54 protein-coding genes, 1 tRNA gene and 2 pseudogenes (1 of these 57 running past the window's edge) are annotated in these 55,911 nt (G+C 67.0%); 25 read left to right on the top strand and 32 right to left on the bottom strand.

Going from position 1 to position 55,911, the window contains the following annotated elements; genetic code table 11:
• A protein-coding gene (locus tag DPQ64_RS03195; protein WP_115862915.1) for a DUF5796 family protein crosses the window boundary here: on the bottom strand, positions 1-387 show its 5' portion. The gene continues 42 nt to the left of window position 1, outside the view; only the first 387 of its 429 coding nucleotides appear in the window; it begins with the start codon at positions 385-387; its stop codon lies beyond the left edge, outside the window.
• A 64-nt stretch (positions 388-451) separates the two neighbouring features.
• Positions 452-1,198 carry a twin-arginine translocation signal domain-containing protein gene (locus DPQ64_RS03200; protein WP_115862916.1) on the bottom strand — a complete coding sequence of 249 codons (747 nt, stop codon included), beginning with the start codon at positions 1,196-1,198 and terminating at the stop codon, positions 452-454.
• Positions 1,199-1,409: 211 nt separating this feature from the next.
• Between DPQ64_RS03200 and DPQ64_RS03205 the strand changes: the two genes are divergently transcribed.
• The 3 genes from DPQ64_RS03205 (at position 1,410) to DPQ64_RS03215 (ending at position 3,169) form a co-directional block, all read left to right on the top strand.
• On the top strand, positions 1,410-2,267 hold the full coding sequence (locus DPQ64_RS03205) for a shikimate kinase (RefSeq protein ID WP_115862917.1): 858 nt from the start codon (positions 1,410-1,412) through the stop codon (positions 2,265-2,267).
• Entirely contained in the window at positions 2,225-2,530 is a 306-nt protein-coding gene (locus DPQ64_RS03210; RefSeq protein WP_115862918.1) for a chorismate mutase, read from the top strand. Before DPQ64_RS03205 ends, DPQ64_RS03210 begins: the two co-directional genes overlap by 43 nt.
• Before the next feature lie 78 nt (positions 2,531-2,608).
• Positions 2,609-3,169, top strand: coding sequence for a maltose acetyltransferase domain-containing protein (locus DPQ64_RS03215; protein WP_115862919.1), 561 nt, complete (start codon positions 2,609-2,611; stop codon positions 3,167-3,169).
• Between the two features lie 122 nt (positions 3,170-3,291).
• Here the strand turns inward: DPQ64_RS03215 and DPQ64_RS03220 are convergent, their stop codons facing one another.
• From DPQ64_RS03220 to DPQ64_RS03255, 8 genes are all read right to left on the bottom strand, one after another.
• A complete protein-coding gene (locus tag DPQ64_RS03220) occupies positions 3,292-3,750 on the bottom strand; it encodes a hypothetical protein (protein ID WP_115862920.1) in 459 nt (152 codons plus the stop codon).
• Between the two features lie 96 nt (positions 3,751-3,846).
• On the bottom strand, positions 3,847-4,557 hold the full coding sequence (locus tag DPQ64_RS03225; RefSeq protein ID WP_115862921.1) for a carbonic anhydrase: 711 nt from the start codon (positions 4,555-4,557) through the stop codon (positions 3,847-3,849).
• Positions 4,558-4,663: 106 nt separating this feature from the next.
• Positions 4,664-5,482, bottom strand: a complete 819-nt coding sequence (locus tag DPQ64_RS03230; RefSeq protein WP_115862922.1) for a TrmB family transcriptional regulator — start codon at positions 5,480-5,482, stop codon at positions 4,664-4,666.
• Positions 5,483-5,756: 274 nt separating this feature from the next.
• Positions 5,757-6,095: a DUF7344 domain-containing protein gene (locus DPQ64_RS03235; protein WP_115862923.1), complete on the bottom strand. Its 339-nt coding sequence runs from the start codon at positions 6,093-6,095 to the stop codon at positions 5,757-5,759.
• A gap of 189 nt (positions 6,096-6,284) precedes the next feature.
• Complete coding sequence (gene surE / locus DPQ64_RS03240) at positions 6,285-7,055, bottom strand: 5'/3'-nucleotidase SurE (protein WP_115862924.1); 771 nt, start codon at positions 7,053-7,055, stop codon at positions 6,285-6,287.
• A 42-nt stretch (positions 7,056-7,097) separates the two neighbouring features.
• A complete protein-coding gene (locus DPQ64_RS03245) occupies positions 7,098-8,549 on the bottom strand; it encodes a serpin family protein (protein WP_115862925.1) in 1,452 nt (483 codons plus the stop codon).
• A 200-nt stretch (positions 8,550-8,749) separates the two neighbouring features.
• The gene (locus DPQ64_RS03250; RefSeq protein ID WP_115862978.1) at positions 8,750-9,457 is read right to left on the bottom strand and encodes a hypothetical protein; all 708 of its coding nucleotides are present in this window, start codon (positions 9,455-9,457) and stop codon (positions 8,750-8,752) included.
• 130 nt (positions 9,458-9,587) lie between these two features.
• A complete protein-coding gene (locus DPQ64_RS03255) occupies positions 9,588-10,949 on the bottom strand; it encodes an LLM class flavin-dependent oxidoreductase (RefSeq protein ID WP_115862926.1) in 1,362 nt (453 codons plus the stop codon).
• A gap of 189 nt (positions 10,950-11,138) precedes the next feature.
• On the opposite strand from DPQ64_RS03255, the gene DPQ64_RS03260 reads away from it, so the two are divergent.
• Positions 11,139-12,107, top strand: a complete 969-nt coding sequence (locus tag DPQ64_RS03260) for an ROK family protein (protein WP_115862927.1) — start codon at positions 11,139-11,141, stop codon at positions 12,105-12,107.
• Positions 12,108-12,157: 50 nt separating this feature from the next.
• Here DPQ64_RS03260 and DPQ64_RS03265 read toward each other — a convergent pair whose 3' ends face one another.
• The 4 genes from DPQ64_RS03265 to DPQ64_RS03280 form a co-directional block, all read right to left on the bottom strand.
• Complete coding sequence (locus tag DPQ64_RS03265; RefSeq protein WP_115862928.1) at positions 12,158-13,459, bottom strand: carboxylate--amine ligase; 1,302 nt, start codon at positions 13,457-13,459, stop codon at positions 12,158-12,160.
• Between the two features lie 104 nt (positions 13,460-13,563).
• Positions 13,564-14,865: a 3-phosphoshikimate 1-carboxyvinyltransferase gene (gene aroA, locus DPQ64_RS03270; RefSeq protein ID WP_115862929.1), complete on the bottom strand. Its 1,302-nt coding sequence runs from the start codon at positions 14,863-14,865 to the stop codon at positions 13,564-13,566.
• A 466-nt stretch (positions 14,866-15,331) separates the two neighbouring features.
• Positions 15,332-15,781, bottom strand: coding sequence for a universal stress protein (locus DPQ64_RS03275; protein ID WP_115862930.1), 450 nt, complete (start codon positions 15,779-15,781; stop codon positions 15,332-15,334).
• A gap of 91 nt (positions 15,782-15,872) precedes the next feature.
• Positions 15,873-16,019 (bottom strand): hypothetical protein, encoded by a 147-nt coding sequence (locus tag DPQ64_RS03280; protein ID WP_232820469.1) that lies wholly within the window; start codon positions 16,017-16,019, stop codon positions 15,873-15,875.
• Between the two features lie 188 nt (positions 16,020-16,207).
• Between DPQ64_RS03280 and DPQ64_RS03285 the strand changes: the two genes are divergently transcribed.
• The 6 genes from DPQ64_RS03285 (at position 16,208) to DPQ64_RS03310 (ending at position 23,410) form a co-directional block, all read left to right on the top strand.
• The gene (locus tag DPQ64_RS03285) at positions 16,208-16,801 is read left to right on the top strand and encodes a hypothetical protein (protein WP_115862931.1); all 594 of its coding nucleotides are present in this window, start codon (positions 16,208-16,210) and stop codon (positions 16,799-16,801) included.
• Positions 16,802-17,039: 238 nt separating this feature from the next.
• The gene (locus tag DPQ64_RS03290) at positions 17,040-18,218 is read left to right on the top strand and encodes a M24 family metallopeptidase (protein WP_115862932.1); all 1,179 of its coding nucleotides are present in this window, start codon (positions 17,040-17,042) and stop codon (positions 18,216-18,218) included.
• 1,032 nt (positions 18,219-19,250) lie between these two features.
• Positions 19,251-20,045 (top strand): aldo/keto reductase, encoded by a 795-nt coding sequence (locus tag DPQ64_RS03295; protein ID WP_198661992.1) that lies wholly within the window; start codon positions 19,251-19,253, stop codon positions 20,043-20,045.
• Positions 20,046-20,508: 463 nt separating this feature from the next.
• Positions 20,509-21,066 carry a GNAT family N-acetyltransferase gene (locus tag DPQ64_RS03300; protein WP_115862933.1) on the top strand — a complete coding sequence of 186 codons (558 nt, stop codon included), beginning with the start codon at positions 20,509-20,511 and terminating at the stop codon, positions 21,064-21,066.
• A 41-nt stretch (positions 21,067-21,107) separates the two neighbouring features.
• Positions 21,108-21,938, top strand: coding sequence for a prephenate dehydrogenase (locus tag DPQ64_RS03305; protein ID WP_115862934.1), 831 nt, complete (start codon positions 21,108-21,110; stop codon positions 21,936-21,938).
• Entirely contained in the window at positions 21,935-23,410 is a 1,476-nt protein-coding gene (locus DPQ64_RS03310; protein WP_115862935.1) for a small ribosomal subunit Rsm22 family protein, read from the top strand. Before DPQ64_RS03305 ends, DPQ64_RS03310 begins: the two co-directional genes overlap by 4 nt.
• 306 nt (positions 23,411-23,716) lie before the next feature.
• On the opposite strand, the gene DPQ64_RS18540 is transcribed toward DPQ64_RS03310, so the two are convergent.
• Positions 23,717-23,992 carry a hypothetical protein gene (locus DPQ64_RS18540; protein WP_157971570.1) on the bottom strand — a complete coding sequence of 92 codons (276 nt, stop codon included), beginning with the start codon at positions 23,990-23,992 and terminating at the stop codon, positions 23,717-23,719.
• Positions 23,993-24,043: 51 nt separating this feature from the next.
• Between DPQ64_RS18540 and aroC the strand changes: the two genes are divergently transcribed.
• On the top strand, positions 24,044-25,210 hold the full coding sequence (gene aroC, locus DPQ64_RS03320) for a chorismate synthase (RefSeq protein WP_115862937.1): 1,167 nt from the start codon (positions 24,044-24,046) through the stop codon (positions 25,208-25,210).
• A gap of 29 nt (positions 25,211-25,239) precedes the next feature.
• Here aroC and DPQ64_RS03325 read toward each other — a convergent pair whose 3' ends face one another.
• Entirely contained in the window at positions 25,240-25,887 is a 648-nt protein-coding gene (locus DPQ64_RS03325; protein ID WP_115862938.1) for a twin-arginine translocation signal domain-containing protein, read from the bottom strand.
• Positions 25,888-26,106: 219 nt separating this feature from the next.
• Here DPQ64_RS03325 and DPQ64_RS03330 point away from each other — a divergent pair, with 219 nt between their 5' ends.
• From DPQ64_RS03330 to DPQ64_RS03340, 3 genes are all read left to right on the top strand, one after another.
• Complete coding sequence (locus DPQ64_RS03330) at positions 26,107-26,442, top strand: HalOD1 output domain-containing protein (protein WP_115862939.1); 336 nt, start codon at positions 26,107-26,109, stop codon at positions 26,440-26,442.
• Positions 26,443-26,455: 13 nt separating this feature from the next.
• Positions 26,456-27,373, top strand: a complete 918-nt coding sequence (locus DPQ64_RS03335) for a DUF7504 family protein (RefSeq protein WP_157971571.1) — start codon at positions 26,456-26,458, stop codon at positions 27,371-27,373.
• A 78-nt stretch (positions 27,374-27,451) separates the two neighbouring features.
• Positions 27,452-28,084 carry a uracil-DNA glycosylase gene (locus tag DPQ64_RS03340; RefSeq protein ID WP_115862941.1) on the top strand — a complete coding sequence of 211 codons (633 nt, stop codon included), beginning with the start codon at positions 27,452-27,454 and terminating at the stop codon, positions 28,082-28,084.
• Between the two features lie 103 nt (positions 28,085-28,187).
• On the opposite strand, the gene DPQ64_RS03345 is transcribed toward DPQ64_RS03340, so the two are convergent.
• Positions 28,188-28,733, bottom strand: a complete 546-nt coding sequence (locus tag DPQ64_RS03345; protein WP_115862942.1) for a metallophosphoesterase family protein — start codon at positions 28,731-28,733, stop codon at positions 28,188-28,190.
• 98 nt (positions 28,734-28,831) lie between these two features.
• A complete protein-coding gene (locus DPQ64_RS03350; protein WP_115862943.1) occupies positions 28,832-29,038 on the bottom strand; it encodes a hypothetical protein in 207 nt (68 codons plus the stop codon).
• Positions 29,039-29,116: 78 nt separating this feature from the next.
• Here DPQ64_RS03350 and DPQ64_RS03355 point away from each other — a divergent pair, with 78 nt between their 5' ends.
• From DPQ64_RS03355 to DPQ64_RS03365, 3 genes are all read left to right on the top strand, one after another.
• The gene (locus DPQ64_RS03355; protein ID WP_115862944.1) at positions 29,117-29,896 is read left to right on the top strand and encodes a DUF2064 domain-containing protein; all 780 of its coding nucleotides are present in this window, start codon (positions 29,117-29,119) and stop codon (positions 29,894-29,896) included.
• A 41-nt stretch (positions 29,897-29,937) separates the two neighbouring features.
• Positions 29,938-30,021 (top strand) — tRNA-Ser (locus DPQ64_RS03360).
• A gap of 436 nt (positions 30,022-30,457) precedes the next feature.
• Complete coding sequence (locus DPQ64_RS03365; RefSeq protein WP_115862945.1) at positions 30,458-30,778, top strand: DUF5785 family protein; 321 nt, start codon at positions 30,458-30,460, stop codon at positions 30,776-30,778.
• Between the two features lie 46 nt (positions 30,779-30,824).
• Here the strand turns inward: DPQ64_RS03365 and udk are convergent, their stop codons facing one another.
• From udk to DPQ64_RS03380, 3 genes are all read right to left on the bottom strand, one after another.
• Positions 30,825-31,571: a uridine kinase gene (gene udk, locus DPQ64_RS03370; RefSeq protein ID WP_115862946.1), complete on the bottom strand. Its 747-nt coding sequence runs from the start codon at positions 31,569-31,571 to the stop codon at positions 30,825-30,827.
• Between the two features lie 61 nt (positions 31,572-31,632).
• Positions 31,633-31,833 carry a hypothetical protein gene (locus tag DPQ64_RS03375; protein WP_115862947.1) on the bottom strand — a complete coding sequence of 67 codons (201 nt, stop codon included), beginning with the start codon at positions 31,831-31,833 and terminating at the stop codon, positions 31,633-31,635.
• Between the two features lie 164 nt (positions 31,834-31,997).
• On the bottom strand, positions 31,998-32,192 hold the full coding sequence (locus tag DPQ64_RS03380; protein WP_115862948.1) for a cold-shock protein: 195 nt from the start codon (positions 32,190-32,192) through the stop codon (positions 31,998-32,000).
• Positions 32,193-32,486: 294 nt separating this feature from the next.
• On the opposite strand from DPQ64_RS03380, the gene DPQ64_RS03385 reads away from it, so the two are divergent.
• Positions 32,487-33,248 carry a GTP cyclohydrolase IIa gene (locus tag DPQ64_RS03385; RefSeq protein WP_115862949.1) on the top strand — a complete coding sequence of 254 codons (762 nt, stop codon included), beginning with the start codon at positions 32,487-32,489 and terminating at the stop codon, positions 33,246-33,248.
• A gap of 510 nt (positions 33,249-33,758) precedes the next feature.
• Here the strand turns inward: DPQ64_RS03385 and DPQ64_RS03390 are convergent.
• The 3 genes from DPQ64_RS03390 to DPQ64_RS03400 all read right to left on the bottom strand — a co-directional run bounded on the left by DPQ64_RS03390 (position 33,759) and on the right by DPQ64_RS03400 (position 35,987).
• Positions 33,759-35,396, bottom strand: a complete 1,638-nt coding sequence (locus DPQ64_RS03390; protein ID WP_115862950.1) for an acyl-CoA synthetase — start codon at positions 35,394-35,396, stop codon at positions 33,759-33,761.
• Between the two features lie 111 nt (positions 35,397-35,507).
• A complete protein-coding gene (locus tag DPQ64_RS03395; RefSeq protein ID WP_115862951.1) occupies positions 35,508-35,687 on the bottom strand; it encodes a hypothetical protein in 180 nt (59 codons plus the stop codon).
• A gap of 117 nt (positions 35,688-35,804) precedes the next feature.
• The gene (locus DPQ64_RS03400) at positions 35,805-35,987 is read right to left on the bottom strand and encodes a hypothetical protein (protein ID WP_115862981.1); all 183 of its coding nucleotides are present in this window, start codon (positions 35,985-35,987) and stop codon (positions 35,805-35,807) included.
• Between the two features lie 165 nt (positions 35,988-36,152).
• Between DPQ64_RS03400 and DPQ64_RS03405 the strand changes: the two genes are divergently transcribed.
• The 7 genes and pseudogenes from DPQ64_RS03405 (at position 36,153) to DPQ64_RS03435 (ending at position 46,763) form a co-directional block, all read left to right on the top strand.
• Entirely contained in the window at positions 36,153-37,325 is a 1,173-nt protein-coding gene (locus DPQ64_RS03405; protein ID WP_115862952.1) for an alpha-1 4-glucan-protein synthase, read from the top strand.
• 164 nt (positions 37,326-37,489) lie between these two features.
• Positions 37,490-38,674 (top strand): extracellular solute-binding protein, encoded by a 1,185-nt coding sequence (locus tag DPQ64_RS03410; protein WP_115862953.1) that lies wholly within the window; start codon positions 37,490-37,492, stop codon positions 38,672-38,674.
• Position 38,675: 1 nt separating this feature from the next.
• Complete coding sequence (locus DPQ64_RS03415; protein WP_115862954.1) at positions 38,676-40,328, top strand: ABC transporter permease; 1,653 nt, start codon at positions 38,676-38,678, stop codon at positions 40,326-40,328.
• Between the two features lie 37 nt (positions 40,329-40,365).
• Positions 40,366-41,484 (top strand): annotated as a pseudogene (locus DPQ64_RS03420) (ABC transporter ATP-binding protein); the annotation flags it as partial.
• A gap of 206 nt (positions 41,485-41,690) precedes the next feature.
• The gene (locus tag DPQ64_RS03425; RefSeq protein ID WP_115862956.1) at positions 41,691-43,907 is read left to right on the top strand and encodes a DUF7846 domain-containing protein; all 2,217 of its coding nucleotides are present in this window, start codon (positions 41,691-41,693) and stop codon (positions 43,905-43,907) included.
• A gap of 305 nt (positions 43,908-44,212) precedes the next feature.
• A complete protein-coding gene (locus tag DPQ64_RS03430; RefSeq protein ID WP_115862957.1) occupies positions 44,213-45,025 on the top strand; it encodes an ABC transporter ATP-binding protein in 813 nt (270 codons plus the stop codon).
• A complete protein-coding gene (locus DPQ64_RS03435; protein WP_115862958.1) occupies positions 45,018-46,763 on the top strand; it encodes a hypothetical protein in 1,746 nt (581 codons plus the stop codon). Before DPQ64_RS03430 ends, DPQ64_RS03435 begins: the two co-directional genes overlap by 8 nt.
• 87 nt (positions 46,764-46,850) lie before the next feature.
• Here the strand turns inward: DPQ64_RS03435 and DPQ64_RS19995 are convergent.
• The 8 genes and pseudogenes from DPQ64_RS19995 to DPQ64_RS03470 form a co-directional block, all read right to left on the bottom strand.
• Positions 46,851-47,021, bottom strand: a pseudogene (locus tag DPQ64_RS19995) (DsrE family protein); the annotation flags it as partial.
• Between the two features lie 54 nt (positions 47,022-47,075).
• On the bottom strand, positions 47,076-47,729 hold the full coding sequence (locus tag DPQ64_RS03440; RefSeq protein WP_232820470.1) for a dolichyl-phosphate hexose transferase: 654 nt from the start codon (positions 47,727-47,729) through the stop codon (positions 47,076-47,078).
• 280 nt (positions 47,730-48,009) lie between these two features.
• Positions 48,010-49,374 carry an ABC transporter ATP-binding protein gene (locus tag DPQ64_RS03445; protein WP_115862960.1) on the bottom strand — a complete coding sequence of 455 codons (1,365 nt, stop codon included), beginning with the start codon at positions 49,372-49,374 and terminating at the stop codon, positions 48,010-48,012.
• On the bottom strand, positions 49,371-50,402 hold the full coding sequence (locus DPQ64_RS03450; protein ID WP_115862961.1) for an ABC transporter ATP-binding protein: 1,032 nt from the start codon (positions 50,400-50,402) through the stop codon (positions 49,371-49,373). The genes DPQ64_RS03445 and DPQ64_RS03450 overlap by 4 nt, the downstream gene beginning before the upstream one ends.
• Positions 50,402-51,292, bottom strand: coding sequence for an ABC transporter permease (locus DPQ64_RS03455; protein WP_198661990.1), 891 nt, complete (start codon positions 51,290-51,292; stop codon positions 50,402-50,404). The genes DPQ64_RS03450 and DPQ64_RS03455 overlap by 1 nt, the downstream gene beginning before the upstream one ends.
• On the bottom strand, positions 51,292-52,260 hold the full coding sequence (locus tag DPQ64_RS03460; protein ID WP_115862962.1) for an ABC transporter permease: 969 nt from the start codon (positions 52,258-52,260) through the stop codon (positions 51,292-51,294). Before DPQ64_RS03460 ends, DPQ64_RS03455 begins: the two co-directional genes overlap by 1 nt.
• Before the next feature lie 199 nt (positions 52,261-52,459).
• On the bottom strand, positions 52,460-53,794 hold the full coding sequence (locus DPQ64_RS03465) for a M28 family peptidase (protein WP_115862963.1): 1,335 nt from the start codon (positions 53,792-53,794) through the stop codon (positions 52,460-52,462).
• On the bottom strand, positions 53,791-55,509 hold the full coding sequence (locus DPQ64_RS03470; RefSeq protein WP_157971572.1) for an ABC transporter substrate-binding protein: 1,719 nt from the start codon (positions 55,507-55,509) through the stop codon (positions 53,791-53,793). The genes DPQ64_RS03465 and DPQ64_RS03470 overlap by 4 nt, the downstream gene beginning before the upstream one ends.
• Between the last annotated feature and the right edge of the window lie 402 nt (positions 55,510-55,911).

Genomic DNA, 55,911 nt, shown 5'->3' on the forward strand with positions numbered 1-55,911 from the left:
GTCCTCCTCGAAGACGAACACCCGGCCGCGCGCCGCCTCCGGGTCGGCCTCGACCTCGATGGCGTAGCCGTCCACGCGCACCGTGACGCCGGGGAACAGCTCCTCCTCCTCGCCGGAGTCGAGCATCACCCGGCCCACGCCCGACGTTTCGAGGATGTCGTCGTGAGTGTTGCGGTCGTTGACGTACGTCAGCACGCCCTCCGTCTCGGTCGGGTCGGTGACGAGAATCTGGACGAGCTTGCCGGGCTGGGTGCGGAGCGTACCGTCGACCTTCTCGGGTACGCCGTGGTAGAATACCTTCCGACCGTCGGTGTACTCCACGACGATGCCGCCCTCGGTGAGTTCCACGCCGAGGGTGTCCGGGGCCACGTCGTTGCGCGCGCTCATGGCCGGGGATTCGGTCGGAGTCGGGAAAAGGAGTGCGTTTCGGCGGACGGACAGTCGGGGCCAGTTACTCCCCGACCCCGTCGACCCAGTCCGGCCGCTCGACGGTCGTTTCGTCGAGGTCCGCGAGATGCCACTCGGTGAAGCGACGGCCGTTCCGCTCCGTCCCGTCGAGTGTCTCCTGGAAGCTGTGGACGAGCGCGTCGTCGTCGACCAGCGCCTGAATGCTGTACCACACCGATTTCTCGTCGTCTGGCGCTTGGCTGGTCTTGCCGAATCGGGTCAGCTCCTCCCCGCCGACCGTCTCCGTGCCGATTTCGTGCAGGTCGACGACTTCGAGCCTCGATCTGCCCGTGTAACCGCTCTTGGAGATGCCCGTTTCCTGCGGTTCGGCCATCATCGCCTCCCACTCGCCGTCGACGCGCTTGCGCCAGAACACTGTGGTAGAGTCCTCGCCGAAGTAGAATTCGACCCGGTCGACGTCGGACCAGCCCCACAGCGTCCTGCCGTCGATGGTCGCGTGGACGCGGTCACCCTCCACGCGAACTGTCCAGACCGAGTGCGTTTTGGCGTCGCCGGTCTCGCGGTCGAGCGACGCTCTGGTCCACTCGACGGTCCCGCTGCGGGCAGACAGCGAGTCACTGTGGGCGGTGGCGAACGCGTGCTTGTCGGTGACCTCGCCGTCCTCGACGCCAGGGATTCCGGCCTCCGCCGAGGCGGAAACGTCGAATCTACCGGTACATCCGGCCAGCGAGGCCGCCAGCGCGAGCCCGCCACCGGCCCGCAGGATGGACCGCCGAGACCGCTGTGTCATGACTAATTATTGCTTCCCCAACAGTATAAGGTTTTTCCACCGTCACGTCAGAGGTGAAATGAGCGGTAGCGCTACGCTACGTGACGACAGCGTGCTCGGGCACGAACAGTGAACACGCTCCCGTAGCAACTACGAGTGCGATCTCCAGTGAACCACCTGCGCCCTTGCACCAACCACCAGCGTCAATACCCCGCGTGAGAGACGACCCACCATGGACGGCCGGGCAGTCGCACCCGCGGCGGGAACGGTCCTCAACGCCCTCGCGTCGGGCAGAGGCTCGGCCTTCGCCATCGACGCCGAGACGACCGCGGCGGTCGAACTCGACGCCTCGGGCGAGGTCATCGGCGAGGTCGCCGACGACCCCGACGCCGACACGGCGCTCGTCGAGCGCTGCGTCGAACTTACTGTCGCGGAATATGGCGACGAACGAGTGTCGGGCGGCTCGGTCCGGACCGAGAGCGAGGTGCCGATGGCGGCGGGACTCAAGAGTTCCAGCGCCGCCGCCAACGCCACCGTGCTGGCGACGCTCGACGCGCTCGGGGTCGCCGACGAGGTCGAGCGCGAGGACGCCTGCCGGCTCGGGGTGCGCGCGGCCCGCGACGCGGGCGTGACGGTTACGGGCGCGTTCGACGACGCGAGCGCGAGCATGCTCGGGGGCGTGACCGTCACCGACAACCGGACCGACGAACTGCTCGCCCGCGAGGAGGTCTCGTGGGACGTGCTCGTCTGGACGCCGCCCGAGCAGGCGTTCAGCGCCGACGCCGACGTCGCGCGCTGCGAACGAGTCGCGCCGGTCGCCGAGGTCGTCGCGGACCTCGCGCTCGACGGGCGGTACGGCGAGGCGATGACGGTCAACGGCTTCGCTTTCTGCGCGGCGCTGGGTTTCTCGGCCGAGCCGATGGTCGAGGCGCTCCCGGACGCCCGGGGCGTTTCGCTGTCGGGCACCGGCCCGAGCTTCGTCGCGGTGGGCGAGCGCGCGCTACTGGAGCGAGTGCAGGACCGCTGGAACGAACGAGAGGGAACAACATGGCTGACGACGACACGCAACGACGGCACCCAGAGGAGATGAGCCTCGCGGAACTCCGCGGGGAGATCGAGAGCATCGACCGAGAGATCGTCGAACTCATCGCCCGCCGGACCTACGTGGCCGAGACGGTCGCGGAGGTCAAGGCCGAGCGGGAGATGCCGACGACCGACGAGGATCAGGAGCAGCGCGTGATGGATCGCGCGGGCGAGAACGCCGAGCAGTTCGACGTGGACGCGAATCTGGTGAAGGCGATCTTCAGGCTGCTGATCGAGTTGAACAAGGTCGAGCAGCGTGAAAGCAGGTAGCGAGCGAGAGAGCCCGACGGTCGTTCGCCCCGGACGATCCCCGTCTCTTTTCTCGGCAGAAGGAGAACACGGAGACCCATGACCTCCGAAAAGGAGAAGATGCTGAACGGGGACCTCTACGACGCCGACGACCCGGAACTCGTGGCCGAGCGCGAACGGGCGCGCGACCTCACGCGACGCTACAACACGACTGCGAGCGACCACGAGGAGAGACGGGAACTGTTGGAGGAGCTACTCGGGTCGCTCGGAGACGAGTGCGAGATCGAACCGCCGTTTCGCTGTGATTACGGCTACAACCTCCACGTCGGCGAGAACTTCTACGCGAACTTCGACTGCGTCGTCTTGGACGTCTGCCGGGTGGATATCGGGGACAACTGCCAAATCGGGCCGGGCGTCCACATCTACACGGCGACGCATCCGCTCGATGCGACCGAGCGAATCGAGGGGCCGGAGTACGGAAAACCGGTGACAGTCGGTGACAACGTCTGGATTGGCGGCAGAGCGATTCTCAACCCCGGCGTGACGGTCGGCGACGACGCCGTTGTCGCGTCCGGCGCGGTCGTAACCGAGGACGTGCCTGAGGAGGTCGTCGTTCAGGGAAATCCTGCGACGGTGGTTAAAAAACTGGAGATGAATTGAATGCGTCGGCACTGTGTCTGAAAGCGGTAGACTGAGCGAAATATGCCATGTCTGTTTCGGACACGAACGAGGTCGAACAACGCGAGAGTCGGTGACTGGCGGCAGTATCCACGCCAGAGTATCTACTGGTGCTGCTCGGGAGGCGTCTTCACGAGCTTTCGCGCGAGTCCCCGCGCGAGTCCGCGCAGTCGTCTCCCCGAGTCCGTGAAGACGAGCGCGGCCGCGAGCGCTATCGAGAGGCTTCGGAGCAGGATCTCCTGCCACGGTGAACGCGCACCTCCAGAGAACAACAGCAGGCCGCCGCCGAGAATCAACAGGTAGTGGAGACCCGTTTCGGCGATGAAGTACCCGGCGCTCGTCGATATCGAGGGACGGAACCCGGCCAGCCAGAGACCGACGACGACCACCGTTGCGAAGAGCAGTCCGGCTTCCATCGACGAGACGGGACCCGCGACCGGAACTGCATCGGCTACGCTCCATCCGAGACTCGAGAACGACGACCCGACGAGGAACCAGACGAAGAGCAAGTGAACGAACGAGGGACTGCGCTTCCCGGTCGTAGAACTGGAATCGCGTCGCATTACAGCATCATCTCGCCAAGTCGCTCAAGAACGTTTGGATGTCGAACTTGTTCCCCGCAGAGAACAGCGGGTCGTCGCGCGAATTACAGCCCTGACTCAGTACTCCCAGAGCCGGTCGACCCGCGACGCGAACTCCGGATGCTCGTCTCGAAGCATCTCGACGCCGGTCTCACCGTCGACGTTGACGACGTGGACCTCGCCGCGACGCCCGCCGTACACGTCCTGGAAGTCGTACACGACGCCGTACACGTCGACGTGGTCGGGGACCTCCTCGCTCTCGACGAGGAACTCGACCTGCCGGTCGACGTTGTACTCGACGAGCCTGTTTATCGCCTCGGCGCGGCTCAGGTCCTCGGAGAGTAGCTCCGCGCCCGCTTCGAGGTGGGGCTTGAGCAGGTCGAGACAGTGTTCGATTCCGGGCGGTTCGGAGACTTCCCCCGTCAGAGCGTCGTAAGTGGCTGTGACGGCTCCGCAGCCGGTGTGGCCCACGACGACCGCGGTGTCGGTTTCGGTGTGGGCGATGGGGTAGAGCACGTCGCCCGAGACGACTTCACTCGGGGCTTCATCGTCAGAGTTCGCCTCGCCGGAGTCAGTCCGCTGGACGACCCGATTACCGATGTTGCCGCACGTGAAGATGCGTCCGGGCTCGTCGTTGTTCCACACGTGGTCCTGCAGAACGCGCGAGTCCGAACAGCAGACGGTGACTGCTTCCGGTCGCTGGGAGTCCTGCACGTCGTCGAACCGCGACTCGAACTCGCTGGCGTGTTCGGCGTTCCCTTCCAGCAGGTCGACTAACGTCTGGGACATAGTTGTTCGATGAACCTCCCCCGATTTCATCCCTCGGATTCTGCGCGACTGGTGGCCTCCAGATTGGAGTGGTAAACGGAGACGGAGACGAGAAACGGAGTGGGGGCTACTGCGCAGGATCCCGAGCGGGAAGCAGGCCCGACGAGACGAGGCGGCGGATCAGCACCACGACGCCGTTGTGGAGCCCGTTGGCGAAGACGGCCTGTTCGTTCACGCTCTCGTCGGAGCCGCCGGACGGATAGTACGAGCTCACCAGCAGATTCGACCGGTCGACGAGGAGGAGTCGGCTGATCGCGACCGCCGAGCCGTCCTCGGAGCTGACGAGCCACTCGAGGTCCGTCTCGAACGACCTCGCGGCGGGAAGGACGGCGTCGATACGGGCGACGGTCGACGCCGTCAGTCCGCCGACGATGACGTCGACACCCCTGGCCATCGCGGCTTCCAGTCGTTCGAGCAGCGCGTCGGTAAGGATGTCCTCCTCGACGACGATGAGTACGATCTCCGAGTCGGCGTTCTCGGCGAGTTCGAGGGTCCGGGACTCGATGGCCTCGTGGCCCGTGAGCGACCACACCTCCTGCATCTGCTCGGTCGACTTGCCGTCCTCGATGTCGATGTCGTCGAGGTACGTCTCGAGCGTCTCGATGCGGTCGTCGTACCGCTGGCGGAGGGTCGACGCCGCCTCGTCGACGCTCACCGCGCGGAACGTCTGGGGATTCGAGTGCTGTACCTCGACCAACCCCTGCGCTTCGAGGACCCGGACGGCGTCGTACACGCGCGTCCGAGGCACCTCCGAGAGGTCGCTGATCTCCTTGGCCGTCGCCGAGGGGACCTGCGAGAGCGCGATGAAACACCGCGCTTCGTACTCTTTCAACCCGAGGTCCTGTAACAGACTCACCGTCTCTGCTCTATCTTGTTCCTGCGTCATGGGCCCAACCACGAACCGTATCTGATAGTTGCGTTTCCGAGGGATAAGGGTTCGTGTCTGACCGTCTGTCGCCCGCTCAGGCTGTAACCCACTTAATCACACAAACTACTTGTGTCCGTGCTAGGAAGGAGTAGACGGTGCGCTCGTCTGGCCCAACCACATCGAGCGCGCCACGCTGTCACCTCACGGTGGCAGTTTCTGATACGACGAAAAATAGCCACAAGAACGTCCACTGAGGCCGTGCCGTGCGACTCGTGGGTCGGCCGTCCGGAAATTACAGCCAGTCGGGTGGCAGTTCGTCTCGATTCCCGTCCAGCAGCGCCAGCATCGGTTCGACCTCGCCGAACTGCGGTCCCTCGGTCACCAGACGGTCCTGCTGATTCCATTCGATGAATCCCAGGTCTTCGAGCTTCGGTAGATGCCTGTGCCGCAGTGCGACGAGCGACGCCGCCTCCCGGTCGCCTGCCCACGACTCCACTTCGAGGACGACGCGTTCGCTCGGCACGGTTCCGTCCGGTCCGCCCCGGAACAACGCGACGAGAAGCCTGCGTCGCTCCACGTGAGCCAACGCTTCGAACTGCTCGTCGAGTCGCGTCCGCGCGTTCGTTTGCATCGTGGTAGTTACGGCCCACGATTCGTATGAATAGTGACCATTTTGATGCGTTCGCATTGTTTTGAGGAACCGAGTGACAGGCCTCTATCGGGGTGAGAGGGAACTCCACCGCGACGAAAGAGGAGTGTCGAACGTCCCGAGAAAGACGAACCGTGGAACTGCTCTCCGAGGGGAACAGGCTTCTCGGCCTCAGAACCGCTCGGCGAGGTCGTCCAGCGCGTCGTGGTGCTCGGTGGTGTGGGGCGCGGTCAGCGGCGAGACGCTGATCTTGCTCTCGTACACCGCTCGGCGGTCGGTGCCTTCCGGGTCCGGGAGGCTGTCGGACTCAAGTTGCGACCACGTCTCGTCGTGAAGCGTGACCACGCCGTCCTCGCGGCTGGCGTCCATGTCGTACACGTGCGACGGCCGGGTGACGACCATCGGAGTGTGGCCGTCGGTCGGAATCGGCCCGTTGACGTTGAGGTAGTCGGCCTCCTCGAACACTCCGGCGTCGAGGGCGTTCTCGACCAGATACCGGACTGCCTCGCCGACCTCCTCGTACTCCTCCGGTTCGGTGTCGCGGCCCCAGTCTGTCTGTGGGATGTGGAGCGACGCCGCGATGGCCGGCACGCCGAAGAACGCGGCCTCGACCGCCGCGCTGACGGTTCCCGAGCGACCGAGGACGTACGCGCCGATGTTCGCGCCCTCGTTGCAGCCCGAAACCACCACGTCGGGGTACGGGCCGAGTTCGGCCAGCCCCGCGACCACGCAGTCGCTGGGCGTCCCCTCCACAGCGTAGCCGAGTTCGTGCTCGTGGACCGGGACTTCGTAGGTCATCGCGCGGCCAACCGCGCTCTGGTCGTCGGCGGGCGCGACCGTCGTGACGTTGCCGACCTCCGAGAGCGCGTCGTACAGCGCACGGATGCCGGGGCTGTCGATCCCGTCGTCGTTCGTCAACAGAATTTCGAGCGAGTCGGTCATGTGGTCTCTGTTTCGGGGGCCGAACAAAAACCCTACTGCAACTTACTGGGCCGCGGTCGCGTCGACCATCCGACCGACGAACAGCGGCGCGCCGGTCGTCCCGTGGCGGACGACGAAGAGGAACGGCCGGTCGGCGACGAACTCCGCGTCGGCACTGGTCGCACTCGTCATCACGACCTCGGCGCCGGTCGCCGCGGCGGCCTCGGTGCCCTGTTCGTCGACGCGGACGTACGCCTCGTGGCGGACGGCACCGAGCGCGAGCTCGTCGTCTGCGTCCCCTTCGGCGATGCCGTCGAAGTTCGCCTCGCGCGTGAACGCCGTGGTCATCCCCATTGCTTGGAGGTGGTCGGCCAGTCCGAGGCGCGACCGGAACTCGAATCGCGGCAGGCCGACCTCGACCCCCCGCCGCTCGGTCGCGTCGACGAGTCGGTCGAGCCGGTCGGCGTCGAGCGATTGCTCGAACTCCCGAAACTGTTCGCGGGGCGGCATCAGCAGCACCATGTCGACGTCTCCGCCGTCGTACGGGAGTTCGAGCACCTTCGTCCCCCCCACCGCGTTCGCCCCGTCAGCCTCGTTCGCCTCGTCAGCCTCGTTCCCGCCCTCCACCTCGGCGAACGGGAAGCTCTCTTCCTGACGCATCATCGGGACCTCGCCGGTCGAGCCGTCGAGCGCGGTGAACGTCTCGCGCTGGGTGTCATCCGCCTCGAAGTCCTCGGCCCAGTTCGCCCTGAAGTAGACCGCGTTGGCGAGCACGAGCCGCGTTCTCTGGTCGATGGTGTTCTTGGGAAACAGTTCGGGCACCTTCTCGCGGGTCCGCTCGGCCACCCACGCGTTGATGGCCTCGCGCCCCGCCTCGGGGTCCTCCCTGAAGTCCACCGCGCCGAGGCCGGTGCCGTAGTACTGCGTGAGTGTGCGCTGGAAGTCCTCGCGGAACGGGTAGCCGGTCTGTCCCCACATCGCGTTCGCGCCGGCGAGGGTGAACTCGCTCTCGGCAGACTCGCCCGCTGCTCCCTCCGACTCGCCCGACTCGGTCGTTTCGTCCCCGTCAGTCGTACTGGCGGATTCTTCGCCGTCGTCGGCGAGCGGGAGGTCGGCCCGAAGTGCGGCACAGGCTCGGTGGAGGTCCTCGCCAACCGCGGGGAATCGCATCGTCTCCACGAGGGTCTCGCGGGTCGTCCCGCGCGCCCCGGCAGCGGTCATCGCGAGCGCGACGCCGATACTGTAGGGAGAGAGGAATCGGTTCTCGTCCGGCGAGTCGTCGGCGAGACGGTCGAGCAGCGCGAACCCGAAGTTCGCGTTCCCGGCGACGAAGTCGTCGGTCGGCGCGTCCACGTCCGGCGGTGCTCCAGTTTCCGGCACGCTCACGTTCGCGTCGGCGAGGGCGTTCGACCCGGGACCGGTTCCGGCATCCGGTGCGGAGTCCAGCGAGACGCATCCGGCGACTCCCGCGAGTCCAGTGCCGGCGAGCGCGGCGAGCAGGCGGCGTCGATTCATGTGCGGACGTTGGACTGACGGGGTTGAGTATCTTCCCGAGAGTCAAACGGGCGTTTCACCTACTGGCTTCAACGTGGATGGGCTCGGTGGATTTTCTCTCGTCAGGCATGCGCTGACGGCGCGGCCTCTCGTGGCCGCGTCTGCACGCGCCGTGGTTCAAAATCAGGAGCGCGCGTCAGAACCAAACTCAAAAAAGCGGTTCAGAACCGGACGTACACCATCACGAAGATGATCGCTAGCTGGAGCACGCCCTGGACGCCGGCCAGCTTGGCGTTGCGCATCCCGATCTCGCTGATGACCTCCTCGTCAGGGTTCTCCGAGGTCATCTGGAGGTACATCCGGATCTCGCCCGGCAGCAGCACGCCGAAGCCCAGCACCGAGAGCAGCGTGACGATGCCCAGCGCGGCCGCGATGGCGTGAGACGTCATCGCGAACTCGGGGAGCGTCTGGACCAGCCACGCGGCGTGGCCGACCGCCACGACGCCGAATATCGTGAGCGTTCGCCGATCCGTCAGCGCGTCGAACTGCGCCGCGATGAGGAGCACCACCGGAACAGAGATAGCGGTGCTCATCAGCGCGATCCACGGGTCTGCGTGGGGGAACTTGCCGAGTCGCTGGGCGAGCGTGACCCCGCCGAAGATTGTGACGAACGCGAGCGACGGCATCAGGAACGTCGTCTTGGGCGTGAGTCGCTGGAACACTTGCGCGCGCTGTTTCACCGCGAGCCCGCCGATGACCGGGCCGAGGACGAGACCCATGAACAGGTCCACGCCGGTCCACATCACCCCGGCCATCACGTGGACGTAGTTCAGGTGGTGGAGCGACCCCACGGTGACGCCGTAGACGAGTGCGAACAGCGGGACCGCGAGCACGCCCGCTGCGAACGCCGGGTTCGCGCGATTCGCCATGCCGTCGACGAAACCTCGTGTCGAAGTTGCCATACTCTATCGGATGCGGTATGTTCACGCGGGTTAAAAATTGTGATATGGGCAGTATCGAATCCAGTACGTCTCTGGGCCGCCTCGAACGCAGTACGTCTCAGTTTCGCGCAGGATGGTCGTCGGCGAGTCGCGTCCGGCCTTTCTCCTCGAACAGGTTCTCGCGGAGCGTCTCGCCCTCGTAGGACTCGCGGACCAGCCCGCGCTCGCGCAGTTCCGGCACGACCATGTCCACGAAGTCCCGCAGAGTTCCGGGACGGACCACCTCCTTCAGGTTGAAGCCGTCGACGCCCACGTCCTCGAACCAGTGCTGGAGTTCGTCGGCGACCTGCTCGGGACTGCCGACGATGACCGGGGAGGTCGACCCCAGTCCCGCGAACTCCGCGACTTCGCCCACGGTCCAGTCGCGGTCGGGGTCGTTCTTCGTGAAGGCGTTGATGGCTCCCTGAATCGCGCCGGTCTCGATGTGCTCGACCTTCTGATCGGGGTCGAGCTCCGAGAAGTCGAGGTCGATGAACCCCGCCAGCAGCGCCAGGGTCGCCTCGTAATCGACGTTCTCTGCGTAGGCCTCGTACTTCTCCTGCGCTATCTCCTCGGTCTCGCCGACGACGGGGACGATTCCCGGGAAGAATCGCAGTTCGTCGGGGTCGCGGCCGCGCTCGGCGGCGCGCTCGCGCAGGTCCGCGACGTAGTCCCTGACGCCCTCCTCGGTGGGCTGGCTGACGAACACGGCCTCGGCGTTGTCCGCGGCGAACTCGCGGCCCCTGTCGGACGACCCGGCCTGATACAGCACCGGCGTGCGCTGGGGAGATGGCTCGCAGCTGTGGGCGTCCGGTACCGAGAAGTACTCGCCCTCGAAGTCGATGCCCCGCACCTTCTCGGGGTCGGTGTAGACGCCCGACTCCCTGTCGCGGACCACCGCGTCGTCGTCCCAACTCTCCTCCCACAGCCGATAGCAGACGTCCATGAACTCGTCGGCGCGGTCGTATCGCGTCTGGCGGTCCATCCGCTCGTCGAGCCCGAGATTCCGCGCGGCGCTTTCGAGGTACGACGTGACGATGTTGAACGCCACGCGACCGTCGGTCACGTGGTCGAGCGTCGAGAGCTCCCGCGCGAGCTGATAGGGATGGACGTAGGTGGTCGAGCGCGTGACTGCGAATCCGAGGTTGTCCGTGACGGTCGCCATCGCGGGGACGAGCGCCTGCGGGTCGTTCGCTGGCGTCTGGACCGCCTTCTCGACGGCCGTCTCGCTGTCGCCGCCGTACACGTCGTAGATGCCCCGCACGTCCGCGAAGAACACCGCATCAAAGCCCCCGCGCTCGGCGGTCCGCGCCACGTCGAGCCAGTACTCCGTGTCGATGTAGCGGTGGGACTGGTCGCCCGGCGTGCGCCAGTTGCCGGTCGTGACGTGCTCGACCGAGTTCATCGTGAACAGGTTGAGGTGGATGTAGTCGCTTCTCATTGTTCGCTTCGAAGTCGCCGAAGGCCCAAAAAGCGGGGGTACCGGCGAGATGCCGGGTGCATCTCGGACGGTCGCTGTGTCGTCGCTCGACGACACGATCCTGCACCGTAGCTCCCTCCGACCGGTGCGGGCGCGGGCCGACAATCACCACATAACAAGGTTGTTGGCCTTCGTCTACGAATCGAACACATGGAGACCATCGCCGCGTTCGGAATCGGGAGCACGAACTTCCGGTACGCCGTCGGCACCCCGTCCGGGGAGTTCCTGACCGACGTTCGGAGCGAGCGAACGCGGGCGAACGCGCTCGCATCTCGGGTCGTCCGCACCGTGCGCGCGCTGGACCGGGAGACGCCGGGGTCGCTCTCGGCGGTCTCGGTCTCGTGTACCGGCCTCGTCGACCACGCCAACGGCGTCGTTCGGGAGTTCGACACCCGGGAGGGCACGTCGGTCCGCGACGTCGACCTCGCGGGAACCGTCCGGCGCGAGTTGGACCTGCCGCTGTTCCTCGAGAACGACTGCACCGCGGCGGCGCTCGGCGAGTGGCGCTTCGGAGCCAGCGACGAGTACGAGTCCGTCGCGCACGTCACGTTCGGTACCGGAATCGGGGCTGGCGTCGTCGACAGAGGACGACCCGTGCGCGGCGAGTCCGGACAGGCCGCCGAGGTCGGGCTGTTCCCCGTGGCTCCGGCGACCGGCCTCGACAGTTTCGGCGTCCCCGGGGCGTGGGAGGCCGTCTGCTCTGGACGAGGGATTCCGGAGTTCGTCGCCCGACGGCTCCGGAACGAGGAGCGGCCGACCGTGCTCGACGGCGTCGAGGACCTGACCGCGCCGGACCTCTTCGAGGCGGCCGACGACGGCGACGAGGTCGCCGAGGAGTATCTGGAGCAGATCGGCCGGTACAACGCCGCCGGTATCGGAACGCTGTGCAACGCCTTCAATCCCGGTCTGATCACGCTCGGCGGCGGGGTGGCGCTAAACAATCAGCGTGTCGTGCTCGACGGTATCCGCGAGCACCTCGACGACTTCCTATACGTCGATGCGCCCGACGTCAGGACCACCGACCTCGGCGACGACATCGGACTCTACGGGGCCCTCGCTCGGGGTTGCGACCCCGTCGAAACGGGACCAACTCCTGACCTCGGAACGGAGCCACGGTAGCTGTCCGAAGGTTCGAATCCACGGTCGTTCGCCGAATCGAGCCGGTCGTGTCAGCAGGAGCAGTAGTACTCCTGCGTGCCGAACTCGGTGTCCAGCAGTTGGTACGCCGGTCCCGGATCGCTCGGGCGATACACGCCGGTCGTCAGGTCGTCGCTGGCCTCGAATTCACCCGACATGAGCGCGAGCCAGTCGTCGCGGCCGAACACGTCTACGAAGCCGTCGGTGTCGAGGGCCTTCAGGTAGTCCGCGAGATACACCCAGCGAGCGTCCCGGATGTCGCCTTCCTCGTAGTCCTCACCTACCGCGTCCGAATAGGCCGCCAGCGGGAGATTCGCGCCCGCCTGCACGGGCAGCGAGATCCACTTCCACGGTCGGGTGTTCACGTCGAGCAGGACGTACTCCTCGCGAGACCCGTCGTAGACGAACTCGGCTTCGCTGATGCCGTAGTAGCCCGTTTCGTCGAGCACCGCGAGCGCGTTCTCCTCGACCTCGCTGGCGGCCGCGTCGTCGGCTCGCTGGACCATCGAGGAGGTGCCGAACCCGAGCGGGTAGCGAACGCGGGCGTTCCCGACGAAGCTGACGGGGTCGCCCGACTCCGGGACGTAGGACGCCAGCGAGCAGTCCTCGCCGCGCTCGACGGGCACCTTCTCCTGAGCCATCACGCGGATGCCCGCGTCGGCGGCGTTCGCGACCACGTCCTCGAATTCGGCCTCGTCGGCGACCTCGACCACGTTGGTCCCCACGGCCTCCTCGAACTTGCGCTTCAGCGCGGGCTTGACCACGAGCGGGAAGCCGAGCCGGTCGGCGGCCTCGCTGGCGGGGATGCTATCTCTTTCCTCCCCGCCAGAGTGCTTCTCGGCGTCGGGGCCGGTCCCGGCCCCGGGGTCCGTCTCGGCGATGCGGTACGTCTCCGGGTACGGAACGCCCAACTCCTCGGCGATGCCGTACAGCGACTCCTTGTCGAGCACGCGGTCGACCACCTCGCGGTCGGCGAACGGGAGCCGGACGCCTTCCGGTTCGGTCCGGGAGAAGGCGTGGACCCACTCGTCCATGCAGGCGAACGCGACCGGCTCGTGCTCCATCTCGGCCGCGAGGGCCTCCACGTCCTCGCGGAAACCGTCCTCGTCGTCGAGCGGATACGTCACCCGTCCGGCGAGGTCGACGGCCTCCGAGTACGGCGCGACGCCCTTCCCGTTGCGGTCGATTGCGACGACCGGCACGTCGCGGGCTTTCAGCGCGCGAGCGACGCTCAGTCCGGTGACGTGCGCGTTGGCGACGATAACTGGCGGCCGGTCGAAGTCGGCGTCCGCGAGCGCGTCGCGGAGCCCCTCGAACGAGCGAAAGGTAGCCATACCCGTGGTTTTCGCCACGACCGCTAAAAGGCGTTCGAGTCGGCAAACAGAGCCGGTGACTACGACGCCAAGCGCGAGCTGAATCCCGAAAGTTTCCACCGCGATTACCTGTCGACGGTCGCGCCGAGGTCGTACAGCACGTCGAAGAAGTCCGGGAACGACACGTCCACGTGCTCGCTGCCGGAGATCATCGTCGGTCCCGAGCACGCCAGCGCCGCGACCGACAGCGCCATCACGATGCGGTGGTCGCCCCGGCCGTCGACCACGCCGCCGGACAGGTCCGACTCCTCGCCGACCACGGTCAGGGTGTCGGCGCTCTCCTCGGTCTTCGCGCCGAGATGCCCCAACTCCTCGGCCATCGCGGTCACGCGGTCGGTCTCCTTGTACCGGACGTGCTCGCAGTTGACGATGCGCGTCTCACCGTCCGCGATCGCGCCCAGCGCCGCGATGGTCGGCAGCAGGTCGGGCGTGTCGCCCACGTCGACCTCGACGCCCGACAGCGACGAGCGCTCGACCGTGAGTATCCCGTCGTCGCGGTTCCAGTCCACGTCCGCGCCCATCCGACCGAGCACGCCGACGATCTTGCTGTCGCCCTGCGCACTCGGGTACGCGCCGCGCACGCGGACCGTCTCGTCCTCCTCGGCAGCTACAGCTCCGGCCGCCAGCAGGTACGAGATGGAGGAGAAGTCGCCCGGCACGTGGTACTCGCCGTCCTCGGGTTCGTAGAACTGGCTGCCCTCGACGCAGTAGCTGTCGCGACCATCCGCTTGGCGCTTCCCGGCTTCGACGCCGAACTCGTCGAGCAGTTCGAGGGTGATGTCGACGTACGGCGCGGACTTGAGTTCGGTTTCGAGTTCGACTTCGATGCCATCCTCCGTCACCGCGCCCGCCATCAGCAGGGCGGTGACGAACTGCGAGGACACGTCGCCGGGCATCGAGACGGTGCCGCCCGAGATCGGGCCCTCCACAACGAGCGGTGCCTGTCCGTTCCCGCGCGTGCTCTCGGCCCGACCGCCGAGGTCCGCGACGGCCGAAAGGAGCGGGCCGTGCGGGCGCGAGCGCAGTGAGTCGTCGCCGGTCAGGACGGTCGTGCCGTCCGCGAGCGCCGCGGTCGCGGTCACGAGTCGCATCGTGGTCCCGCTGTTCGCACACCGGACCACGTCGCCCGGTACCTCGGGGCGACCGTCGAAGCCGTCCACGTCGAGGTGGTCCGATTCTCGGGTCACGTCACCGCCGAAGGCCTCGACCGCGCGCATCGTGGCCTTGGTGTCTGCGCTCACGAGCGGGTCGTACACCAGCGCGCCGCCGGAGTAGCCCGCGGCGAGGATGGCCCGATGGGTGTAGCTCTTCGACGACGGTGCGCGCGCGACCCCCGAGAGCGTCGACGGCGAGATCTCCACGTCCATGGGTGGGCCGACGGTTCGGGGGTGTATCAGGGTACCGGAGCGGGCGGATTTTGGTCGAGTGCCGTGGGACGATACGTAAACCGCGCGTATCGAGCGACTCGATCACTTACCTGACAGTCCGTCGGAATTAGAACCGGAGTAGCTACCAAGTATCTTCACTCCTGCAGCAAGTGCGACGACACCGCCGAGTACGCCAGCGATACTAAATACGAGACTCTGCCAGTACAGGAGACGGGTTACGTTCTGGAGATATCCAATGTGAGCCAGCGTGAGTATTCCGATTCCGAGCAGAAACGCGACGACTAGCAGCCAATGACGGATCGAGCGAAGGAGTGCGTTCGTTTCGGAGGGCATTATCTCGACTATCGACGGGTTCGGTAAAATTCCCCCGATTCTTACTTCGTCGTTCGCTATGCGGCCCATATCGAGGCTTCTTCTTATACCTGCTACCCTGTTTTAATAGCACCTACTTCACCACCGTCACGGGCACCGACGCCGCCCCGACGACGTCCTTCGCGGTACTGCCGACCAGTCCCTCGTACTCTTCCGAGAGTCCCCGATGGCCCACGAAGATCGCGTCCACGCCCTCGCGCTCGGCGTACTCGACGATCTCGTCGACCGGTTCGCCGTACAGCATCCCAGTTTCGACGGTGACGCCGGTGTCGTCGCCGACCTGCTCGGCCCCGTCCAGAATCTCCTGCGCTTCGGTCTCGGCGTCTTCGATGTCCTCGGCCACGAGTTCGTCGGCCATCTCCGTGAAGTTCATCGGCGGGTCGTCGCCGCCGGTGAAGAACTGCTCGGGCACGACCACGCTGACCGCGTCCACCGACGCCCCGGTCGCGGCCGCTTGCTCGACCGCGTACCGGAGCGCGTCCATGCTGGATTCGGAGCCGTCGACCGCGGCGAGGTACTTCATGGCCGGGCGTTCGGCGCGAGCGATGATTTCGGTTGTGGCCCGGGAGTCCTCTCCGGTCGTGACCAGCGAGTCCCCGCGTCGACTGACCGGATCAGAGTTCGCCGTTCCGGCGCTCCAGCGCGTCCGCGATGCGCTCGACCGCGCTGACGAATCGCGTCGCGAACTGGAGGAATCTGTAGAGCAGGTAGAGTCCGAGTAGCCACGTGGCGAACGTCACGCCGAGGAGCGGCTGGGTCATTACGAAGATGCTGTACAGGATCACCAGGACAGCGAGGGCCACGAGACCGACCTGAATCGGAGTCGGTGGCCCCCTGAGCCGGAGTTTCCTTCGGGCGAGGACATGTCCGCCGCCACGAAGGCCGGGGACGAATAAGTTTGGCTCCGCGCCGGAGAAAGTATTTACCGCACCGCCGAGACGCGCAGGACGTGCCACCGTCGAGACGCCGCGCCCTCCACCTCGGCGCAGTCGGCCTCGCCGGAGCGCTCGCGGGATGCGTCTCCGGAGCGCTCGACGAAGACGAATCCGGCGAGAACTCCGCGACGGGGACGACTGTGCCGACGACGGAGGTGACGACGAGCGAACCAGCGACGACCGACCGAACGTCCGCCGAGACGACCGGTGTGACCAGCACCGACTCGACCACGGATTCAGTGACCGTCGAGACCTCGCTCCCGGAGGGAACGGTCGATTTCAACGACGGACCGAAGTCTCCACCGGAGCGCCCGGACGACCTGACCGCCGAGCGCGTCCGGGAGTACGTGGCGACCTACGAGCGACGCCACGTGTACAATGGACTGTACTACGACGAGACGAGCGAGGTACACCAGCAGTGCGAGGTCGATACGGTCACCGAGTACGGTGTCGGCTACCGCGTCGTGGTCTGGTGCAGCGCCTACTCGAACACCGGCGGGGAGAACGAGACGACCCTCCACGCCGACTACTTCACGCAGTACGCGACGTACTTCGTCGGCCCGGACTCGACGGTTCGGTTCGAGGGGAAGTCGAAAGACCGGGAGTAGAGACGGAGTTTTCTCAGCTCAGGAGATCTGATCCCGACAGAACCGCATCCTCTTTTCCGAAAGTCCCACCCGGTGGTTTGGGTCGCCGAGCGTAACCTGTGGTTGGTTTCGCGGCGCTCTTGACGGTGGTCTGTCTAACCGAGCACATCCCCGTGGTCAGAGTCACCGAGCGCTCGCTGTCCCAGAATCGCGTTCCGGAACCCGTATCGTTTTCCCGCTCGCGGGGCTTCCGTCGGGTATGGACCCGGATCTCTCCCCGCTCGACGACGCGCTCGCGGACGCCGGTGCGGACGGCTACCTCGTGGTCGCCGACTCCGGCGACTCCGACCAGCGGTACCTCTCGGGCTTCGGCGCGCCCGACGAGTTCGTGACCCTCTACACGCCCGAGGGAACCTTCCTGCTCGTGTCCGGGCTGGAGTACGGCCGCGCGAAATCGGAGAGTCGAGCCGACGAAGTCGCGCGCCTGTCGGAATACGGCTTCCAGGAACTGGTCGGCGAGTACGACCGCGCCGAGGCGATGGCTCGGACCATCGCCGCGTTCCTCGCTGACCACGGCGTCGAGTCGGTCGCCACCGGCGAGCGGTTCCCGCTCGGGACGGCCGACGCGCTGCGCGAGCAGGGCGTCTCGGTCGAAGTGCTCGACGGCGACGTGGTGACCCGGATTCGCTCGGTCAAGACCGACGATGAGGTCGAGCACGTCCACGAGGCCCAGCGAGCCAACGAGGCCGCGATGGCGCGGGCAGAGGAGATGATCGCAGAAGCCAGCGTGGACGAGGACGGGATGCTCCACCACGACGGGGAGGCGCTGACCAGCGAGCGCGTCACCGAAGAGATCGAGGTCACGCTCCTGCGGCGGGGCTGCGCGCTCGACGAGACCATCGTCGCCTGCGGGGCCGACGCCGCCGACCCGCACGACCGCGGGAGCGGGCCCCTGCGCGCGGGCGAGACCATCATTATCGACATCTTCCCGCAGAACAAGGCGACGAAGTACCACGGCGACATGACCCGGACGTTCGTCAAGGGCGAACCCAGCGAGGAAATCCAGCGACGCTACGACGCGACCTACGAAGCGTTCGAGGCCGCGCTCGACGCGCTCGAACCGGGCGTCACCGGCGCGGCAGTCCACGACGCGGTCTGCGACGTGTACGAGCGCGAGGGGTACGCCACCCTCCGGAGCGACCCCGACACCGAGACGGGGTTCATCCACAGCACGGGCCACGGCATCGGGCTGGACGTCCACGAACTCCCGCGGGTCAGCCCCGACGGCGGCGAACTGGAGCCGGGACACGTGGTCACCATCGAGCCCGGCCTCTACGACCCGGACGTGGGCGGCGTCCGCATCGAGGATCTGGTGGTCGTCACCGAGGACGGCTACGAGAACCTGACCGACTATCCGATCCACCTGCAGTTGGAGTAAAGTAGAGGGCTGAGTTGGCACTTTTTCGCTCGATTGGTCGATTTCCCACGGCCGCACTTCAGGAACTTCAAACTCGGCTCGCGCTAGCTTCGCCTTCCACGCCGGCGCGTGCTGGCGCGAGTTCATCTCGCGCCGAAACGCGCGAGGGACGAGCATGGCGAGGCGCACCGCGCCTCGCTTGCCGTGCGGGCGACTCGTGGGTCGCTCGCAGACATCGCAGGGCGCAGCCCGAGAAGCGCAGGCGGCTGGGGAGGTCTGAGGCCCACGTTGCTGTGCTGTTGCGGTGCAGTCGCGGTTGCGGTGCTGTTGCGGTCACGCCTAGGCTCAAGCAATAGCTAGCTTCGTGTCGGCTTCCCACTCGGATTCACGCACATCTGAGCTAGCTACTGCCGATGCATAGGAGAAACCGCGACAGCACAGCACCGCAATCGCCACCGCAGAAGACAGGTCCATCAGAGTCACGACCCGCCACAACCGGCAAGTACGCGCCTCCCGAACTACGGTGGCATGCTCGGACTGGAGACTGAAACATCGGAAGAGACCGCGGAATCGCGCGAGGAGAGCGGCCAGCGGGGACTCGTCGGCAAGGGACTCCCCTTCGCGGCCGCGTTCGCCGCGGGATTCCTGCTCGGGAGCCGACGGAGTGGAGACGGGAACCGACAGACCGGAGGCGGATCCGAAGGGATGCCCGAAAGCGAGGGACAGGGTCGAGAGCAGGAACACGAACAGGAGCAGGAACAGTCGGGCGGCATCACGGACATGATCCGAAGCCGGGCGATGCCCGGCCGGAGCGAGAGCGCGACCGAATCCGAAGACGAGTCGGGGTCGAGCCACCAGTCGGGTTCGATGACTGGCGTGGCCGACGAGCAGACGCCCGAGCAGATGAGCCACGGAGAGACGCCCGAACCCGAGTCGGAATCCATGCCAGCGTCCGAATCCGAGTCCGAGTCCGAGTCCGAGTCCGAATCTACGCCCGATGCTGCCGAGGTCGACGAGGCGGTCACCGAACTCTCGCCGCCGACGAGCCACGGGATGCCGATGTTCGGCCTCGGGACGTACCAGATGGAGGAGTACGACGAGTGCTTCGAGAGCGTCCAGCAAGGGCTCCGGATGGGCTACAGACATCTCGACACCGCGGAGGGGTACCACAACGAGGAGGCCGTCGGCGACGCTGTCACGGAGTCCGAGGTCGACCGCGAGGACCTCTTCGTCGCGACGAAGGTCGGCCCGGACAACCTCGACTACGATCACGTGCTCACAGCCGCCGAGGAGAGCCTCGACAGGCTCGGAATGGAGTACCTCGACCTGCTGTACGTCCACTGGCCGACCGGCGAGTACGAGGCCACCGACACGCTCGACGCCTTCGCGGAGCTCCGCGGGGAGGGGATGATCGAGGAGATCGGCGTGAGCAACTTCACAGTCGACCTGCTGGAAGAGGCCGTGGAGGTGTCCGAGGAGCCCATCTTCGCGAATCAGGTCGAGATGCACCCGCTGTGCCCGCAGACCGAACTCCGGCAGTTCTGCGCGCAGGACGACGTGGACGTGGAACTCGTGGCCTACTCGCCCATCGCCCGCGGCGACGTGGAGGACGTCGACGAACTGCAGGAGGTCGCCGACAAGCACGACGCGACGCCACAGCAGGTCAGCCTCGCGTGGCTGCGCGAGCAAGAAGTGACTGCGATTCCGAAAGCCACCAGCGAGGACCACCTCCGGGAGAACTGGCTCAGCCTAGGCCTCGACCTCGACGACGAGGACGTCGAGAAGATCGACGGCATCGAGGAGCGCCGGCGCATCGTGGACCCCGACGAGGCTCCCTGGAACCAGTAGTGCACGCAGAATCGGACTTCGACGCGGTCGCTTCCGTCGAGTCGCTACGCGTTACGACAGCCGACACGCGGTCGCGATGGAATACTAAGGGAATATAAGGACTATTATCATCAAAGACCATTATATTTATCTGGTGGTCCCTCGACGGTGGAATCGCAATGGGACGACCCACCCTGCTGTCGGCCGCGTACGACGCGATTCGTAACACCCTGCCGCGCGTCCCGGGCGAGGCCGCCCGCGGCGACGCCTCCGAATCCCAAGCCGTAGCTGCACCCCGTCTCCCGTCCGCTCTCCGCGGAGCATCCCGGTTCGGCGGGGCGTCGACTGGCCGTCGACCGGCCGGACGGGTCGGCCGGTCCGTTCTGTCCGGCCCGACCGGCGGGCCTCCCACTCGTTCGCTCGACGACCCGCTCCGACTGGGCGGTCGCGCCAGCGCTCGCCCTACCACTCGATTCGAGGACCGATGAGCACGGACGTCGAGAAGTTCGACGCCCACGAGGAGTCGGACACCGACGCCGTCGGACCGTTTTCGACACCACCGCGGAGTATCGTCGACGCCGACGGGCGGACGATTCGACTCCGTGGCGCGGACGAGTCGTCCGACGAACGGGCGTCGCTGGCCGCGATGTACGACGAATTCGGGACGGCCGACCGCGCGCAGGGGATTCCGCCGGCTGCTCCCCGGCGGCGCGAAGCGTGGCTCGACCGCATCGCCGAGGGTTTAGCCGTGGTGGCGACTCACGACGGCCGTGCGGTCGGCCACGGCGTCCTACTGGACGGGGACGAGGACCACGAACTCGCGCTGTTCGTCCACCCGGGATACCGCTCGGCGGGAATCGGCTCTGCAGTCCTCCGGACGCTCCTCGGACACGGCCGGAGCGCGGGCATCGAACGGGTCTGGCTGTCGGTCCAGCGCACGAACCGGGCGGCGGTCCACCTCTACCGGACGGTCGGGTTCCGGCCGACCGGGACCGCCGGCCAGATGAAGGCCGCGCTGGAGATGACTCTCTCGCTCCGATAGGAGCGAACACCTTTTGCCACCGGACCGGCTACCACCGAGCGATGAAGCTACTCGTCGTCGGCGCGGGCGAGATGGGTCGGTGGTTCGGCGAGGTCGCAGTCGGGGGTCCCGCCGACTCCGAGACGGCCGACTCCGCGACTGCCGGCTCCGCGACTGCCGACTCCGCTGTCGCTAACCTCGCGTTCGCCGACGCCGATCCGGCCGTCGCCGAGGATGCCGCGGCGGAGTTCGGGGGACGCGCAGTTCCCCTCTCGACCGACGAGACCTTCGACGCGGTCTGCGTCGCGGTGCCGATGTCGGCCGCGGCGGACGTGATCGAGTCCCACGCGCCCCGCGCCGAGCGCGCGCTCGTGGACGTGACCGGGCGGATGGGCGCTCCCGTGGACGCGATGCGTGCGGTCGCACCCGACCGCGAGCGCGTGAGCCTCCACCCGCTGTTCGCGCGGGCCAACGCGCCGGGGAACGTCGCGGTCGTTGCGGACGAGTCCGGTCCCACCGTCGACCGACTGCTCGACGCGCTCGAAGCCGCGGGCAACCGCCTCGTCGAGACGACGCCCGAGGAACACGACGAGGCGATGACGACGGTGCAGGCCCGGACTCACGCCGCGGTGCTCTCGTTCGCGCTCGCCGCGGACGACGTGCCGGAGGGACTGACCACCCCGGTCTACGCGGAACTCCGAGAGGTCGCCGAGCAGATCGCGGGCAACGACCCTGCGGTGTACGCCGAGATCAGCGAGACGTTCGACGGGCTCGACCGCGTGGCCGAGTTCGCCGACCGGTTCGCCGACGCCGACCGCGAGGAGTTCGCGGCCCTGTATCGAGAGGCGACCTCGAATCTCGACGAGTCCGGCGACGGAGGTGCGGACTCGTGACCCCTGACCAGCGCGAGGGAGTGGTCGAGAACGCGAAGTATCTCCGGAACGTCCGGCCCGTCGACCCGGAGGAGATATCCGAATACGTCGACGGCCAGCCCCATCCCGCGGTGGTGAAACAGGTGCTCCGCGAGGAGGCCGCGTCGCTCGCCCTCGTGGAGCGCGAGGACGGCACCTTCGTGCCGGTCGAGGACGGCACCGTGACGCCGACGTTCCGCGGGGTCGAGGCGTTCCCGCCAGAGTACGCTACCGCGCTCGGAGACCTGCTGGTCGAGCGCTTCGGGCCGGACTGGCACCGCGGCGAGTCGGGCGACAATTTGCGAGCGACTATTCGACGGCTCAAGGAGGACTACTTCCGGAACAACCCCGTAGAGTACGACGACCTCGCAGCGCTCGGTTACGCCATCTACCACCTGCCGGACAACTACGCCGTGGTCCAGTACGTTCTCCACGAACTCGCCGAAGCGGGGCAGCTCGACCGCCACCTGCGGATTCTCGACGTTGGCGCAGGCGTCGGCGGCCCCGCGCTCGGAATCCACGACTATCTCGCCGAATCCGAGGAAACCCTCGTGGAGTACGACGCGGTCGAACCCAGTCCCGCGGCGGACGTGTTCGACCACCTCGTCGCGGAGACGGGCAGGAACTTCCACCCGACGCTCCACCGGACGACCGCCGAGGCGTTCGAGCCGGCGGGGAAATTCGACGTGGTGCTGTTCGCCAACGTCCTGAACGAACTCGACGACCCGGGGGCGGTCCTCACGCGCTCGCTCGACTTCCTCGCCGAGGACGGGACGCTGCTCGCTATCGAGCCCGCGGACCGCGAGACGGCCATCGGCCTCCGGGAGGTCGAGCGCGCGGTGGCCGACGAGGCCGGGACCGCGACCGTCTTCGCGCCGACGCTGCGACTCTGGCCCGGCGAGCGCCCGACCGACCGCGGGTGGTCCTTCGACGTGAAACCCGATCTCGCCGTCCCGCCGTTCCAACGCAAACTGGACGAGGGCGAGAGGGCGGGCGACACTGGCACGGGAACTGACACCGGCGGGACGACTGCGGGCGGCGAGCGCGACGCCGCGTCGGGCGAGTTCGTCAACGTCGACGTGCAGTTCGCCTACTCGATTCTCCGGACGGATGGTTTACGGAAGGCCGAGTTCACCGCGGACGCCGACCGGTCGGCCAAGATGGCCGACATGGAGCGCCACGTCACCGAGCGCGTCGACCTCGTAGCTGTCAAACTCAGCCACTCGCTGGCCGAGGGCGACCAGAACCCGGTGTTCAAGGTCGGCGACGGGAGCGAGGCGACCGACCACTTCGCGGTGCTGACCAACGAGACGTCGCTGAACGGCGACCTCCGGACCGCAGACTACGGCGATCTGCTCGCCTTCGAGCGCGTGCTCGTGCTGTGGAACGACGACGAGGAGGCGTACAATCTGGTCGTGGACGAGGAGACGGTCGTGGACGGGGTTCCAGTCTGAAGCTCCGAGGCGTCGTTTTTCGATATCTCGGGCGAACCGCCTTTCGCCGCTGACGCGCTTGCTTGTTCTCCCAGCTGATGCGGCTACTTGTCCATCGAACCGGCGCGTGCGGGCGCGGTTATCGGGAGCGGAGCGACCGACTGCTCGGCAGACGCGGGTTGTCTGCCGGTGCCTCGTGCCGCGCCAAACCGCGCGAGGGACGAGCATCGCAGGCCATAGGCCGAGACGCGCAGGCGGCTGGGGGGGGTCTGCGGCCCGCGGTCGCCGTGCGGTTGCGGTTGCTGTGCGGTGCGGTCACGCCGATGCTCAAGCAGAAGCTAGCTTCGTCTCTGTTTTCAATGAACACGTAGCGACGACCAAACCCGCTACCGCAACAGCAACTACCGCAGTTATGCTTGAGCCTAGGAGAACCGCGACCGCAACCGCATCTGCGACCGCATCCGCAACCGCATCTGCGACCGCATCCGCAACCGCATCCACATCCGCGACAGCAACCACAACTCCACCCGCAACCACGACCGTAGCCGCGGCCGCAACCACATCCACATTTGCACCCGTACCTCGAATCCCGTTCTCGTCCAACCTTGCGCCTTCTCCAAACCATAAATAGCCACCCACTCCAACCAACAGCCAATGAACGGCAACAGCTTCGGACGCCTGTTTCAGGTCACTACCTTCGGCGAGAGCCACGGCGAGGCGATGGGGGTCACCGTCTCGGGCTGTCCCGCGGGGCTCGAACTCACCGAGGAGGACGTGCAGGCCGACCTCGATCGGCGAAAGCCCGGCCAGTCGATGATCACCACGAGTCGCGGCGAACCCGACCACGTGTCCATCAAGTCCGGCGTGCAGGACGGCTACACCACCGGCACGCCCATCGGGATGGTCATCGACAACAAGGACGCTCGCTCGGAGAAGTACGAACCCTTCATCACGGCACCGCGGCCCTCCCACGGTGACTTCACCTACTCGGCGAAGTTCGGCACGCGCAACTGGGGCGGCGGCGGCCGCTCCTCGGCGCGCGAGACCGTTAACTGGGTCGCGGCGGGAGCCATCGCGAAGAAGATTCTCGCACGCGAGGGCATCGAGTTGAAGGCCCACGTCAACCAGATCGGCGACGTAGAGGCCCCCGAGCTATCCTTCGAGGAAATCGTCGAGCACAGCGAGGACAACGAGGTCCGGTGTGGCCATCCCGAGACCGCCGAGAAGATGCGCGAGCTCATCGACGAGTACCAGGAGGCGGGCGACTCCATCGGCGGTTCAATCTACTTCGAGGCGCGGGGCGTCCCGCGCGGGCTCGGGGCGCCGCGGTTCGAGTCGGTCGAAGCCCGACTCGGACAGGCGATGATGTCGGTCCCGGCCTCGACCGCGTTCGAGTTCGGGCTCGGTCGCGAAGCGCGGGAGTACACCGGCAAGGACCGAAACGACGAGTGGGAGTTCAGCGACCCCGAGAACCCCGAGGATGCCGACCCCGTCCCCGTCGAGAACGACCACGGCGGGCTACAGGGTGGCATCACGACGGGCGAGCCCATCTACGGCGAGCTCACGCTCCACGCGCCGACCTCGATTCCGAAGACCCAGACTACGGTGGACTGGGAGGCCGGGGAGGAGCGCGAGGAGCAGGTCATCGGCCGCCACGATCCCGTTCTCCCGCCGCGGGGCGTCCCGGTGGTCGAGGCGATGCTGGCGCTCACGCTGGTCGACTTCATGCTGCTGGGCGGACGCATCAACCCCGACCGCGTGGATGGACGGCCCGGCGAGTACGACACCGACTACCATCCGAGCAGTCCGCGAAACGAGTAGAAAGGACGGGTACGTCCGCAGTCCGGCGACTACGCGGAGCTGTTGTTGCCCGAGCCACCGCCGCCGCCCGACTGTAGCTCGACGTCGCCGAGCATCGTGTTCGGATGGACGAGGCAGATGTACTGGGCCATCTCCGGGGTCGCGGTGAATCGGACCGCCTGCACGGCCCCCTGCTGGTTGATTATCTCCGTCTGAGCCACGAGTGACTGCGTCGTGGTCATCTCACCGCCAGTCTCGTTGCCGCCCGCCATCCCGCCGTCGGACTCGTTGACCGCCGTGAGGTTGCCGTCCGAGACGGCGACCGAGACGTTCTCGTCGGGCGCGGTCTCGTTCAACTGCTGGTACGTCTCCTGCTCGACCGACAGCGGTTCGAGGACTTCGAGGTTGTTCCCCTGGTCGTCCTGGATGGCGAAGTTGTGTGAGGCCCCGTCGACGTTCTCCCAGATGAGCGTGTAGGTCGTCCCCTCCTGCAGCGTGAGCGTCGGGTTCCGGGTTCCCAGTGCCGCCTCGCCGCCGGGCAGGCGGTAGCCCTTCCATCCCGGCGTGTCCCCACCGAGCAGGATGAGTTCGCTGCTCGCGTCGCCCTCCTGCGCGAGTACCGTCGCGTTCAATCCAGCCAGTGCGCCAGTCGCTGCCGCCGCTTTCAGGAAGCGCCGGCGTGACGTGTGCTCTGTCATGAAACCCCCACGGTAACTGTCCGGGCGAAGCGGATTAAGTTGCGTGGCCGGTCGGCGGGGCGAAGCCCCGAGAACGACCACGCGAGCCGATTAGGTTCCGATTTCTTCCCATAGAACGCACCGGGGATCGAGGCAGGGCGTCGACCGCGACCGCGGCGCTTCCGGCCCGCCGTAAATTTATTAGGATGCGGACCGGAACAATCGCTGGGGCCGGGAAACGTGTCAAAGACCAATCTAGGAAACGATACCGAAGAAAGCTCGATACTCTCGAAGTCACCCGACAGAGAAGGGATCTACCGTGCGACCCACGACCCGGACGGGCCGGCCACCGTCAGCGACACGGTCATCGAGGCTATCGCCGAAGTCGCGGGCGTCGACCCGACCAGTACGATCATCCCGCTCTCCGACCGCATCGACCCGGACGCGCTCGACGCGCTGTTCGCCGACGACGCCGGCGACGCGCAGGTGAGCTTCTGCGTCTGTGGCCTCGACGTGTTCGTCCGAAGTGACGGCCACGTCCGAATCGTCGACGAATCCGCGCCCGAACTCGACTGAGGAGGGGACTGACGTGCAAGACACAAGACTGGTCCGAACCAGCGTCGACGGCAACTCGCACACGCTCGTCCTGCGTCGGACCGGCGACGACTCGTCCGAGTTCGGCCCGCTGTTCGATCTGCTCCCCGACGACGAACCGAACGACGTACTCGCGGTCACGCACGAGCAGTCCGCCGCGTTCCTTCAGCGGTGGCGCGAACGCATCGACCGGCGACCACGGAACATCGGCGTCGTCAGCGTCGGCGAGGTGATGCGGTCGGCGACGCCTGCACATGCCCCCGCACAAAGCGTGGTCCGCGGCGTGGCCGACCCGACCGACGCCGAGGGCATCCGCGACGCCGCGGCGAGCTACCTCGATGCGTGGCCCGACGACGGCCGGACCGTCGCGTACCTCGACTCGACGACCGAACTCGTCGACGACCTCGGGGGCGAGGGAGCGTTCGAGTTCCTCCGGGAGTTCCGCCGGACGCTCGACGCGGGCGACGCCGCGGGCTACGTCTGCCTGCGACCCGCGGCTCACGACTGCGAGTTCGTCCGCGAGGTCGGCGCGCTGTTCGACACCGTAGTAGAGTGCGTCGACAGCGCCGCCGTCGCGTCGGCGAAGCCCTCGGTGAGCGACTGCTTTACCGCCATCGCCGACCGGCGCAGGCGACTGGTCCTCGCGGAACTGCTCGACGAGGACGACCGCGACTACGAGAAGCGTTCCGTGACGGGCCTCGCCGACGCAGTGGCCCCACGAATCGAGGCCGACCGCGAGTGGGTCACCGCCTCGCTCATAGACGTCCACCTGCCGAAGCTGGCCAACCTCGGAGTCGTCGCGTACGACCGGGGGCGCGAGCGGGTCGCACGGGGCCAGCACTTCGAGCGCGTCGAACCGTACCTCCGGCGGGCGCTCGACCGGGAGCGACAGGCAGTCGAGGAGCAGCCCTGACATTTCTATTCCGTTCATAGACACTACCCCGTCGACTTCCCGACCGGTTTTTACCGCGCGAGTCCCACGTCTCCGACGATGGACGCGAACCAGCAGACCCGCGCGAACCCGTTCGGGATGGACGCCGACTGCCGGAACTGCCCGGCGCTCTGCGAGACTCGCGAGCGGGTGGTCCACGGGTACGGCGACGTGGGCGCGGACTTCCTGTTCGTCGGCGAAGCGCCCGGCGAGAGAGCCGACCGCACCGGCGTCCCGTTCACCGGCGACGAGCGCGGGGAGGCGCTCCAGCACGTGCTGGGCCAACTCGGGCTCAATAACTCGCTGCCGAGCGACGAGGACCCCGAACTCGAGAACGCCTTCGTGACCTACCTCACCAGATGCCGCGAGCCCGAGCGCCCGCCCACAGACGAGGAGGTCCGGACCTGCGAGCCGTACCTCAACGCCGAGATACGGATGATCAACCCCGAGATCCTCGTTCCGGTCGGCCAGCGCGCGCTGACCGAGATCGCGACCGAGTACACCACCGCACCGGCAGAGGAGTTCGACGCGGTCGAGGACCACGCCACCACCATCCGGGGTCGGGGCTTCGAGATCGTACCGATGGCCGACCCGCGAGACGCGAGCGACGACGAGCGCGAGGCGTTCGTGGACCGCTTCCTCGCGCTGATGGACGGGGATTATCGGCAGACGAAGGGTCGGCGCGGGCGGTAGTGAGGGCGGGTTAGGGGAACGGTGAGGGAACTGTCGTTGGTCGATTGCACCGAAACAGGGTCTGTCTCGCGTGGTGTGATCAGAAGTACGGAGTGCGGACGTATCACGCCTCGTGGAGAATCACGTCGACGTCGTCGTCAGTAACTTCGGCAGTCATCATCGTTGCCCTCCCGTCGGCTGGACCGACACCAGTTGCGCTCCCTGGATTCAACACTCGAACGCCGTCGTGGGTTTCGTCCTCTGTCTCGTGACTATGGCCGCCGACACCGACGACCTGTTCGTCCGAATCGGCTCTCGCCAGTGCCGTATCAGAAATCGCATCGAGCCAGTCGTCACGGTCGAAAACAACCCCTTCCGAACTCGAAACCGCCCGCTCGACGAAGTTGACCATCCCGTGCGAAACGACGACAGTTACACCATCGGTCGTGACCGATGCAACCGCCGAGAGATCGATGTCGGCCGGGTCAGCATTTCCGTAGACCGCAGTCAGACCGTTGGCGAGTTCTCGCACGTCCCAGAGGGCCCCCTTTGAGCCGAAGTCTCCAGCGTGAAGAACGTGGTCGGCCTCTTCGATGTGTTCACGGAACGGGTCGGGTAGTTGCTCTGCTTGTCCAGGGATATGCGTGTCAGAGAGGATTGCAAGTTCCATGACGCTAACTTCTGTCACGATTATGAAAATCTAACGGTTGAAAATGGTGAGTACATGCTCCATACTCACCAGCGAGGTAAAGCTACGGATCCTCGTCGTCATCGACCCCAGTAGGGCGTCGACAGCCAGCGCGACGGCGCGGAGCCGAGCGCGCTCAGACCGAGGACCACGACCGCGACGAGGCCGACCGTAGCGAGCGCCGCGGTGTTCCCTGCGATTGCGGCGGCGAGTCCGACGAGCGCGCCGACCGCACCGACCGCGAGCAAGACGACTGCGAGCACGGCGAGTGGTTTCCACCAGTTCATGGTCTCGTCCTGTTCATGCCCAGAGATTGAGCGCCCCGGATTAAAACTTTCAAGGTCCGCGCGCCCGGAGGTGCGAGCATGACAGTCATCGCGGTCCTCGCCGACCCGCCGCGGCCGGGCCTCGTCCTGCCGGACCTCCCCGACTCCGCGCCGCTCTCCGAGGCCGAGGCGGCCGACCTCTACGCCGCGAGCCTGAAGGACACCTTGCTCGCCGTCGAGCGCAGCGGCGGCGAACTGCTGGTCAACTACCGACCGGACGACCTGATTCCGGAGGCGTATCGCGGGGACGAGAGCGCCCAGGCCGAGATTCGCGCGCTCGCGGCCGACGCGCTCGACGACCCGGACGCCGCGCGCTACGAGGTGCAGGTTGGCTCGAACGTCGCGGCGCGGGCGGGCAACACCGTCACCCACCTGTTAGAGGAGGAGGACGTCCAGTCCGCGGCGGTGGTCCCCGGCACCGCACCGACGCTGACCCGCAAGGAGGTCGACAGCGCCGCGATGAAGCTTCGACGCAACGACGTGGTGCTCGGCCCGAGCGAGCGCGGCGGGACCCACTACGCGGGCTTCACTGAGCCCATCGACTTCGAGGACGCGTTCGCCGTCCCCGCTGTCGAGACGCTGGCGATGCGCGGAGCCGACGCGGGCCACGCCGTCGACTTCCTGCCGAGCGCACCTCGGGTCGAGTCCGGGCCGGAACTCGCCTCGCTGGTCGCGCTGCTGAACGCCCGGGCGACTGCCGGGCTGGTCGTCCCCGAGCACACGACCGAACTGCTCCGCGAGTGGGGACTTCGCGTGTTCGCTGGCGAGGATGGAGGAGCTGACGGGGAGGGTGGCGAGCCAGAACTGGTCCGGGAGTAGACCGACAATTCTTAAACCGCTCGCGGCGAAGAATCGATTGCGGTGGGATGGCAGAGTGGACTAACGCGCCTGCCTTGAGAGCAGGTGGCCGGAAGGCCTCTTGGGTTCAAATCCCAATCCCACCGCTTTTCGGACGAACATCCTGCGAGCAGCTCGTCTGCTCGCCTCATCGTGAGGAAGGACACGGTCTCAGATTGGGATTTGAGCCCTGCCAGTCGCAGCCCGGAACGGCGCGTACGAGGCGCAACGCGCCTCGGCAACGCGAGCGGTGAAACCGCGAGCGAGCGCCGCATGCCCGGACCGTCTGGCTCCGGTTCAAATCCCAATCCCACCGCTTTTCGGACGAACACCCTGCGAGCAGCTCGTCTGCTCGCATTACAGTGAGGGTGGAGCGTGAAGGGAACGCTGCCAGCAACGAGACCGCAAACTACTGCTTGAGCCTGTGAGACCGCAACCGCACCGCGAGCACCCCGGACAGCACCGCAACCACACGACACAGCACCGCGACCGCTCCGAACGCGGAGAGAAATCCTTTTCCTCCACCCGTCCGACGACTCGGGTATGGACTGGCCCCACGACCCCGACGGCGAGGAGGGCAGCGAAGGCGGACGCAAGTACGGCATGGCGATCCTCGCCAAGCGACTCGACGAGGACGAGGACTTCCCGCTGTCGAAGCGCGAGTTCGTCGACGAGCACGGCGACGAGCCGGTTCGGATCAACTACCAGCGCGTGGTCAGCGTCGCGGACATCTTCGAATACGTCGAGGGCGAGGAGTTCGACAGCATCGTCGACTTTCACAAAGCGGTGGGTGCCGGGATGCGCGCCGGCGGCTTCTGGGACTACCACCCGCAGGGCGAGAATCCCGAGACGAAGCACGCCTGAACCACGACGGCTCGCCGACTGCTGACGTTATTTTTCGCAGGTCGAGCTACGATTCGTCGTCCGTCCAGCGCTCGGAATCTTCGTCGGTATCGGCAACGCCCGGTCCCGTGACGGCGAGGTGGTCGGAACTCTCGCGCTCGACGTTCTCCTCGCTCAGGGTCCACGCGGACCCCGAGTCGGTGTACGTCTCGGCGCGAACCTTCTCCTCGAGCAGGTTCACCGCGACCCGGTTCGCGCCCTCCGGGATGATGAGGTCCGCACGCTTCTTCGTCGGCTCGACGAACTGCTCGTGCATCGGCTTGACCGTCGAGAGGTACTGCTCCATCACGCCTTCGAGATCGCGCCCGCGCTCGACCACGTCGCGCTCGATGCGCCGGAGGATGCGCACGTCGGCGTCGGTCTCGACGTACACCTTCACGTCGAGCATCTCGTTGACGTCCTCGTCGTACAGCGCGAGGATGCCCTCCAGTACGATCACGTCCGTCGGCTCGACCGTGAGGGTCTCCGCTTTGCGGTTGTGGATCGAGAAGTCGTACTGTGGCATCTCGATGGTCTGGCCCGACAGAAGCGCGTCCATGTGCTCGTGCAGGAGTTCCCACTCGAACGCTGATGGATGGTCGTAGTTGACCTCCGCGCGCTCCTCGAAGTCGAGATGGCTCAGGTCCTCGTAGTAGTTGTCCATCGAGATTCGAGTCACCGAGTCCTCGACCTCCGCGGTTATCTCGCGAGCTACCGTCGTCTTCCCCGCGCCGGTTCCCCCGGCGATGCCGACGACGAAAGAGGGGATTGTCATTGGCAGGGAACAGGTGAGAAGGGGGTTTGAATCTCCCGGAATGGGACCGCCGAAGGCGAGTCTACGCCGCGTCGTGAGCGTCGTCCATGCTCATCAGCGCGCCGGTGTGGAGAGCGATGGCGACGAGGACTACGCCACCGCCGGCGAGCATGAACTCGTTGAGCGCCAGCCCGGCGTTCAATGACACGCCGTACAGCACGATGGCCAGTCCGACGACGGTAACGAGCAGCGACAGTCCGAAGGTGACGGATTCTCGGACCACACAGGAGCGACGAGTCGAACGCTCAAAAAACTTGGCGAGGACTCTCCGTGGAGTTCTTCGATATGAAGCCGACAGCACGATGGCGCTCGATAGCGCAGTCGCTCGTCGGTCGTCGTTTACGGAAAAGCGCATTCATCCGCCGTCAGGCGGCGTGAAAGCGTTGTTTAAAGGCGCGTAAGGTTCGTCGCGCGCGGACCCTTCGGGGCCTGTTCGATGCTAAACTCTACGTCGGTTCCCTCTTCGAGGTCCGGCCCGCCGATGTCTTCCATGTGGAAGAACACGTCGTCGTCCGCGTCCTCAGTCGAGATGAATCCGTAGCCGCCAGTGTCGTTGAAGAAGTCAACGTTTCCTTCTGCCATTGCGAGTAAACAAATGTCGGTTGCAGGGATAAGGCTTCCGTAATACGTCCACCTCGAACGCAAAAATCTGGACGAATATATACCGAAAGACGGTGCTCGACGTGCCGAAGCCGACCAAACGGACAGCTTCGCTCCTCTTCCCGACTACTCCCCGCGATTCTCCACCGGAAATCCGGTGGATTCGACCCCCTGGCGAGCGCCCGGCGAGATATCACAGCCCGGCATTCTCAGTTCTGGTACAGCTATCGGAATTAGGACGACTTATAAGCCGGCGTTGCGAACGACCGCCCAACAGTGACGAACGCGCAGGTCACCCTGATCCAGATCGACAACTACGGTCCGTGGACAGTGACGCCCGAACCGCGCCGCGAGGTGGACCTCCAGACGCTCCAATCGCGGCTGTACGCCGACCTCTCGCAACTGGTCGGCAACCGCGACGGGTACGTCTTCTTCACCCGATTCGACAACATGATCGCGGTCACGAACGGGATGGACGAGGCCGACCACGCCATGATACAGGAGTCGGTCGGCAACCGCTACCCCGTAACCGTCAGCTTCGGGGTCGGCGCGGACCCCAGCCCGGTCGCGGCGCTCTCGACGGCGACCGACCACATCCAGGACGCCGGCAGCGCGCAGGCGGCCGACCGGACGGAGATCCTCGGCGGCGCGACACTCGACCCCGACGAGCGCACCGACGACGACGTGCAGATCGCGCACTTCGATGTGAACGACGCGACCGGGAAGTACACCGACCGGATGAACGCCTTCGACTCGTTCATCCACATCGAGCAGGGGTACGCCGAACTCATGCAGTACTTCCGGCGCGCACACGAGGGCCTCGCGTTCTTCGTCGGCGGGGACAACGTCATCGCGGTGTGTCCGGACCTCGACCGGGCGGCCTACGAGGACACCATCCAGCACGTCGAGGAGACCGTCAACGTCGAACTGAAGGTTGGCGTCGGACGGGCCGCCACGGCACAGCCGGCCGGGATGGCGGCCAAGCACGCGCTGGAGGACTGTCGGGAGAACGGCGATAGGGTCGTTTTCGAGGAGTAGAGGTTTGTCGGCGTTCTTGTGGAGTTCTTTAGAGTTTCCATGAATTCGCTGTAAACGTCGCTTCGAAAACCCGGAGAACGACCGACTGCGGAGAAGTAAAACTACGTTTCGAAAGCCCTCGGCGTGCTCGCCACCGTCGGAGGCAAGCTCCGACGAGCCCTCCTTCGCTGCGCTCACGAGGAGGCCGCTCAGCGGGATATCTCGCGGGCGCAGAACTGCGCCCGCGAGATAGTGGCCGCGCTGAGACGACTAAACTGGACGCCGGAAGACAAACCGCGACTTCCGAGGTCACATTCGCTTCGATCACGTGACCGCGAGCGCGCCTCGCCCTTTCAGTCCGCCAGGGGTCGGTTGATCCACCGGCCGAAACTGCCGGTTGATTCACCGGCCGAGACTGCCGGTTGGCCCATCGGTCGAGACTGCCGGTTATTCCACCGGCCGAAACTGTCGGCTGATCCACCGGCCGAAACTGCCGGTTGGCCCACCGGCCGAAACCGGTGGAGACGAAACTTACTCCCCGAACTTCTGGCGTTCCTGCTCGCGGAGCTCGATGCGGCGGATCTTCCCGCTGGAGGTGGTCGGCAGTTCGTCGACGTACTCGATGCGGCGCGGGTACTTGTACGGGGCCGTCTGGGCCTTCATGTAGTCTTGCAGTTCCCCGGTCAGTTCCTCGCTGCCCTCGTAGCCGTCCGCGAGCACGACGTAGGCCTTCACGACGTTCCCGCGCTCGTCGTGCGGGCTGGCGACCGCGGCGGCCTCGGCGACCGCGTCGTGACCGACCAGCGCGTCCTCGACTTCGAACGGGCCGATGCGGTAGCCCGACGAGATGATGATGTCGTCGGCCCGACCCTCGAAGAAGAAGTAGCCGTCCTCGTCCATCCGTGCGAGGTCGCCCGTGCGGTAGTAGTCGCCGTGGAAGGTTTCGGCGTCGAGGTCCGGCTTCTCGTAGTAGCTGTCGAAGATGGCCGGACTGTCGACCGGGACCGAGACCTCGCCAGTCTCGCCCGGCGCGACCTCTTCCTCGTCCTGCGTGTCGAGCAGGGTCACGTCGATGCCCGGCACGGGCTTGCCCATGCTCCCCGGCTTCACGTCGATGCCGGGGTAGTTCGTCACCAGCGCGACCGTCTCGGTCTGGCCGTAGCCGTCCCGCGGGGTGACGCCGAACGCGTCCTCGAACTCTTGGATTGGTTCGCGGTTCAGCGGCTCGCCCGCCGAGACGGCTTCGGTCAGCGCGAGGTCGTAGTCGGCCATTCCGTCGACCTGCGTGAACATCCGGTACTGTGTCGGGACCGCGCAGAGTCGCGTCACGCCCTCTTCTTCCATCAGGTCGAGGTACGTTCCGGCGTCGAACTCGCCCTCGTAGACGAACTGGGTCGCGCCGGTCGTCAGCCCCACGCCGACCGGGCTCCAGAACCACTTGGCCCATCCGGTGCCGGTGGTCGCCCAGAGCAGTTCGTCCGAGAAGTCGGTGTCGCGGTCGACGCCCCACCAGTACCGGCCGTTGATGCGCTCGAAGCAGTGCATCCACCGGTGACGGTGAAGCACGGGCTTGGGCTGGCCCGTGGTCCCGCTGGTGTAGTTGATGGACATCGGATCCTCGGCGGCGAGAGCCGGCCCCTCGTGGTCGGTCTCCCGGCCATCCAGCAGGTCGGCGAAGCCGTGCCAGTTCTCGCTGTCGGGAGCGCCATCGGCGTCGAGGACGATCACGCGCTCCAGCGGCGTCTCGTCGAGCACCGGCTGGACCATGTCGGTGAGGCTGTCGTGGACCACGACGGTTTCGGCCTCGCAGTCGTTCGCCCGGAAGGCGATGTCCTTCGGCTTGAGCATGGCCGAACACGGCACCAGCAGCGCGCCGCGGTCTAGCGCGCCGAGTTGGATGGCGAAGGCGTCGGGGTGACGCGGGAACAGGTGCATCACGCGGTCGCCCTCACCGACGCCGAGGTCCGCCAGCGCGTTCGCGAAGCGATTCGCATCGTCTCGGAGGTCGGCGTAGGTGCGCTCGGCCTCGTTGCCCTGGTCGTCGCGGAACCGGACCGCGACCCGGTCGCCGAAGCTCTCGGCGTGGTCTTCGATCACGGCCGGGAGGTTGTAGTCGCCCGGAATCTCCCACTCGAAGTTCTCGCGCTCGCGCTCGTAGTCGAGTGCCATGTCCGGGAGATTCAACTGTCGACCATTTGGCTTTGTCGCTCGTTCCCATCGGGTCGGGGTCGGGCACCCGTTTTTTCACTTCTTCGACCCTCTGGGCTCCCGCGTTCTGCCTCAGACCGCTCGACCGCGACGGGACAGTCCGACGAGCAGCGCGCCACCCGCGAGTATTAGCACGGACACCGCGAGCAGGACCAGCGTGTACCTGAGTTCGAGCACCTGCGGCGAGAACAGCACTATCGCGCCGACGACGAGCAGTGCGATTCCGGTCCAGAGCTGCGTCTCGTCGTCCATGGTCGAAACCACGACGCCGAGCCCCTTAGCTCCGGTTGCCGTGCATAGTCACGCAAACGGTTTTGCGACGGTTCGGTCGGGCTTCCTGCGGGTCAGTCCGGTCGTACTTCCTGTGGGTCAGACCGGCCGTCCGTCTTCGGCAGTGCCGACGAGGTACGCCCCCGCGGCGAGGCCGAGCACCGCGACCCCGCCGACGATCTGTTCGTACGGCAGGCCGAGCGCGACCGGACCGAACAGCAAGACGGCCCCGACGAGTAGGATGGCGATTCCGCCCCAGAGTTTTCGGTCGTTTCCACTCATAGTCGTCGGTACGGGGCCCGGCCGCTTGGTTTCGATTCCGGACATGTTCGTCGGAATGGGGCGAATCCCTTTTAAGAACACGAGCGCGGCGCTCCCGAGCGCTGGCGAACTCCCGTGACGTATGGATAACTTTTTAGGCCTGCCTAAACTCTTCTTAGGTACCCGATGAACGCAACGAGCGCGACCGAGGACATCTGCGTCGTCGTCCCGACGATCCGGGAGTACGAGTGCATGCGGGCGTACTTCGACAACGCCCGGCAACACGGCTTCGACCTCGACCGACTTCACGTCCTGCTGGTGACCGAAGACTTCTGCGACACCGAGGAGATGCGGGCCATGCTCGACGAGGAGGGCGTCTCGGGCGAAGTGTTCGACGGCTCTCGGCGCGAAGCGTGGTACGACGACCACGGCATCTCGGAGTACGACCACCTCGTGCCGGCGGCCAGCCACGCCGAGACCAGCTTCGGCCTGCTGTACCTCTGGGCTAACGACTTCGAGTACGGCTTCTTCGTCGACGACGACACGCTTCCCCACGACGACGCGGACTTCTTCGGCCGTCACCTCGACAACCTTCACTTCTCGGGCGAGATCGAGGCGGTCTCCTCGGACGAGAACTGGGTCAACGTGCTCTACCAGAACTTCGACGAGCACGGGCTCTACCCGAGGGGCTACCCCTACTCGGCGATGGACGAGACGGTCGAGACCGACACCACCCGCGTCTCGGACGTGGTCGCCTCGCAGGGGCTGTGGACCAACGTGCCGGACCTCGACGCGGTGCGCATCCTGATGGACGGCGACCTGCGCGGGCAGGCTCAGACCCGGACGACGAGTGACGACTACGGCGACGACTTCGTGGCCGCCGAGGGCAACTACCTCACGGTCTGCTCGATGAACCTCGCGTTCCGGCGCGAGATCGTCCCGGCGTTCTACCAGCTCCCGATGGACGACAACCGGTGGGACGTCGGCCGGTTCGACGACATCTGGTCGGGCGTGTTCCTCAAGCGCGCCTGCGACCTGCTCGACAAGACCATCTACAACGGCGCGCCCCTGTGCGAGCACAACAAAGCGTCGCGCTCGACGTTCGACGACCTCAACAACGAGGTGCCGGGTCTCGAACTCAACGAACACCTCTGGGAGGTCGTCGACGCGGTCGGTAGCGACGCCGACTCGTTCGCAGGCGCGTTCGAGGCGATGGGAACCGAACTCGCCAGGGGCGACTTCGAGACGTACCAGAACGGCGAGTTCTTCAACTACGTGGGCGAGTACATGCTCGACTGGCTGGCGGCGCTCGACGAACTCCGGACGCTCCGAACCGCGCCGGCTCCCGCCGACGACTGACTCGCTTTGCCCGCCGACCGACTGCACCCACACCGCCGGACGGCCGACCGCGGTCGCGGCGACCGACCGCGATTGGCCGACCGCCTCGATCCCTCCTTCTCTCCCAAACCCGCGAACGAAACCAGTAGGTATAAGAGTTTTAGGCTGGCCTAATCTAGTAAGCGATGACTCACCGAGACAAGTCGAGCCGACGCCGGTTTCTCGCGCTGAGCGCGGCGACGGCGACCGCGCTCGCGGGCTGTGCCGGAGACGGCAGCGATCAGGAGACGCAGACGGCGACCACGACCCAGGGGGGAAGCACGACGAAAGCGGACGGGGCCGACGCCGGTGTCGACTCGTTCCAAGGATCCGGGCCGTACTCGGAGGGTCGCCCGGACCTCGAGGGGACGCGCATCGAGGACCTGCCCGACCTCTCGGGCACGCTGAACCTCTACCTCGGCGGTGGCGAAGGCGGCCTCTACGGCAACCTGCTCGACCGGTTCCGCGAGGTGTACCCGGACTTCGACCCGCAGGTCCGGTCCGCGCCGACCGCCCAGCTCGCCAACACCATCGTCGAGGAGTCCTCGGGCGGGTCGAGCTCGGCCGACGTGTTCTGGGCCGTCGACGCCGGCTCGCTCGCCTACGTGGCGAACCAGGGCGTCGCGACCGAACTCCCGTCGGAGGTCACCGACCCCGTGCCCGAGACGTTCCGCTTCGACAGCCAGTGGGTCGGCGTCGCGGGCCGAGCGCGTGCGATTCCGTACAACACGGACCAGCTCTCGGCCGACGACATCCCGAACAAGGTCGCGCAGTTCCCCGAGACCGACGCGCTCGCCGACTCGATGGGCTGGGCACCGACCTACGGCGCGTTCCAGTCGTTCGTGACCGCGATGCGCCTCATGGAGAACGAGGACGCGACCAAAGAGTGGCTCCAGAAGATGGTCGACCACGGCGTGACCGAGTACAACGACGAGTTCCTCACCTCGAACGCGGTGGCCGACGGCGAGGTCGCGGCCGGGTTCGCCAACCACTACTACGTGCTCCGGGTGAAGGCCGCGCGACCGAACGCGCCCATCGATCTGGCGTTCACGCAGAACGACGCCGGTTCACTGGTCAACCTCAGCGGCGCACAGGTGCTCCAAGGGGCACAGAACCAGGAACTCGCGACCAACTTCGTGCGCCATCTGCTCACGGTCGAGGCTCAGGAGTTCTTCGCCACGACGGCGTTCGCCTACCCGATGATCCCCGGCGTGCCCCCGGTGGGTGGACTGCCGCCCATCGACGAACTCAGCCCGCCGAACCTCGACCTTTCGGAACTGTCGAACCTCGGACCCACGCTCCGGCTGATGCGTGAGGTGGGCGTTCTCTAAGATGAGCGCACTCGACAGACTCGAAGGGTACGTCAGGCGACGGGGGATCGGGGTCGCGGAGGACGGAGACTCGCTCCCCGTGGGGCTGACGCTGCTGGCGGCCGGTATCGCGGTCGCGGTCCTCTCGCCCATCCTCTGGATCTTCCTCCGCGCGGCCGACGTGGGCGTCGAGAGCTCTATCGCCATGCTCTCTCGGTCGTCGATGATCGACATTCTCGTCAACAGCGTGGGGCTGGTGACGACCGTGACCGCCGCGTCCGTCCTGCTGGGGGTTCCGCTCGCGATACTCACGGTCGAGACCGACCTCCCGTTTCGGCGATTCTGGACGGTCGTGCTCGCACTCCCGCTCGTGGTTCCGAGCTACATCGGCGCGTTCGCGTTCGTCTCGGCGTTCGGCCCGCGCGGCGCGCTCGCGGACGCGCTCGCCCCCCTCGGCGTGGAGTCCATCCCGACCATCTACGGCTTTCACGGCGCAGCGCTCGTCCTCACCCTGTTCGTCTACCCGTACGTGTTCCTGACCACGCGGGCGTCGCTGCTGTCGTTCGACGGCACGCTCGTCGAGGCCGCCCGGACGCTCAACCACTCGCGGTGGACCGCGTTCCGCCGCATCACGCTCCCCCAGATCGCGCCGGGCATCGCGGCGGGCAGCCTGCTGGTCGCGCTGTACACCCTCTCGGACTTCGGAACGCCGTCGATCATGCAGTTCAGCGTGTTCACGCAGGCAATCTACGTCGATTTCAACACGTTCGGCCGCGACACGGCCGCGCTGCTGTCGCTCGAACTGCTCGCGGTGACGGCGGTCATCGTCGCGCTCGAGTCCCGGGTCGGCAATCAGGGCAGCGAGAGCTACGCCGGGGGCGGCGGCCACACGGAGCGCACACCGCTGGGCGCGTGGAAGATCCCCGCGCTGCTGTTCTGCGCGGCGGTCACCACCCTCGCGCTCGTGGTCCCGCTCGCGGTGCTGTTCATGTGGCTCACCCGGAGCGGCCCGGGGTACGCTGGCGGCGGGTTCGCGTTCGAGTGGGTGTACGGCTGGAACTCGACGTACGTCTCGCTGCTGACCGCGGCGGCGGCGACCCTCGCGGCCATCCCGGTGGCGTACCTCGCGGCGCGCTACCGGTCGACCGTGAGTTCGCTGATCGACCGAGCGACGTACGTCGGCTACGCCACGCCGGGCATCGTTTTGGGCATCGCGCTGGTGTACTTCGGGTCGTCGTACGGCCCCGCGGTGTACCCGACGGTACCGCTGCTGGTGTTCGCCTACGTCGTCCGGTTCCTCCCGCAGGCGGTCGGGACGACCCGGTCGTCCGTGCTGCAGGTCGACGCCAAACTGGTCGAGGCCGCCCGGACGCTCGGGCGCACGCCGGGCGAGGCGTTCCGGAAGGTGACCCTGCCGCTCATCGCGCCCGGCGTGATCGCGGGCGCTGCGCTGGTGTTCCTGACCACGATGAAGGAACTGCCCGCGACCCTGCTGTTGCGACCGGCCGGGTTCGAGACGCTGGTGACCCACATCTGGCGCGTCCAAGAGGCCGGTTACTACGGCCAAGCCGCGGTGCCCGCGCTGGTGCTGGTCGGCGTCTCGGCGCTCTCGATGCTCGTCCTGCTCGTGCAGGACGGAAGCCTCATTAAACGGGAGGAACGAACGGATGAGTAACGACGCGATTCGTTGCGATTCCTCAAAGGACGACACTATGGAACGAACCAACCCGGACGCGCTGACGACCCCGCGGGACGAGGCCGATGCCGAGGCGGCCGACGCAGACACCGTGCTGGAACTCGACGGCGTGGTCAAGGAGTACGCCGCCGAGACCGCGGTGGACGCGCTGTCGCTGTCGGTCCGCGAGGGGGAACTGCTCACCCTGCTCGGCCCCTCGGGCTGTGGCAAGACCACCACGCTCCGGATGATGGCCGGGCTCGAACGCCCCGACGGCGGCGCGGTCCGGCTCGCCGGCGAGTCGGTCGCGGACGGCTCGCAGCACGTCGAACCCGAGGACCGCGACGTGGGCCTCGTCTTCCAGGACTTCGCGCTGTTTCCGCATCTCACCGTCGCGGAGAACGTCGCGTTCGGACTCACCGACGCGACGGAGGCCGAGGCGGACGCGCGCGTCGAGGAACTGCTCGACCTCGTGGACCTGTCGGCCCACAGCGAGGCCAAACCGACCGAACTGTCCGGCGGCCAGCAACAGCGGGTCGCCTTGGCGCGGTCGCTCGCGCCCGAGCCCGAGATCCTGCTGCTCGACGAGCCGTTCTCGAACCTCGACGTGCGCCTGCGGGTCGAAATGCGCGAGGAGGTCCGGGCCATCCTTAAGGAGGCGGGCGTCACGGCCGTCTCGGTCACCCACGATCAGGAGGAGGCGCTGTCCATCTCGGACCGCGTCGCGGTGATGAACGACGGCCGGATGGAGCAGGTCGGCAAGCCCGAGGAGGTGTTCGAGCATCCCGAGTCGCGATTCGTCGCCTCGTTCCTCGGGCAGGCCGGGTTCCTCTCGGCCTGGTTCGAGGAGGGGACCATCGTCACGCCGATCGGCAACTTCGCGCCCCAGCGACTCAACGGCCTCACCGACGACTACGTCGGCACCGACCTCGACGTGCTGGTCCGGCCCGACGACCTCCGGGCGACCGTCGTCGACGAGACCGAGGCCGACGGCCACATCATCCACCGCCAGTACACCGGCCCGTCGTTCGTCTATCGAGTGAAACTCGACAACGACGACGTGGTCCACTGCCAGCACAACCACGTGAAGGAACTCGACATCGGCAAGCCGGTCCGGGTGGAACTCGACGCCGACCACACGCTGGCGTGGTACCCGCCCCGTGAGGAGAGCCAGCCGTTCACCGAGCGCGTCTCGGGCGCGCTGTCGGGGTCGGCCCGGCGAGCGAACGAGTCGGACGCGGACGACGCGACCGGTGCGAGCGAGTCCCGTGTCCAGACTGACGGGAGCGGTCCCGAAACCGACGGAAGCGGCTCCGAAACTGACGCCTCGGACGACACTGACGAGTCGGACGCGCGTCGGCGATGAACAGACGGCGGTTCCGCCTGCTCGGCGCGGCGCTGACCGGCCTCGCGGCCGCGGTCACGCTTCTCGTCTCGACCGAACTGTTTCCCTACCACTCGGTGAACCACGACGAGGCGGTGTACCTCCAGCAGGCCGCGATGCTGTTGGACGGAACACTGTCGCTCGCACCCCCAGTTCTGGACTCCTTCCGGCCGTGGTTCTTCTTCGAAGAGGCCGGGCGGCTCTACCCCAAGTACGCGCCGGTGCCCGCGGCGATGTTCGCGGTCGGCGAGGCGCTCGGCGAACCCCGCATCTCGCTGGTGCTGATCGCCGCGGGCAACGTTGCACTGGCTATCGCCGTCGCAAGCGAGGCGTTCGACCGCCGGACCGGGCTGCTTGCCGGAGCCTTCCTGCTGGCCTCCCCGCTGTTCGTCGTCGACTCGGCGGTGTTCCTGCCGTACGCCCCCACCGCGTTCTGGAACCTCTTGTTCGCGTTCGGATACATCAGGGCCGCGCGACGCGCCCCGGTCCTGCAGTCCGGTGCGCGCGAGGAGTCGCCGTCCGGCGACTCCTCGCGCGCCAGCGACAGCTCCAACCGTCGCACGAGCGCGGCCTACGCCGCGCTCGCGGGCCTCGCAATCGGAATCGCCTTCTTCTCGCGGCCGTACACCGCGGTGCTGTTCGCGCTGCCGTTCATCGCACACGCGCTGTACTCGCTCGTCACGGCGGTTCGGCGAGAGCGCCGCGCGTCGCGCGGCGCTCTCGCCGAATTCGCCTCGCCCACCGTCGTCCGGCTGTCGATAACCGCAGTCGGCGGCCTCGCGGGCGTGGCCACCGCACTCGTGTACAACGCCGTGGTGACCGGCTCGCCGTGGCTGTTCCCCTACGAGGCGTTCGCGCCTGCGGACGGCCTCGGCTTCGGCCACCGCGAGATTCTGGGCCACAGCGAGGCGTACACCCCCGCGCTCGGACTCCGGGCCAACGCCGAGGTGGTCCGCGAGCTGTTCACCGAGTGGGTGGTCGGCGGCTCTGTCGGCACCCTGCTCGCGGCGCTCGGCGTGGCCGAATTCCTCCGGCGCGCGAGCGTTCGGCCCTCGTCGTGGTCGCCCGAGTTCACCGACGCGCAGGCGAAGGCTCTGCTGGCGGGCCTGTTCGTCTCGGTCGTCGCGGGCAACGTCTACTTCTGGGGCAACCTCAACCTGCTCGGGGACCTCGCGGACCCGGACGACGGCCTCATCGTCGCGCTCGGGCCGTACTACCACTTCGACCTGCTGGTCCCGACCGCGGCGTTCGCGGCCCGCGGCACGCTCCTCGTCGGCGACCGAGTGCGCGCGTGGACGGAACGAACCGACCACATCGGCGAGCGCGGCCGCAGTTCCGCGCGCGGAACTGCGGCCGCGCTCGCGCTCGCTACCGCGCTCGTGCTCGCGGGCGCGACCGGTGCTGTGCTCGCGCCGCCGGTCGCAGACAACGCCGAGACCACCGGCGCGTACGAGGACGCCTACGCCCCGTTCGAGGACCGCGAGTTCTCGAACGCCGTGGTGTTCGTCCCGACGCCGTACGGCGACTGGCTCAACCACCCGTTCCAGCACCTCCGGAACGACCCCGGCTACGACGGCGACGCGGTGTTCGCGGTCGAGGACGGCTCGGACGACCTCGCGGTGGTCTCGGCGTTCCCGAACCGCACGTACTACCGTTACGTCTACCGCGGTGCGTGGGTTCCCTTCACCGGCGAGTCTGTCACGCCCGCGATCCAGCGCGTCGACGCCGTCGAGGGCGAGCGCGTCACCGCGAGCGCGACGCTGGGCCTGCTCGACTCGGCGGACCGCGTCTCGGTCCGACTCGCGAGCGACGGGGGCGTGGCCTACTACGCCGTCAACGACACGTCGAAGAATTTGACCGTCGAGATTCGCGTCGAGAACGGGTCGGCCCGCCTCGCTGGACCGGGCCTACGCTCGTCCGGCGACGACGCGACGGTCCCAGTCGCAGACGAGGACGAAGTGCGCGTCGAGGTGTTCGTCAACGACCGCGCCGGCGGCGGGTTCTCCTACCGACTGGAACTCCCGGTTCGCATCGGGGACGACGGGACGGTCCGCGCGCTATCGCCGATCCGGGAGGCGTGTCTCTCGCCCGCGACCTGCGGCGGCGAGGCCGCGTACGTCGAGCGCGCGATGCCCGACGGGATCCGGATGGAGACGGAACTGCGGGCCGACAGCATCGAGAACGCGACCGCGTGACCCACCGGGCGGCGTACTCCCCTCCCCGCGAGGCCAGCTCTGGATGCGGAGTATCTTCTGTCGGGGGTTTCGGACGCTCGTCGCGTGAACTGCCGGCTCGCGGTCGAATGCCTCCGTCGTCCGGAACGCGATATCGAGTCAACAGATTGAAGTTGATGTGTAAAGGGCGCTTTACTGTAAAGGAGAGTTTACACCGAGATGCCTGCACGACCCACCGCGCTACGAGTCCTCACGAACAGTTCGCGCGACGATCCGGTTCCGCCTCGCGACTACCGTCACGGCACGCTATCGAGGGCGATGCTTTCATGACCGACTTCGCGATCGCTGCCGACGGACTCACGAAGCGGTACGGCGGCGAACCCGCCGTCGAGGACCTCTCGCTGTCGGTACCGCCGGGAACCGTCTACGGGTTCCTCGGCCCGAACGGAGCCGGCAAGACGACGACGATGCGGATGCTGGTCACACTCACCGAACCCACGGCAGGCACCGCGGAAGTCGCCGGCGTCCCCATTACGGACCGCTCTCGGTTGACCCAGCGAATCGGATACCTGCCCGCGGACCCGCCCGTCTTCGACGAACTCACCGCCTGGGAACAGCTCCGCCACGTCGCCAGGCTTCACGGTATTCCCGACGAGCGAGCGGACGAACGCATCGAGGCGCTTCTCGACCGCTTCGACCTCCTCGCCGACGCCGACCGCCCCATCGCCTCGTACTCGACGGGGATGACCCGGAAAGTCGGGATAATCGCGGCGCTGTTCCACGACCCCGACGTGGTGCTACTCGACGAACCGACGAGCGGTCTCGACCCCCGCGCAGCGCGCACCGTCCGGGACACCATCGCCGACCTCGTCACGCAGGAGATGACCGTCTTCCTCTCGACCCACATCCTGCCCGCCGTCGACGAACTCGCAGACACGGTCGGGGTCATCGACGACGGCACGCTGGTCGCGGAGGCTCCCCCCGCGGAACTCAAGGCCCGAGCGAACGAGTCGCCGGATCTCGAAACGGCCTTCCTCGAAATCACCGACGAGCGGGACGCCAAGGGCGCCGAGCGAGCCGACGGTCGAACGCCGGAGACCGGCGGCCGGGAGGCCGAACGGAGTTCGAAGAATGCCTGAGAACTCGCCTCCCGCCACCGACCGGTCGCCGTCGACCACGCGATCCGGGGCCGGCAGTCAGGGCGCTACTGCAAACGGTCGGTTTCGCGACATCGTGCCGTCGCCCCGGTCCAGTTGGGAGATCGCCCGGATCGACCTGATCCGAGGCTACCGATGGGTCAGAAACCAGGACCTCTGGCTGGCGTTCACCGTCGTCGTCGGGTTCATCGGTGCGTTCCTCCTCTGGGAGACGTTCGACGCGGCGAGAAACGTCGGCACGCAACTGACTGCTGGCGGGCCCACGCCGACGTGGCTGGTGACGGCCACGGGCATTCTCTGGCTGTTCCTGACGATCCTGTTAGCGGGCGACGGTGTGAGTAGCAACACCGACCTCGACAACGACGGTCAGTATCTGACGATCCGCCCGGCCGCAGACGTCGTCGGCGGGATGCTGATCGCGGCAGCCAGCAAGTTCTCGGTGTACACGATACCGCTCGGACTCGTCGCCGGCGCCGGACTGGCGGCCGGGTCCGGCTCGCCGTTACCGCTGGTCGGGATGCTCGCCGCAGCAGTGGTCGTCGTTGTCTCGGCTGCGGCGATCGGCTACCCGATCGGATTCACGATCAAGGGCGTCATCCGTCGGTCGCGGAACCTCGGCCGATTGACGACCGTCGTCGGCGTCGTTCTCGGACTCGCATACGTCACGCTCTCGGTGACAGGCGAACTGTTGACGGTCGTCGAGCGACTGGAACCGGTCTTGCAGGCCCCACCGGTGGCGTGGTTCGGGCATCTCGCGCTCGCGACCACTCCCGACGCCAGCATCGACCCGACTGGCGCGCTGCTCCTCCTCGGGCTCTCTCCCCTCGCCGTCTCCGGCGGGACGGTTCTGTCGGTCCCGGCCGCACGATACGCGTGGCTGGCCGATACCGCCCACGCGAACGACGGTGACGACGAAGAGCTGCCGACGGCACCGGACCGTCGCGTCGACGCGGTTCTCGGTGCGGTCTGTCGAGCGCCCGCGACGCGCGGTATCGCGAGTACGACGCTCCTTCGGGCCGTCCGCTCGCCCCTCCAGTTCGTGTTCGTCGCACCGCCGCTTCTGGCGGCCATCTCCTTCGTGGAAGGTGCCGTGACGAGCGGAACGGTTCCGTGGTACGTCCCGTGGTTCGTCGTCTGGTACGGCGCGTGGGCGGCCGGTGCCGTGATCCCGTTGAATCCGCTGGGCAATCAGGGCGCGACGCTCCCGGCGCTGTTGACCGCACCCGCACGCGGACGACACGTCGTCCACGGTCACGTTACCGCCGCGACCCTCGTGGGTGCGCCACTGACCGCGGGGACAGCTATCGGGGCGGGCTATCTCGCGGGGAGTTCGGAAGCGGTACTCGTCGCGCTCGGCATCGCGAGCGTCGCTGCGGTGGTCGGGAGCGCGACGCTCGCGACCGGCATCGGCTCGCTCTTCCCGCGCTTCGAGGCGGTCAGTCTGGACGCGTCCAGACAGGCAGTTCCGCCGAGCAAACGGGCGTACAGCCTCTTTTCGATCTGTCTGAGTCTGATCGTCGTCGCAGTCGCGTTCGCGAGCGACGAGACAGCCAGAGTCGCGGGGTCCGTTCTGCTCTCGCAGTGGCTCCCCTTCGGCATCGACCCGAGCATCGACGCGGTGACGGCACTCGGCTGGGTCGTTCTGGTCGGCGCTGGCCTGGCGATACCGCTCGCGTATCGGACCGCCGCCCGACGCATCGAAGCCTACCGAGTGGACTGAGGCCGGACGGGGAGTTTGCGGGACGGACCCCCACTGGGTTCCAGTTGAAGTCCCGTTGGAACCCAGCCGGGCCAGCGGACATCGGTACTCCGTCGACCGTTCCGGAATCCACTGGGTCCCGGCCCCGTCGAAGATCAACTGAACCTCGTCGCCTTGCGTTTCGGAGAACTCCGTGGCGGTCTGGAGCCCGTTGACGACCCGGCCCTTGTCCGCGTGCGATTCGACCCCTGCAAGAATTACGACGGCTGCTTTCGTCATGGCCTCAGTTGGGTCGCGCGTAACTATCGGGCGACAGCCGACATCTTCCGGCTGTTAGTTTCTGCGCCCGCGCTCCTCCACACACACCTTCACGATGGACTTCGCGATGGCGGCCCCGCCCGAGAGCGGGTCGAGTTTCGTCTCGCCCGCGCGCTCGTCGTACTCGATGGGGAGTTCGCGCACGTCGTAGCCCCGCATCAGCGGGCGGATGAGCAGTTCCGCCGACAGTCCGGTGTTCTCGGTCCACGCGATCTGCTCGATCACCTCGCGGCGGTAGGCCCGCATCCCGGTCGTGGTGTCGTGGACCAGCTCGCCCATCAGCAGGCTCGCCAGCCCGGCGAACGCGTAGTTTCCCCAGCGGTTGAGGTCCGGCATCGCGGACGCGCCCCAGTAGAGCCGGTCGCCGCTCACCACGTCGTTGCCGCGATTCACCGCGTCGAGGAACTCGGGCAGTTGCTCCATCGGGTAGGTGTCGTCGCAGTCGGTGGTCACCACCACGGCCCGGTCGGGCGTCAGCAGCGCCTCCCGGACCGCGACGCCGTAGCCCTGCGGCTCCTGCCGAACGACCCGCGCGCCCTTCTCGCGGGCGATCTCGGGCGTGCGATCCGACGAGCCGTCCACGCAGACCACCTCGGCCCGGCCGTCGGTCACGCGCTCGACGTCGTCCAGCACCGTGCCGATGGCCGCTTCCTCGTTGTAGGTGCCCATGACGACGCTCACGTCGTCGAAGGTGTACCGCTCGCCGCTGTCGCCGGTCGTTGCCTCGCCGCTGTCGCCGGTCGTGCTTTCGTCTTCGGCGACGCCGTCCGATTCCTCGTCCCCTGCTCGGTCCGCGTTCATGCTGTTCGTCGGTTGTGGCGAGCGGTATTTGAACTTTTAGGTTCGCCAAAAACAGGCGCGGGCCGGGCCGCGGGGTGGACCTTCGACCGCTGGGGAAAACGCCTCCCTTCCGAGAGTGTCTTCTGCGCTCTCGGAGGAATTTCGGTCCTCAGAGGATCTTCTCCCGGTTCCGCTCGCGCAACTCGTCTCTGTCCGGGTGGTCCCGCGTGGCCTCGGAGTGCAGGTGACAGCGCACATCGGTCCCGTGTTCGGTCGTCGTGAGGTCCGGTTCCTCGGTCTCGCAGACCGTGACGAAACCTGCGTCTTCGAGTCGGGCCACCGCGTCGTCGTCGTTTCCGACGACGAGTTCCGCGAGCGCCTCGCGCGCCACGGTCGCGGCCGAATCGGGAACGGCTCGGTCCGTCGCGTTCCCGACCCGTTCTTCGACCTGATTCCGGTACAGCGCGTCGACGACCGCGTCGTCGTCCGCCCGTTCGTCGCCGTCCACGAGCGTCGAGCGCACCGCGTCCGGCTCTATCTCGCCGTTAGCCAGCCTGGTCCGCAACCGGAACAGTTCGCGCCAGATCCGCTGGTCGTGGTCCCACTCCTCGGGCGGCACGATCTTCGGACAGCGCGGGTGGAACTGACAGCCCGACGGCGGATCTATCGGCGTCGGCACGTCGCCCGCGAGCGGGATGCGGTCCGGCGTCGCGGACGGGTCCGGGTTCGGGATGCTCGACAGCAGCGCCTGCGTGTACGGGTGCGACGGGTTCGTGAACACCGACTCCGTCTCGCCGATCTCGACGAGGTTCCCGAGGTACATCACCGCGATGCGGTCGCTCACGTGACGGATCACGCTCAGGTCGTGGGTGATGAACAGGAGCGTGAGGTCCATCTCCTCCTGCAGTTCGCCGAGGAGGTCCAGTATCTCGACCTGCACCGACACGTCGAGCGCGCTCGTCGGCTCGTCGGCGACGACGAACTCCGGTTCGACTGCAAGCGCCCGGGCGATGGCGACCCGCTGGCGCTGGCCGCCCGACAGCTCGTGGGGGTATCGGTCCAGGTACTCCGCCCCCAGCCGGACGCGTTCGAGCAACTCGGTGCTTTGCTGGACTCGCTCGGCGCTCGAGGCCCCGATGTCGTGGACCTCCATCGGTTCGACGAGGGTCTCGCGGACCGTGTACCGCGGGTTCAGTGACCCGAACGGGTCCTGGAAGATCATCTGGGCGTGACTCCGGTACTCACGCAGGGCCGCCGCGTCGAACTCGTCGACCGCCTCTCCCCGGTAGCTGATCGACCCGGCCGTGGGATCGAGCAGCCGCAGCACGAGTCGGCCGAACGTGCTCTTCCCGCAACCGCTCTCGCCGACCAGTCCGACCGTCTCCCCGTCCCGAATCCGGAGGTCGACGCCGTCGACCGCCTGGACGGTCTGGACCGACTGGTCGGGGCGGAGCCGTCGCAGCAGCGAGTCGTTCTGGGCGAAGTGCTTGGTGAGTCCCGACACTTCGAGCAGCGGCTCGTCGCTCCCGCTCATGGGTCCTCCCAGATGCAGGCGCTGTAGTGGTCGTCTCCCACGGTTCTGAGCCGCGGGTCGGTTCGCTCGCAGTCTTCGACGCTGGCCGGACAGCGCTCGGCGAAGTGACAGCCCGCGGGGAACTCCCGCGGGTCCGGCGGCTCGCCGCCGATGGGGTCCAGCGATTGGGTGGACGCCGTGGGGTCGGGGATGCAGCCGAGCAGCCCCTGCGTGTAGGGGTGTCGGGGGTCCTCGAACACCGTCTCCACGTCGCCGTACTCCACGATCCGGCCGGCGTACATCACCGCGACCCTGTCGCAGAGCTCCGCGACCACGCCCATGTCGTGGGTCACGAGCAGGGTCGCCATCCCGAGCGAGTCGGTCAGGTCGCGGATGAGTTCGAGGATGGCCGCCTCGATGGTCACGTCGAGCGCGGTGGTGGGTTCGTCCGCGATGAGCAGGTTGGGCTCGCACGCCAGCGCCATGGCGATCATCGCGCGCTGTTGCATCCCGCCGCTGAACTGGTACGGGTAGTCGTCGACCCGCGCCTCGGGGCTCGGGATGCCGACCTGCCGCATCAGCTCGACGGCGCGCTCTCTGGAGGCTCCCTTCTTCAGGTCCTCGTGGACCCGGAGCGGTTCGCCGATCTGCCAGCCCACGTCGAACACCGGGTTCAGCGCGGAACTGGGCTCCTGGAACGTCATCGCCATCTCGTTGCCTCGGAGGCGTCTGAGTCGCTCGCCGGTCATCCCGCGGACGTCCTCGCCGTCGTACAGGATTTCGCCGTCGACGATCTCGCCGGGCGACCGGATGAGCTTCATCAGCGAGAGGCTCGTGACGCTCTTGCCCGAGCCGCTCTCGCCGACGAGCCCCAGAACCTCGCCCTGTTGTATCTCGAAGGAGACGCCGTCGACGGCCCTGAGTTCGCCCTCGTCGGTGTGGAAGTGCGTCCGCAGGTCGCGGACGGACAGCAGCGGGTCGTCTCGCGCGATCAGTTCCCACTCCTCGCGGTCCGCTTCGTCAGTTCGTGCCGCAGTCGTTCGTGTCATTACTGATCCACCAGTTGCGGGTCGTACACTTCGCGCAGGCCGTCGCCGAGCAGGTTGAACGCGAGGACGGTGATCATGATGGCGAAGCCCGGGAACACCGAGATCCACCACTCGGCTGGCAGGTACCGGCGACCGTCCGCGATCATCACGCCCCACGTCGGCTGGGGCGGCTGGACGCCGAGCCCGAGGAACGACAGCGACGCCTCGATGATGATGGCGAGGGCCACGTGGAACGTCGCCTGAACGATCACGGGACCGATGGCGTTCGGCAGGATGTGCCGCCAGAGGACCGAGACGTTGCCGAGGCCGATCCCCTGGGCGGCTTCGACGTACTCGGACTCCTTGATGGAGAGCACCTCGCCGTGGATCAGCCGGGCGTACTGGGGCGAGAACACCACCCCGATGACGAGGATCAGGTTCCACAGGCTCCCGCCGACGACGCCGATGATGGCCAGCGCGAGCACGAGCGCGGGGAACGAGATGACCACGTCCATGCTTCGCATCGCGAACTCGTCGATCCACCCGCCGAAGTAGCCGCCTACGCTCCCGATGGGCACCCCGAGCAGGACGCCGAGCAGGACCGACCCGACCCCGACGGCCAACGACACGCGCGTCCCGAAGATGATCCTGCTCAGCACGTCGCGCCCGGTCAGGTCCGTGCCCGCGGGGTGGTCGACCGAGGGCGACTGGAGCGACCGGTCGTAGTTCTCCTGGTACGGGCTGTACGGGGCCACGACCGGCGCGAGCACCGCTGCGCCGACGATCAACACGATGAGCCAGAGCGAGATCCGACTCGCCCGGCCCATCCTGCCGTAGGTCTCTCTCGCGCTCCGAAGTCGGTCCGCGATTCGTTCGCGCCGCGACGGTCGCTGGACGTTCTCGGCGGTCATCAGTACTCCACCCTCGGATCGAGATACGTGTACATCATGTCGACGACGAGATTCAGGACCACGAACACCACTGCGACGAACAGGACGATCCCCTGGACCAGCGGCACGTCCTTCGCGGTCACCGCCTGATAGAGGAGACGACCGATGCCTGGCCACTGGAACACCTGCTCGACGACGACGGCGCCGTTCATCAGCACGCCGATCTGGAAGCCCAACACCGTCACTACCGGGACGAGCCCGTTCCGGAACGCGTGGACGAGCACGACGATGCGCTCGCGGACGCCTTTCGCTCGGGCGGTCCGGACGTACTCCTCGCCGAGCACGTCGATCATCGACGACCGTATCTGGCGGACCATGATGGCCGCGAACCCGATGCCGAGTGTCGCCGCGGGCGCGATGGCGTGCTGGAACCACGCGACCAGCCCCTTCGAGGGCGCGACGTACCCGCCGGGTGGAACCAGAGTCTGTCCGTACCACTGCTGCCAGAACAGCGAAAACACGAGGATCACGACGATGCCGACCCAGAAGGCCGGGAGGCTGATGCCAGCGAACGAGACGAGTCGCCCGAATTCGTCGACCCAGGTGCCCCGATACGCCGCGCTGAGCAATCCGACCGGAATCGCGACCACCAGCCCGAGTATCGCCGCGATGATTCCGAGTTGTGCCGTCGCCCACGCCGACCGCAGCACGACCGTCGTGACCGGCTCCTCCATCGAGTAGGACGTGCCGAGGTCTCCCTGGAGCGCGTTCGCCAGCCACTTGTAGTACTGGACGTGGATTGGCTGGTTGAGCCCGTACTTCTCGGTGACGTACGCGATCTGGGCCTCGCTCTGCTGGCCCGCGGGCAACAGCGACGATACCGTGTCGCCGGGCGTCAGCTTCAGCAGCAGGAAGATGCCCACGGAGATGACGAACAGCACCGGAATCATCAGGAACAGCCGCTTGAGGAGGTAGTTCGTCCTATTCATCCTTCGGCGTCACGTCGCAGGTCGGGCGCTCGGTCGCGACTCGGCGGGACCTCGCCGCGGGGGGGGGGGGGGGGGGGCGGGGGGCCCCCCCCCCGGGGCCCCGGGGGGGGGGGGGGGGGCGCCCCCGCCCCCGCCCCCCCCGCGACCGAGGGTTCGTCGGCTGGTCTCGACGCCACCGACGTTTCGTCGGCTCGCCCGGTCACGGCCACCACTCCATCTTCCGGAGCGCTTCGAGCTGATCCTCGGCGTCGAGCTTGGCCCGGATCGCTTCGACGGGCTCGTGGTTCGTCTCGACCTCCCCGTCGGCGAGCGCGCCGACGAGTCCCGTTATCAGGATGGTCTGCTCGCGGAAGTCCCGGGGCTCCACCTTGTCGAGGGTGTCCCCGTGGGTGTGGCCCCAGCCGCGGAGCGCCTGCTCGGACGACGTGGAGACGAAGCAGGTCGGCACCCCTCGCTTGAAGAACTGCCAGTGGTCACTGAACGGGACCGACGCGTTCACCGTCGCTATCGGGTGCTCGAAGTAGTCGCTGGTCGCCTCGACGACCCCTTCGAGCGCGTCGAATCCGTGAGTGTAGGCTTCGAGATCGCGGGACTGGGCCAGCCCGTCGAGATTGACGATGGCCTTCACCCGGTCGGTGTCTAACTCCTCGGCGGCGTGGCCCGACCCGACGAGGTTGATCTCCTCGGAGCCGAACGCGACGGCGTGGACGCGGGTGTCGAGCGCCGATTCCGCGTCGGCGAGCGCGTTCACCACCGCGACGAGTCCGGCCGTCCCGGTCCCGTTGTCGACCGCACCGCGCCCGAGGTCGTGGGCGTCCACGTGACTCGTCACCAACAGTTCCTCGTCGGTGTCGGGGCCGATCTCGGCGTGAACGTTCCGGCTCGTCGCCGATGCAATCGTCGCGGTCACGTCGAGCGTGAGTTCTTCGCCCTCGAACTGACGTGCCAGTAGCAGCCCGATCTCCTTGCTGACGGCGACTGCCGGGATCTCGCCGATGGGTTCGTCCGCCGTGCCGAGACTCCCCGTCATCGGGAGGTCGCCGTCGAGCGTGCTCCGGAAGGCGAACCCGGCCGCGCCGCCCTCGACCGCGCGGCCGTACTTCTCCGTCCGGTGGACGAATCGGCCGTACCCGTCGGGGACGCCCGCGGCGACCTGCACGATCCGCCCGCTCACGTCGGCGTCCGCGAAGTCCTCCGGCGTCCCGTACCCCAGATCGAGTAGGGGGCCGGTGGCCGTCTCGGACGGACTGCGGGGCAGGGCGAGCACCTCGAACGAGTCGTCTTCGCCCGCTACTGTGATCGAACTCTCGCCCCGTTCCCAGCCCGTGATGTCGTACTCCGAGAGCCGGACGTTCCGAGCGCCCGCCGATTCGAACGCTTCGGCCGTGGCCTCGGCGGCGCGCCGCTCGGCGTCGCTGCCCGGCAATCGTCCGCCGATGGCCGTCAGCGTCTCGAGGTGGGACCACCCGACGTCGCCGGTGAACAGCGACTCTACGTCTACGCGGTCGTGAAACCCCGCGTCGCCGCCCGTCATTGCTCCAGCCAGACGTCCTTCAGGATGATCCGCTGGTTCGGGTACACGTCGTAGTTGCGCACCGAGCTCTGAACGCCCTGGATGACGCTGGGCCACACGAGACCGATCCGGTCGGCGAACTCGGTCGCGTCCTGCTCGAGCTGGGCGTACAGCTCCTCGCGCTCGCTCCGGTCGGTGGTTTCGCGGGCCTGCTCGATGACGTCGTCGGACTGGTCGTAGTAGGTGACGTTGAGGAAGTGGCCGGTGTGGTACTTCCAGTACGCGAAGCTGTCAGCGTACATCTCGACGCTCAGCGTCTGGACGTTGCTCTCGAAGTCCTCGACCGACGGTCCCGGTGGCTCGTTGCCCCACTGGCCGAGCAGCGACCCCCACGCCGAGGACTCCTCGACGGTGTTGATCTCCATGTCGATGCCGACGTCGGCGTAGTTCTGGCTGAGAATCTCCGCCACGTCCGAGAACGGGGGCTGGTTCGGGACGAGACACTCGAACGAGAGGTCGGTCTCCCCGGCCTCTTCGAGGAGCTGCTGGGCTCGCTCTGGGTCGTACGGGTACCTCTGGGTCGCCTCCTCAGAGTGGGCCCAGTGCCACGGCGGGAACACGCCCCAGCCTGGTTCGGCGTAGCCGTTGTACGCGACGTTGACGATGGCCTCGCGGTTGACCGCGTGCATCATCGCCTGTCGGACCTTCTGCTTCCCGAACTCTTCCTTGTTGAGGTTGAGGAAGTTGCACATCCGGATGACGCTAGCGGTCGACTCGACCGAGATGCCGTCGGCGCTCTCGAGCGAGTCGGCGTCGGTCGCCGGAACGGGGCCGGCCACGTCGACCTCGCCCGTCCGGAGTTGGGTCATCCGCGTCGAGGACTCGGGGACGATCTCGAACCGGACCTCGTCGAGGTACGGGAGCGGCTCGTCGTCCCGCCCCGTCTCGAAGTAGTCGTCGAACGCCTCGAACGTGTAGTGGTCCTGCTTTTGCCCCTCGACGAAGGTGTAGGGTCCGGCCCCCCACGTTCCCGTTCCCATGGTACCGAAGTCCTCGCCGTGTTCGTCGACCGCCTCCATCGGCAGGATGAACACCGACGTGAGCGTGTTCACGAAGTCGGCGAACGGCTGGGCGAGTTCGAACGTGACCTCGAAGTCGCCGGTCGCCCGCACCGTCTCTTCGGGGTCGATTCCCTCGCCCACGAGGAATCCCTGGAAGTTCGACAGCGACGTCGCGCCGTACTCCTCGTCGAGTATCCGGTGGAAGTTCTCGACGACGTCCTCGGCCGTCAGCTGGCGGTCGTACGGCGGGTGGAACGTGACGTCGTCCCGGAGCGTCACGACGTAGGTCGTCGCGTCCGCGCTCGCGTCGATAGACTCGGCTATCTCCGGCACTACGTCGCCCTCCGGCGTCAGCGCGACGAGCGAACTCGCGTACGCCCGGGCCAGCATCACGCCCTGCGAACTCCGCGTCTTGTGCGGGTGGAGCGGCGCGGACGGGTCCGTCGCGATGGCCGCGACCAGCTCTCCCCCCCGCGAGATGGCCGACGCGTCTGCCGTCGTCGTCTCCGGGTCACCATCCGAACTCGTCGTCTCCGAGTCGCCACCGGACGCGTCCGTCGTGGTGTCGTTGTCGCTGCTTCCCCCGGAACAGCCGGCCAGCATCGTCGCACCGGCGACCGACGACCCGCCGGCTACTTTGAGGAATTGTCGTCTATCCGAATTTCGATCTGGCATTACTGACTTAAGAGCGCCTTCTGCACTTAGTGTTTTTGTTATATTCGATATTTGGATAGGGTATTTCATTCCGTAGGCGTGCGAGCTCCGGATTCTTCGAGGCGACGAACGCAGTCGAGGAGGAGTAATCGAGTGCCGTCAGGGGGGTCGAGAACGGTCGTAGATTCTCCCGTGCTGTACGCCTGCTCGAAGGCAGTTCGATATAGCTGTATTTGGTTTATCTGTTGGGCGCGGATCGTCACCCGAAGTTGGAATCTCTGGTGAAAGATAGGATACAAACTATTTATCCGTCGGAGAGGTGAGTACGAGGAACGCCGATTGGACTGGATTCGACTGATAGACCGATCTCGAACATCCGATGGAGGACCCGGCGAGTAACAGGTGGCGACAGAGGAGTCCGGC

The sequence above is a fragment of the Halorussus litoreus genome, assembly GCF_003382685.1.
Taxonomy (GTDB): domain Archaea; phylum Halobacteriota; class Halobacteria; order Halobacteriales; family Haladaptataceae; genus Halorussus; species Halorussus litoreus.

Excerpts from the sequence above, each read along its gene's own strand:
- DPQ64_RS03200 (WP_115862916.1), bottom strand. The coding sequence starts at position 1,198 with ATGACACAGCGGTCTCGGCGGTCCATCCTGCGGGCCGGTGGCGGGCTC.
- DPQ64_RS03205 (WP_115862917.1), top strand. The coding sequence starts at position 1,410 with ATGGACGGCCGGGCAGTCGCACCCGCGGCGGGAACGGTCCTCAACGCC.
- DPQ64_RS03210 (WP_115862918.1), top strand. The coding sequence starts at position 2,225 with ATGGCTGACGACGACACGCAACGACGGCACCCAGAGGAGATGAGCCTC.
- DPQ64_RS03215 (WP_115862919.1), top strand. The coding sequence starts at position 2,609 with ATGACCTCCGAAAAGGAGAAGATGCTGAACGGGGACCTCTACGACGCC.
- DPQ64_RS03220 (WP_115862920.1), bottom strand. The coding sequence starts at position 3,750 with ATGCGACGCGATTCCAGTTCTACGACCGGGAAGCGCAGTCCCTCGTTC.
- DPQ64_RS03225 (WP_115862921.1), bottom strand. The coding sequence starts at position 4,557 with ATGTCCCAGACGTTAGTCGACCTGCTGGAAGGGAACGCCGAACACGCC.
- DPQ64_RS03230 (WP_115862922.1), bottom strand. The coding sequence starts at position 5,482 with ATGACGCAGGAACAAGATAGAGCAGAGACGGTGAGTCTGTTACAGGAC.
- DPQ64_RS03235 (WP_115862923.1), bottom strand. The coding sequence starts at position 6,095 with ATGCAAACGAACGCGCGGACGCGACTCGACGAGCAGTTCGAAGCGTTG.
- surE (WP_115862924.1), bottom strand. The coding sequence starts at position 7,055 with ATGACCGACTCGCTCGAAATTCTGTTGACGAACGACGACGGGATCGAC.
- DPQ64_RS03245 (WP_115862925.1), bottom strand. The coding sequence starts at position 8,549 with ATGAATCGACGCCGCCTGCTCGCCGCGCTCGCCGGCACTGGACTCGCG.
- DPQ64_RS03250 (WP_115862978.1), bottom strand. The coding sequence starts at position 9,457 with ATGGCGAATCGCGCGAACCCGGCGTTCGCAGCGGGCGTGCTCGCGGTC.
- DPQ64_RS03255 (WP_115862926.1), bottom strand. The coding sequence starts at position 10,949 with ATGAGAAGCGACTACATCCACCTCAACCTGTTCACGATGAACTCGGTC.
- DPQ64_RS03260 (WP_115862927.1), top strand. The coding sequence starts at position 11,139 with ATGGAGACCATCGCCGCGTTCGGAATCGGGAGCACGAACTTCCGGTAC.
- DPQ64_RS03265 (WP_115862928.1), bottom strand. The coding sequence starts at position 13,459 with ATGGCTACCTTTCGCTCGTTCGAGGGGCTCCGCGACGCGCTCGCGGAC.
- aroA (WP_115862929.1), bottom strand. The coding sequence starts at position 14,865 with ATGGACGTGGAGATCTCGCCGTCGACGCTCTCGGGGGTCGCGCGCGCA.
- DPQ64_RS03275 (WP_115862930.1), bottom strand. The coding sequence starts at position 15,781 with ATGAAGTACCTCGCCGCGGTCGACGGCTCCGAATCCAGCATGGACGCG.
- DPQ64_RS03280 (WP_232820469.1), bottom strand. The coding sequence starts at position 16,019 with ATGACCCAGCCGCTCCTCGGCGTGACGTTCGCCACGTGGCTACTCGGA.
- DPQ64_RS03290 (WP_115862932.1), top strand. The coding sequence starts at position 17,040 with ATGGACCCGGATCTCTCCCCGCTCGACGACGCGCTCGCGGACGCCGGT.
- DPQ64_RS03295 (WP_198661992.1), top strand. The coding sequence starts at position 19,251 with ATGCCGATGTTCGGCCTCGGGACGTACCAGATGGAGGAGTACGACGAG.
- DPQ64_RS03300 (WP_115862933.1), top strand. The coding sequence starts at position 20,509 with ATGAGCACGGACGTCGAGAAGTTCGACGCCCACGAGGAGTCGGACACC.
- DPQ64_RS03305 (WP_115862934.1), top strand. The coding sequence starts at position 21,108 with ATGAAGCTACTCGTCGTCGGCGCGGGCGAGATGGGTCGGTGGTTCGGC.
- aroC (WP_115862937.1), top strand. The coding sequence starts at position 24,044 with ATGAACGGCAACAGCTTCGGACGCCTGTTTCAGGTCACTACCTTCGGC.
- DPQ64_RS03325 (WP_115862938.1), bottom strand. The coding sequence starts at position 25,887 with ATGACAGAGCACACGTCACGCCGGCGCTTCCTGAAAGCGGCGGCAGCG.
- DPQ64_RS03340 (WP_115862941.1), top strand. The coding sequence starts at position 27,452 with ATGGACGCGAACCAGCAGACCCGCGCGAACCCGTTCGGGATGGACGCC.
- DPQ64_RS03345 (WP_115862942.1), bottom strand. The coding sequence starts at position 28,733 with ATGGAACTTGCAATCCTCTCTGACACGCATATCCCTGGACAAGCAGAG.
- DPQ64_RS03350 (WP_115862943.1), bottom strand. The coding sequence starts at position 29,038 with ATGAACTGGTGGAAACCACTCGCCGTGCTCGCAGTCGTCTTGCTCGCG.
- DPQ64_RS03355 (WP_115862944.1), top strand. The coding sequence starts at position 29,117 with ATGACAGTCATCGCGGTCCTCGCCGACCCGCCGCGGCCGGGCCTCGTC.
- DPQ64_RS03365 (WP_115862945.1), top strand. The coding sequence starts at position 30,458 with ATGGACTGGCCCCACGACCCCGACGGCGAGGAGGGCAGCGAAGGCGGA.
- udk (WP_115862946.1), bottom strand. The coding sequence starts at position 31,571 with ATGACAATCCCCTCTTTCGTCGTCGGCATCGCCGGGGGAACCGGCGCG.
- DPQ64_RS03380 (WP_115862948.1), bottom strand. The coding sequence starts at position 32,192 with ATGGCAGAAGGAAACGTTGACTTCTTCAACGACACTGGCGGCTACGGA.
- DPQ64_RS03390 (WP_115862950.1), bottom strand. The coding sequence starts at position 35,396 with ATGGCACTCGACTACGAGCGCGAGCGCGAGAACTTCGAGTGGGAGATT.
- DPQ64_RS03395 (WP_115862951.1), bottom strand. The coding sequence starts at position 35,687 with ATGGACGACGAGACGCAGCTCTGGACCGGAATCGCACTGCTCGTCGTC.
- DPQ64_RS03400 (WP_115862981.1), bottom strand. The coding sequence starts at position 35,987 with ATGAGTGGAAACGACCGAAAACTCTGGGGCGGAATCGCCATCCTACTC.
- DPQ64_RS03405 (WP_115862952.1), top strand. The coding sequence starts at position 36,153 with ATGAACGCAACGAGCGCGACCGAGGACATCTGCGTCGTCGTCCCGACG.
- DPQ64_RS03410 (WP_115862953.1), top strand. The coding sequence starts at position 37,490 with ATGACTCACCGAGACAAGTCGAGCCGACGCCGGTTTCTCGCGCTGAGC.
- DPQ64_RS03415 (WP_115862954.1), top strand. The coding sequence starts at position 38,676 with ATGAGCGCACTCGACAGACTCGAAGGGTACGTCAGGCGACGGGGGATC.
- DPQ64_RS03425 (WP_115862956.1), top strand. The coding sequence starts at position 41,691 with ATGAACAGACGGCGGTTCCGCCTGCTCGGCGCGGCGCTGACCGGCCTC.
- DPQ64_RS03430 (WP_115862957.1), top strand. The coding sequence starts at position 44,213 with ATGACCGACTTCGCGATCGCTGCCGACGGACTCACGAAGCGGTACGGC.
- DPQ64_RS03435 (WP_115862958.1), top strand. The coding sequence starts at position 45,018 with ATGCCTGAGAACTCGCCTCCCGCCACCGACCGGTCGCCGTCGACCACG.
- DPQ64_RS03440 (WP_232820470.1), bottom strand. The coding sequence starts at position 47,729 with ATGGGCACCTACAACGAGGAAGCGGCCATCGGCACGGTGCTGGACGAC.
- DPQ64_RS03445 (WP_115862960.1), bottom strand. The coding sequence starts at position 49,374 with ATGAGCGGGAGCGACGAGCCGCTGCTCGAAGTGTCGGGACTCACCAAG.
- DPQ64_RS03450 (WP_115862961.1), bottom strand. The coding sequence starts at position 50,402 with ATGACACGAACGACTGCGGCACGAACTGACGAAGCGGACCGCGAGGAG.
- DPQ64_RS03455 (WP_198661990.1), bottom strand. The coding sequence starts at position 51,292 with ATGACCGCCGAGAACGTCCAGCGACCGTCGCGGCGCGAACGAATCGCG.
- DPQ64_RS03460 (WP_115862962.1), bottom strand. The coding sequence starts at position 52,260 with ATGAATAGGACGAACTACCTCCTCAAGCGGCTGTTCCTGATGATTCCG.
- DPQ64_RS03465 (WP_115862963.1), bottom strand. The coding sequence starts at position 53,794 with ATGACGGGCGGCGACGCGGGGTTTCACGACCGCGTAGACGTAGAGTCG.
- DPQ64_RS03470 (WP_157971572.1), bottom strand. The coding sequence starts at position 55,509 with ATGCCAGATCGAAATTCGGATAGACGACAATTCCTCAAAGTAGCCGGC.